The following is a 57671-nucleotide window of genomic DNA, read 5'->3' as shown; positions in this document are numbered from 1 at the left end:
ATCGAGATCGGTCTGGGCCTGCATTACGGTGGGGGCGCGGGCGATATGGCGCGCATCCAGACCCTGCTGAGCACGATCGAGGCGCATTTCACCATCTCGCCCGTCCTGCTGATCCCGCCGCTTCTGGTGCTTCTGGTCAGCTATCGCAAGATGCCCGCCATTCCGGGGATCACGGTGGGGGTGATCGCGGGGGCCATCTGCGCTGCGGTCTTTCAGGGCGCGGATTTCGCGCGGATCATGTCGGTGGCCTTTGGGGGGTTCAGCGCCGAGACCGGTGTCGAGGATGTGGACAGCCTGCTGAGCCGTGGAGGCTTCGAGAGCATGCTGTACACGCTGTCGATCATCATCGTCGCCATGATGTTCGGCGGGGTGATGGAGCGTACGGGCCAGATCGGGGTTGTGGCGGCGAAGGTGCTGACGCTTGCGCGCTCGACCGGATCGCTGGTGCTCTCGACGGTGCTGACCTGTATCGGTGCCAATCTGGTGCTATGCGACCAGTATATGGCGATTGTCATGGGCGGGCGCACCTATGCCGATGCCTATCGGGAGCGGGGGCTTGCGCCCGAGAACCTGTCGCGCGCGCTGGAGGATAGCGCGACCGTCACCGCCAATCTGGTGCCGTGGAATTCGGGCGGGGCGTTTCAGGCGGCCACGCTGGGTGTGGCGACGCTGGCCTATCTGCCGTTCAATTTCTTCTGCTGGCTCTCGCCGGTGGTGACGGTGGTCTTCGGCTATATGGGCTGGACGATCACGCCGCTCGCGCCCGAGGCGCGCGAGACGCCCGAAGAGGACTGACGCCGCCTGACCGGTTCGGGCAGCTATACAACTGAAATCTCACAAGGATGTGCATGGCCTGCAGGAAACCTGTAGGCCACTTTCTGCATTCTACCGGAAGATTTTGCATGCGGCTGTTTCCCTCCGCAGATCCTTCGTTTTCCAAGGAGCCCTTCATGTTGAGCCGTCGTGGATTTCTGACCATGTCCCTTTCTGTTTCAGGAGCCTCCCTTTTGCCAATCCCATCCTTTGCCGCCACCACCGCACCGCATCCCATCGCCCGCTCGCCCTATCCGGCCAACGGGATTGCGAGGCTGGGCGGGCGTGATTTCGTATCCATCCCGCGCGTCGAGGGGCATTCCGAGACGCCCTCGGTCGCGGTGATCCAGAACGGGCAACCGGTGGCATTCCCGGGCAATGGCTGGAACGACTGGAAACCGGGCGATGACGGGCTTGACAGCTTTGTTTGCGTGAATGCAATCCATCCCTATCGCGGGTCGCTGTGGTGTGTGGATCAGGGGCAGGCACCCGGCGCCGACACGCCATTCGAGGCGCAGAAGATCGTGGAGATCGACCCCCAGAGCGGCGGGATCCGGCAGATCCTGCGCTTCGCGCGAGACTATATGCCCGAGGGCGCGACGCTCAATGATCTGCGCATCTACGAGGATCTGCTCTTTGCGACCGATTCCGGCATCGGGGGCGTGGTGATCCATAACCTGGCCACGGGCGAAACGCGCCGCAGGCTCTCGCAGCATCCAGCGGCCAGGAAGCCTGCGGATCAGGAGAGGAAAGGGACGGGTGGCCACCCTCTCGCGCAGGCCGACGGCACCCCCCCCGATCCTACACAATCGGACATGCTCGAGGTCACGCCCGATGGGGAGCTGTTCCTCTGGGCCACGCCCACCGGCCCGATCCGCGCCATCCCGATGGAGGCGCTGCTGTCGGATCGCTCAGATGAGGAGATCGCGACGGAGATCTTCGTCTATGCCCAGACGCCCAATATCGGCGGCACGGCGATGGATGACAGGGGCAATCTCTATGTCTCCGATATCGAGACGCGACAGGTCACCGTGATCTCGTCCGATGGTCTGTCCGAGGTGCTGGTGCGCGACAACCGCCTGAAATCTCCGGATGCGCTCCTGATTACCGAGGACCGAAAACTCCTGATCCCCTGTCCCCAGCTCGAATATCTGGCCTCGACGAATGGCGGGACGGATGGGACCGAGGCCCCGTTCGAAGTGATGGAGACCGATCTGCCCGACCACTTGGGCCAGATCAAGCTCGGGGATGCGATCTGGCCCAAGGCCTGAGTGCTGTTTGCGACGCTGCCGTATCGGGCGGGACATGCCGGAGGCGGTCGAGCTGATCCATGGCGGTCTGCATGGTGCCCATCGTATATATGGCCGCTTCCGGTGTCTGCAGCCTTTCGTGCAAAACGCGGCTGATCCGGTCGAGTTCTTGGCCCGCACCGGGTGTGCATCCGGCAGGAAAATACGCGCTCGGCTGCAAGCACCGTGTAGATATGAACGAGATTGGGTAGCCGCGCGAAACGGTGGGGTTGGACCTGCGCTGTTCGCGCGGCATACCTCCGAGGGCTAAGCAAAATGGCTTAAAGAACCTCGTATCTCCGTTTCCTATTTGCGCTGTTTCACGCTCTGATCCTGTGCGCCCCGTCGATTGATCGCAGGATGGCTCGGTAGCCAAGCGCTACTAAAAAACATCGCAACGCTAGACTTAACATAATGATAGAAATATTTTGTTTGAAGAAATTCAACGGCAGACGGGTTTGGGTGGGCCGTCATGGAGCGTTGATCCGGAGCGTTTCTCCGGCTCTGGGCGGCATCAAACGGGGCAGCAAGGCAGCTTCAGGATGTGAGGAACGCCTTCAAGATATACGCACGCTTAGTATTTGATGAATATTTAGTCATATGCCGTTGAGGAAGCTCGGGTTCCCGATCACATTTTTCAAAAAGCGCCAGATAGTTTTTGACCGATTAGTCAAGATGTGTCCGGATGTCGCAAAACAATCATATAAAATGATCAGGGGAAATCCATGAAAGTAAAACAGGCTCTTACCGGTTTGGCCGTCATTCTGGCGCTTGCGCCCGTCCTGCCGCAGGCAAGCCTTGCAGCAAATGTGCCCGAGGGGACGAAGCTTGCGGAGAACCAGACCTTCACGTTCTGGCTCCTTGATGCGATCAAATCGATGGACCCGCAGCTCAACACCGATGTCGAGGGCTCGGATGTGCTGCGCTCGCTGTTCGAGGGGCTCTATAACGAGGATGGCGAGGGCAAGCTGGTGCCCGCCGTGGCCACGAGCTACGACCTGTCCGACGACAAGAAGACCTATACCTTCCATCTGCGCGACACGGCCAAATGGTCGGATGGCAAGCCGGTGACCGCAGGCGATTTCGTCTATGCATGGCGTCGTCTGGCGGACCCTGCCACGGCCTCGGAATATGCGTGGTATATGCAGCTGATGCAGGTGAAGAACGCAGCCGATGTGATCGCGGGTAAAATGGCCCCCGACCAGTTGGGTGTGACAGCACTTGATGACCATACGCTCGAGGTCACGATCGATACGCCGCTTCCCTATTTCCCGCAGATGCTGGTCCATACCTCGACCTTCCCCGTGCGGCAGGACGTGATTGAGGAGTATGGCGATAACTGGACCCAGCCCGAGCATATGGTCGGCAACGGGGCCTATACGCTGACCAAGCACATTCTTGGCGAGCGGGTCGAGATGGATAAATCCGACACCTATTGGGATGCCGAGCATACGGTCATCACCCATCTGACCGCGCTGACCATCAATGATGTCAATCAGGGCCTGACGCGCTATCTGGCGGGCGAGCTGGACAAGGTCGATATGCCTGCGGGGCAATATCCGCGCATGGAGAAGGAATATCCCGATCAGGCGCTCTCGACGCCCTATTCCTGCTCCTATGCCTATCTGATGAACCTTGGTCCCAAAGGCCCCGAGGCGCTCAAGGATGTGCGGGTGCGCCGCGCATTGTCCTATGCGATGAACCGCGATGTGATCGTCAATAACGTGCTGCAGGGCGGCCAGAAGCCGGCCTATAACTGGACCCATTGGGCCACTGCCGGTTTCAAGATGCCCGAGATCGACTATGCCGGCTGGAGCCAGCAGGAGCGTATGGAAAAAGCCAAGGAGCTGCTGAAGGAGGCAGGCTACGGCCCCGACCATCCGCTGAAGCTGACGCTGAACTACAATACCTCGGAAGACCATCGCAAGATCGCCATCGCGGCCCAGCAGTTCTACAAGGCCGTGGGCGTGGATCTGACGCTCAACAACATGGAGTGGAAGGTCCATACCGACAAGATGCAGTCGGGCGATTACGAGATGGCGCGCTATGCGTGGTGCGGCGATTATAACGAGCCCTCGACCTATCTGGGGCTCTTCTCCTCGGCCTCGACGCAGAACTATCCCGATTTCCACGATGATGCTTATGACGCAGCACTCGAGGATTCCAAAACCGCCGCCGATCCGCAGGCCGATTACACCAAAGCCGAGCAGATCCTGACGGACAAGATGCCGATTGTGCCGATCTACCACTATGCCAAGGTCCAGATGCTGAAGCCCGACATCAAAGGCTATCCGACCCAGAACGTGATGCAGACATGGTATGCGAAAGACCTCTATCGGGTGGCGGAGTAAGATCGCCCGATAAGGGTTTTGGCTCGGGCCGGAGCAATCCGGCCCCCCATCGCCTTTTCCGATGCAGCCCGTGCGGGGGAGACCCCCGCGCATCAGCCACATCCTGTCTGGAAACAGAATGCTTTTCTATATCCTCAAGCGTCTGGCGGTGGCCGTCCCGACGCTTCTCGTGCTCATCATCGCGTCCTATCTGTTGATGCATGCAGCACCCGGTGGGCCGTTTACGCAAGACCGCCAGATCCCGCAGCAGGTGCTCGATAATCTCAATGCCAAATACGGGCTCGACAAGCCGCTCTGGCACCAGATCGCCTCCTATGTCTGGGGGATCGTTGCGCATTTCGATTTCGGGCCGTCCTTTGTCTATAAGGACCGCACGGTAAACCAGATCATCGCGCAGGGCTTTCCGGTGACCCTCACCTATGGCGGGATCTCCTTCGTGGTGGCCGTGGTCGCGGGGGTCTTCCTTGGCGCGCTGGCCGCGATCCGGCAGAACACTTGGCTCGACTATCTGGCCGTGGGGATCTCCATCGGGGCGCAGGTGCTGCCCAATTTCGTGATGGCGCCCATTCTGGTGCTGGTCTTCACGCTCTGGCTCGGCTGGTTGCCGGGCGGCGGCTGGGAAGGCGGGCAGTGGCAATATCTGATCCTGCCGGTGATCGCACTCTCAACCTCCTTCATGGCCTCGATCGCGCGGATCACGCGGTCGTCCATGCTGGAGGTGCTGACCTCCAATCATATCCGAACCGCCCGTGCCAAGGGGCTGCCGCGCCACCGGATCGTGCTGCGCCATGCGCTCAAGCCCGCGCTGTTGCCGGTGATCTCCTATCTCGGTCCGGCCTTTGTGACGATGATCACGGGCTCGGTCATCATCGATATGTATTTCTCGACAGGCGGGATCGGCAAGAGCTTCGTGGATGCCGCGCTCAACCGCGATTACGCGGTGATGATGGGCGTGACCATTCTGGTGGGCGCGCTGACCATCCTGTTCAACCTTGTGGTCGATATCCTCTATGCGTGGATCGACCCCAAGATCCGTTACTAAGGGGGCTTTCATGGTAATCGACAGCCAGAAAATGGCCTCGGTGGCCGCCGCCACCGCACAGGCCGATATCAAGGGCCGCTCGCTCTGGGCCACCGCCCGCAAACGGTTCTTGCGCAACAAGGCGGCGGTCTTCGGGCTCGGGCTTCTGGCCTTCGTGGCGCTGTTCGCGATCTTCGGGAACATGATCGCGCAATGGCCCAATGACGAGATGGATTTCAACATCATGGGCATGGTGGCCGAACAGGGCGGCCCCTCCATCGCCAATGGCCATTTCTTCGGCACCGATGATCTGGGGCGCGATCTCTTCGCCCGCACGGTGCAGGGCACCCAGGTTAGCCTCGCGGTGGGCCTTATGGGGGCGGCCATTGCCGTGATCGTCGGCACGCTTTACGGCGCGGTTGCGGGCTATTTCGGCGGGCGGATCGATAGCGTGATGATGCGCACCGTCGATATCATCACTGCCATCCCCTATATGTTCGTGCTGATCCTGCTTCTGGTGATGTATGGCCGCTCGATGGCCATGCTGTTCATCGGTGTGGGGCTGATCTCGTGGCTCGATATGAGCCGAATCGTGCGCGGCCAGACGCTGAGCCTGAAAAACCGCGACTATATCGAGGCGGCACGCGCCATCGGGGTGCCCTCGCTCACCATCATCCGCCGCCATATCCTGCCCAATCTGATCGGGGTGGTGGCGGTCTATGCGACACTTCTGGTGCCGCTGATGATCCTGACCGAGAGCTTCATCTCCTTCCTCGGGCTTGGGGTGCAGGAGCCACTGACCTCGCTGGGCGCGCTGATCTCGGAAGGGGCGGGGACCATCAACTATGGCACGCTCTGGCAGCTGGCCTTTCCGCTGGCCTTCTTCGTGATCACGCTGTTCGGCTTCTTCTTCGTGGGCGATGGCCTGCGCGATGCCCTAGACCCGAAGGACCGTTGATATGGCTTTGCTGGATGTGAAAGACCTCGAGGTCTGGTTCGATACGCCCGAAGGGGTGGTCCATGCGGTCAATGGCGTGAGCTTCAGTCTCGAGGCGGGACAGACGCTGGGGATCGTGGGCGAGAGCGGCTCGGGCAAGAGCCAGTTGAGTTTCGCGCTGATGGGACTTCTGGCACGCAATGGCCGCGTTTCGGGGTCTGCGCGGTTTGACGGGACCGAGCTGGTGGGCGCGCCCGAAGCCGCGCTCAACCGTCTGCGCGCCGAGCGGATCGCGATGGTGTTCCAGGACCCGATGACCTCGCTCAACCCCTATATGCGGATCTCCGACCAGATGGCCGAGGTGCTCATGCTCCACAAGGGCATGGGCAAGGCGGCGGCGGTGGCCGAGGCCGCGCGAATGCTTGATGCGGTGAAGATCCCCGATGCGGGCGCTCGTGTGCGGCTTTATCCGCACGAGTTCTCGGGGGGAATGCGCCAGCGGGTGATGATCGCAATGTCACTTCTGTGCAAGCCCGACCTGTTGATTGCCGACGAGCCGACCACAGCGCTCGATGTGACCGTGCAGGCGCAGATCATGGGGCTTTTGGGCGAGTTGCAGCGGGATTTCGGCATGGCCACGATCCTGATCACCCATGATCTGGGCGTTGTGGCGGGGTTCTGCGAGAGTGCGGTGGTGATGTATGGCGGCCGTGCGATGGAAACCGCGCCGGTCGATGACCTGTTCGAGACGCCGAGCCATCCCTATACGCGGGGCCTTCTGGCCGCGATCCCGCGGGTGGATGACGAGGCCGATGCGCTCAACGCCATCCCCGGCACGCCGCCCAATATGACTGGCGCACCGGTGGGCTGTCCTTTTGCCCCGCGCTGTGAACTGGCCGGTGAGGAGTGCACGACAACGATGCCGCCGCTTGCGCCCTGTGGCCCCGCGAGGGCCCGCGCCTGCCACCGCCCCGTCACCGAGGTGATGGACAAGATCGCCGCCCAACCCGTTCAGGAGGCAAGCCTATGACCCCGCTTCTTTCGGTCCGCGACCTTAGGGTCAGTTTCCCGATCACCCGCCGCGGGAGCTGGCCGTGGACGCCGCCCCAGCAGCTCCATGCCGTCAACGGGGTCAGCTTCGATCTGATGGCGGGGCAGGTGCTGGGCATCGTGGGCGAGTCGGGCTGCGGCAAATCCACCTTGGCGCGGGCGCTTATCCAGATGCTGCCCGCAAAGGGTGAGGTGATCTGGCAGGGGCAGACCGACCTCTTGTCGCTCACCCCGCGCGAGATGCTGAAATACCGCTCCGATATCCAGATGGTATTTCAGGATCCGCTGGCTGCGCTTAATCCGCGGATGACCGTGGGCGAGATCATCGCCGAGCCCCTGCGCACCCACCGCCCCGAGATGGGGGCCGAGGCACGGCGCGAGAAGGTGCGCGAGGTGATGGCGCGGGTGGGGCTTCTGCCCAACCAGATCAACCGCTATCCGCATGAATTCTCGGGCGGGCAATGCCAGCGGATCGGGATCGCCCGTGCGCTGGTGGTCGAGCCGAAACTGCTGATCTGCGACGAGCCGGTCTCGGCGCTCGATGTGTCCATTCAGGCGCAGGTGATCAATCTCCTCGATGATCTGCGCCGCGATCTGGGGCTGACGGTTGTGTTCATCGCCCATGATCTGAGCGTGGTGAAACATATTTCCGATCAGGTGATGGTGCTGTATCTGGGCCGGATGATGGAACATGCCGAGGCCCGTGCGCTTTTTGCCGAGCCGCGCCATCCCTATAGTCAGGCACTTCTCTCGGCGGTGCCGGTGCCCGACCCCAAGACCCAGCGGACAAAACAGGTGATCGGGCTGGAAGGCGAGCTGCCCAGCCCGCTGAACCCGCCTTCGGGCTGCCCGTTCCGCACCCGATGTCCGCGGGCCGAAGACCTCTGTGCGCAATCGCGTCCCGAACCTCAAGGCGACGGGCATCAGGTGGCCTGCCATTTTCCGGGGGTTCTGCAGCCTATCGAATGATCGTTACGCCGAACTTGCATATCAGCTATGATTTCTTCACGAGGGCGGAACATCTAAGCCAGCTCACCGTTGACTGTCGAACGCTCCGCGCGGGCGAATTCTTCAACAGATATGGTGGGTTAGAATGCAAGGATTGGCCGAGGGTCATCGCGCGACGGTGCAGGCGCGATCGGATGACAAGGGGATCTTGGGACGTGTCGCGCTGGTCGCGACGATGGGGGGATTGCTTTACGGCTATGATACGGGCGTCATCAATGGCGCGCTGATCTTCATCCAACGGGATCTCGGGCTGACGCCGGTGACCGAAGGGATGGCGGCTTCGGCACTTTTGCTGGGGGCAGGGCTCGGGGCGATCGGCTCGGGGCCGTTTTCCATGCGGATCGGGCGCCGCCGCACGATCCTGTTGCTGTCGGTCATCTTCATTCTCGCCACGCTGGCCTGTGTGCTTTCGCCCAACGTGGCCTCGCTTGTGGCGGCGCGTTTCGTGCTGGGGGTGGCCGTGGGCGGGTCGTCGGTGACCGTGCCCACCTATCTGGCAGAGGTCGCACCCTCCGGCCAGCGCGGGCGGCTCGTGACCCGCAACGAGCTGATGCTCGTTTCGGGGCAGCTTCTGGCCTTTGCTTTCAATGCGGCCTTCAGTGTCAAATGGGGCGACAATCCCGAAATCTGGCGCTGGATGCTGTCAGTGGCGATGATCCCCGCCATCGCGCTCTTTATCGGCATGTTTTTCGTCCCCGAAAGCCCGCGCTGGCTGGTAGCGCACAACAAGATCGAAAAAGCCGAGCGCGCGCTCAAACGCCTGCATTCCGACGAGGATGCCGCCATCGAGATCCGAGAGCTTCGCAAAGCTGTCGATGAGGATGCCGCAACCCGTCGTGCGCGCCCCTCGCGCCTCGATCTGGGCCGCTTCCGCGAACCTTGGATCCGCCGCATCCTGATGATCGGGATCGGAATCGGCATTGTGCAGCAGCTGACCGGCGTGAATTCGATCATGTATTACGGCACCCAGATCCTGACGGAATCGGGGTTCGGCCAGAACGGTGCCTTCCTTGCCAATATTTCGAACGGGGTCATCTCGGTCGCGGCCACCTTCCTCGGGATCTATCTGCTGCCCAAGGTGGACCGCCGCACCATGCTGACCATCGGTCTTTGCGGCATCGTGGTAACGCTTCTGGCCATCGGTGCGACCTCGATGCTGCTGGGGCAATCGACACTGCGGGCCTTTATCATCCTGCCGCTGATGGCCGCTTTCCTCGGGTTCCAGCAGGCGTTTGTGTCGCCGGTCACATGGGTGCTCCTGTCGGAGATCTTCCCGCTGAAGGTGCGCTCGATGGCGGTCGGGATCTCGGGTCTGGCGCTGTGGCTTGCGACATTTGCCGTGGGCTTCCTCTTCCCGATCATGGTGGCGGGGATCGGGCTGAGCGTGACCTATTTTGTCTTTGCGGCAATCGGGCTGGCCAATATCACCTTCACTCGCAAATTTGTGCCCGAGACGCGGGGCAAATCGCTCGAACAAGTCGAGGAGATGCTGCGCGCCCACCGTGTGCGCGAGAGCTGAGCCATAAACGATGCGCCCGGGGTCTTTCCCCGGGCGGTGTTCCATCAATATCCCAGTGCGCAGCCATCCTTGCGCGGGTCCGAACCCCCGATCAGAATACCGCGATCATGGTCGATACGGATCGCCTGACCGCCGCCATGCGGCACCCCGATCCGCGCGGTCATATGGCCAAGGCTTTGCAGGAAAGCATCCGCCTCGGCGCTGATGCCCTCTTCCAGCTCGATCCGGTCATTCTGCACAAAGAGCCGCGGCAGGTCCAAGGCCGCCTGCGGGTCCATGCCGTAGCGCAACATATTGTCGATCACCCAAGCCTGACCCATCGGCTGGAAATGTCCGCCCATCACGCCGAAAACGATCTCGGGGCGACCATTGCGGGTTGCAAGCGAGGGCATGATCGTGTGCATCGGGCGTTTTCCGGGCGCCAGTTGGTTGGGGTGGCCCGCCTCGAGCGTGAAGCCAAAGCCGCGGTTCTGCAGCACCACACCGGTGCCTTCGGGCACGATCCCCGAGCCGAAGCCCTGGAAGATCGAGTTGATGAAGCTGCACACATTGCCATCCGCATCGACGACGCTGACATAGACGGTGTCCTTATGCGCGGTGCCTGCTTCGGGCAACCGCCCCATCCGCGCATCATCGCGGATCAGAGCGCGTAGCCCCGCGTGATAGGCGGGCGAGAGCAGTTCGGCCACCGGCACATCGCCAAAGCGCGGATCGGCGACAAAGGCGTTGCGGTCGCGGTAAGCCAGACGCGCGGCCTCGATGGCGCGGTGCAGGCGGAGCGGCGCAAGCGGGTCCGCCTCGGGGGCGAAGCCGTCCATGATCCCCATCAGGAGCAGCGCCGTGACGCCCGAGCCATTGGGCGGGCACTCCCAGATATCGTGACCGGCAAAGCAGCCCGTGATCGGGTCGACGAATTCGGCAGCGGTCATGCCTTCGGCAAAATCCTCAACCGTATGGACCCCGCCTTGCGCGCGCAGGCCGGCCACCAGTTTCTCGGCAATCTCGCCGGTATAGAAGGCCGCGACCCCTTCCGCCGCGATCCGGCGCAGCACATGGGCCAGATCGGGGTTCGACATCAACTGACCCGCCCCGGGCGCCTTGCCTGCGACCAGAAACGGCTTGGCATCATGGCGTTGCAGGCGCGGTTCGGCCTCGGCCCAGTCAAGCGCCACGCGTGGTGCGACCACATAGCCGCCCTCGGCATAGGTGATCGCCGGTTGCAACAGATCGGCCAGCGATTTGCGCCCATGCGATTGTGACAGAAGCGCCCATGCCGAAAGCGCGCCTGGGATGGTGACGCTATGGGCGGAGAGCGGATCGAGTGCGGTGACGCCGAGCGCCTCCAGCGCCTCGGGGGAGGCGCCCGCAGGGGCGCGGCCCGAGCCGTTCACCGCGATCACCTCCGTGCTGCCTGCTTTCTGGTAGAGGCAGAAACAATCGCCACCGATACCGGTCGATTGTGGCTCGACCACGGCCAGAACCGCATTGGCGGCAATGGCGGCATCGACCGCATTCCCGCCCGCCTTGAGGATCTCGATGGCGGCAAGGCTTGCCTGAGGCATGGAGCTTGCGACCATCGCATTGGTGGCCATGACCGGCGAACGGCCCGCGAGGTGGAGATTGCGCATGGAACAGTCCTGTCTTGGGGTGGCGGCACCCGGGGCCGCTTTGAAAGCGATAGAACAGGGCCAGTCCGTCGGGGTCAAGCGCCCGCCTGCCTGAAGGCGCGGGGCTCAGACTTCGCGGGTCAGGAAATGCGCGCGGGCCTTCTCCCAGCCAAGTCGCAGCTGGCTGCCCACGGCTGGTACAGGCCCCATCCCCTGACGCAATAACAGCTCGCGTCCATTCTGGTGGGTCACCAGAACACGCGTCTCTGCCCCGGCATAGACCGTATCGGTCACCGTCACGCAGAGCGGGCCATCGGGGTCGATCGTCATGATCTCGGGGCGCAGGACCAGAATACCCTTGCCGGAGCCTGACGCCCCTTCGGGCAGCGGCAGACGGCCTTCCGGGCAGTCGAGATGCCCGTCCACGACCGTGCCACGGAAGATATTCGACAGCCCGATGAAATCGGCGACAAAGGCCGAGCGCGGCGCGTCATACATCTCCTGCGGGGTGCCCAGCTGGGCGATGCGGCCCTCGCGCATCAGACAGATCCGGTCCGAAAGCGCCAGCGCCTCTTCCTGATCATGGGTCACGAATATGATCGTCGTGCCGGTCTCGCGGTGCAGGCGCTTGATCTCCATCTGCATCTGCTCGCGCAGCTTGCGGTCAAGCGCGCTCAGCGGCTCGTCCATCAGGATGATCGCGGGATCATAGACGAGACAGCGGGCCAGGGCGACGCGCTGCTGCTGCCCGCCCGACAGCTCGGAGGTGAAGCGGTTGCCCGCATGGCCAAGGCCCACCGCGTCCAGCGCGCGGGTGACGCGGGCTGTGATCTCGGCGCGGTCACGCACCCGCAGCTTAAGCGGAAAGGCGATATTCTCGCGCACGGTCAGATGTGGGAAGAGCGCATAATTCTGGAAGACCACACCGATATCGCGCTTATTGGCAGGCGTATGGGTATGATCCTGCCCGTTGATCAGCAACTGGCCGGAGGTGGGCGTGTTCAACCCGCAGATCGCCTGCAGCAGTGTCGTCTTGCCCGAGCCTGATGGCCCGAGCAGCGTCATGAACTCGCCCTCGCGGACATCCAGAGACACGCGGTCAAGGGCGGCGACATCGCCGTAATGGCGGCTGAGATTGCGCACCGAAAGTTTGATGGCGGGGTCGGTCTGGGGCGCGGAAATGGCGGGCTGGCTCAAAACTCTCTCCGGTAACTGGGGCAGGGCAATGACACACCTTGCCGACATCTTTGCGGCATTGAGGCGCAAAACGGCCAGGCGCGAAACTAGTTTTATCTGTGTCCCTGCTTAGGCAGCGCCTAAGTAAAGCACCCGTGAGGTCATCCTTGCTTAGGTTCAGCCTAAGCGCGGCGACATTTTTTAATAATTTACGGATCGCGTTGTTCGGGGCCAGATCTGCCCACAGGACGATGGCGAGGACTGCCCATCATAAAAATGGTCCCGCTGCCCCTCGGGCGTCCCCACCCAACAAGGAGCTATCCTCTCATGACGACCTCCCCCAGATTCTCCCGCCGCGCGGTGCTGCGCTCCGGTGTGGCCGCCGGTGCAGCCCTTGCAGCCCCCGCCATCTGGACCTCCGCCGCCCGCGCCGAGACCTCCCAGATCACCGTTTCCGATGTGGGCGGTGCGGTGAGCCCCGTGCTGCGTCAGGCCTTCTATGATCCGTTCGAGAAAGAGACCGGCATCAAGGTCGTCTCGGTGGCGCAGGATCCGAGCCCCGTCACCCAGATCAAGCTGCTCGTCGACACCAAATCCTATACATGGGATGTGTCGATGACCACGCCCGACCATATCGCGCAGCTGACCAAGGATAAGGCCTATGTGGCCGATCTCGATCTCGGCATCGACCCTGCCGATTATGTCGAGGGCACGGTGAAGAAGAACTGGCTCGGCTTCTCGGTCTTCGGGATTGCCATGGCCTATAACAGCGAGACCCTGCCGGGCGCGGCCCCGACCTCCTGGGCCGATTACTGGGATACCGAGAAGGTTCCGGGCCGTCGCGGCCTGTATCGCAGCCCGTGGGGCACGCTCGAGATGGCACTACTGGCCGATGGTGTGGCGCATGAGGATCTCTATCCGCTGGATGTGGACCGCGCCTTTGCCAAGCTCGACAAGATCCGCGATGATATCTCCGTCTGGTGGACGGCCGGTGCGCAGAACACCCAGATCCTGCAATCGGGCGAGGTGGACATCTCCGATACATGGTCGGCGCGCGCCTATGCGGCCAAAGCCGGTGGTGCGCCGCTGGAGATGGTCTGGTCCGGCCTCTATTCGGTTGACGGCTGGTCGGTCGCGGCAGGCACCCCCCGCATGGACGCGGCGCAGGAATTCGTCCGCTTCTGCGCCCGCCCCGAGCAGCAGGCGATCTATTCGTCCAATATTGCCAACGGCCCCTCGGCCAAGAAAGCCTATGAATATATCGCCGAGGACCGCGCCGCTGTCCTGCCGACCGCGCCCCACAATATCGAGGGTTTGTCGCTGATGGATAGCGGGTATTGGGGCGAGCATTACGACGCGCTGGCCGAGCGTTTCAACGAATGGCTGCTGGCCGGCTGATCAATTTCCCCCCGACTCTCCGGCCCGGGTCCACGGGCCGGAGCTTTTCCCGCGCATCCGCGCGGCCCAAGATGCATAGCGAAAGAGACCGCAAATGGCGCAAAAACAACTCCGCATCGGCACGTTGATCGAAGCTTACGGCCTGCATGCCGCCGCATGGCTGGCCACCGATCCGGCCCCTGGTGCCCCCACCGATATCGCCTATTTCCAGAACATCGCGCGCATCTGCGAAGAGGCGAAATTCGACTTCTTCTTTCTGGCCGATACGCCCGCGACGCGCACGACCGACCTCGAGGCATGGTCGCGTTCGCCCATGTATATGAACCAGCTCGAGCCGATCACGCTCCTGACGGCGCTGGCAGGCTCTACCTCCAAGATCGGGCTGGCGGCGACCGCCTCCACGAGCTTCTACGAGCCCTATAATATCGCGCGTCTTTATGCCTCGCTTGATCATATCTCGAAGGGTCGCGCGGGCTGGAACGTGGTGACCACCGCCAATAATTTCGCCGCCAAGAATTTCGGCCTCGACCGCTTGCCGCCGCATGACAAACGTTATGCCAAGGCGCATGAGTTCTACGATGTCGTGACCGCCCTCTGGGACACTTGGGAAGATGATGCGTGGATCTACGACCGCGAAGAAGGGCTGACCTTTGACACCGCGAAATTCCATCCCGTCTCGCATAAGGGCGAGTTCTTCACCGTCGAGGGCGGGCTGAATATCGCACGCCCCCCGCAGGGCTATCCGGTGATCATCGAGGCGGGCGCCTCCGAGGCGGGCAAGACCTTTGCCGCCCAGACCGCCGAGGCCGTCTTTGGTGTGGCCACCGATATCGACGAGGCGATCGCTTTCTACAAGGATCTCAAGGGCCGGATGCCCGCCTTTGGTCGCGATCCCGACCAGCTAAAGGTTCTGGCCGGTGCCACCATTGTGGTGGGCGATAGTGCCGAGGAAGCCAAAGCGCGCTTTGATCACTGGCAATCGCTCATCCACCCCGAGGTGGGTCTGGTGCGCATCAAGCAGGATCTCGAGACCGATCTGTCGGATCTCGATCTCGACCAGCCGGTGCCAATGGACCGCATCCCCGAAAAGGCCAATTTCCATGCCGCCTATTTCGAGGAGATCAAAGGGCTGATCGCGAAGGGCCATACCCTGCGCGAGATCTGCCAGAAATACACCCGTGCCAAGGTGACCATTTTCGGCTCGCCCGAGGAAGTGGCCGATATGATGCAGGAATGGCTGGAGCGCGAGGCCTGTGACGGTTTCATGCTGACCTTCCCCGTGCTGCCCTCGACACTGGAGGATTTCCGCGACCGTGTGGTGCCGGTGCTGCAGGCGCGCGGGATCTTCCGCCGCGATTACGAGGGCTCGACCCTGCGCGAGCATCTGGGCCTTGCGCGCCCCGAGAACCGCCATGTCACCGCACCGGCGCTGGAAACGGTTGATGGCTGATCTGTCTGCCGATACGACCCTCGGCCCGCGACGCCCCCGCCTGAAGGCGGGGGTGATCTGGCTGGCCACGCCGGCGGTGCTGCTGCTTCTGGCCTTCATGGTCTATCCGATGGCCGAGATCTTCCGGCTGGCGGTCGTGGACCAGACGGGATTTACATGGAAATACATGGCCAAGGCCATGAGCCCCGGCCTTTATGCGCGGGTGCTGGGCACGACCTTCTCGGTGTCGCTTCAGGTGACACTCTGGTGCATCGTGCTGGGCTATCCGCTGGCCTATTGGCTGGCGGGGCTGCGGGGGCGCCCGCAACGGGTGGCGCTGTTCTTCATCCTGCTGCCCTTCTGGACCTCGGCGCTGATCAAGAATTTCTCGTGGATGGTGGTGCTTGGCCGCAATGGCATTGTGGCGCAATGGATCGAGGCGCTGGGGCTCGGCAAGGCCGATGGGCTTCTGTATAACCAGACGACCGTGATCTTTGCCATGGTGCATACGATGCTACCTCTGGCCGTGATCACCATGCTGCCCGTCATCCGCCAGATCGACCCGCGATTGCATCCGGCAGCGATGACACTGGGCGCAAGCGGACCGCGCGCCTTCTGGCAGGTGATGATCCCGCTCTCGATGCGGGGGATCTCTTCGGCGAGCCTCCTGATCTTTGTGGCCTCGCTCGGCTTCTTCGTGACGCCCGCGCTGGTGGGTGGTCCGAAACAGACCATGATCGGGCAGCTGATCATCATGCAGATCAACCAGTTGCAGAACTGGTCACAAGGGGCCGCGCTGGCCGTGATGCTGTTGCTTGCCGCTCTCGTATCGGTTTTCGTCTTCGACCGGATCTTCGGGATTTCCTCGGTGGCGGATGCTTCGGCGCGCCCGCATGACAGCCGCATTCGGCGCTTCGGTCTTTGGATCTCGGACGGGGTAGGGGCATTGGCCGACCGTCTGCCCGCAGGGTTGGGACGGCCCGCACTGAACACCTTCGCCAGCGTGATGATCTTTGTGCTGATGCTGCCGATCATCGCCTTCGTGCCGATGGCCTTCTCGGCCACGCCGGAGCTGCGCTTCCCGCCGCAAGGGTTCTCGCTGCAATGGTTCCACGAGCTGTTCACCTCACAGATCTGGCTCGGGGCGATCACCCGCTCGATGCTGATCGGCTTTGCGACCGCCGCGCTGACTGTGGTGATCGGGACGCTGGCCGCCGTGGCGCTTGCGCGCAGCAAATCCAAAGCGGGCACGCCGGTCTTTCTGCTGATCCTCTCGCCGATGATCATCCCGCCCATCGCGCTTGCCGTGTCGATGTTCTACCTCTTTGCCAAGATCGGCTTGATCGCCAGCAATCTGGGGATCATCATCGGTCATAGCGTGATCGCGCTGCCCATCGTCTTCGTCATCCTGCTGACCACGGTCAAAGGCTATGACTGGCGGCTCAATGATGCGGCGCTGACGTTGGGCGCGAGCCGGGCGCAGGTCTGGCGCAAGGTGGCGCTTCCGATCCTGCAAGGCGGTCTGGCGGCAGGCTTTGTCACCGGCTTCCTGCAGAGCTTCGAGGAACTGACCGTGGCGCTGTTCATCGGCGGCGGGCTCAAAACGACGCTGCCCCGGCAGATGTGGGACAGCATCCTTCTGCAAGCAACCCCGATCATCGCCTGTGCCTCCGTGGTGATGCTGCTGATCGTGATGGTTTTCTTCGGGTTGCTCGAGCTGTCGCAATCGCGTCGCTCCAAGAAACATTAGGAAAGGAGTGCCAATGTCGCTCGATACCACAGACTTCCTGACCGAAGCGCAGGCGCGCATCGATCTGGCCGCTGCCCTGCGCATGACCGCGCGTGCCAATATGCACGAGGCCGTGGCCAACCATTATTCCATCTCGCTTCAGCCCGACGGGCGGCGCTTCCTGATCAACCCCAAATGGATGCATTTCGCCCGTGTCAAAGCGTCCGATCTGATCCTGATCGATCTTGATGATCCATCCACCATGACGGATGCGCGCCTCGACCAGACGGCCCGCGCGATCCACGGGCAGGTGCATAAGCTCTGCCCGCAGGCGCGGGTGATCATGCATCTGCATCCGGTTGCGGCCACCGCACTGGCCTCGCTGGATCCGCCGCAGCTGCCGCCGATCGACCAGAACTCGGCGCGGTATTTCAACCGTCTGGCCTATGATCTCGATTTCGGTGGTATGGCCAATTCCGATGCCGAGGGCGCGCGTCTGGCGGGGCTGATGGGCAAGCATTCGCGTCTCATGATGGGCAATCATGGCGTCATGATCACTGCCCAGACCATGGGCGAGGCATGGGACGATATCTACACATTCGAGCGGGCCGCCCGGATCGTGGTCGCGGCCATGTCGACGGGGCGCCCCCTGAAGGTGCTTTCGGATGAGGCGGCCGAGCAGACCGCACAGGATTGGGAAAGCATCGTGGATTTCCAGATCCGGCATTTCGAGGAGATGAAGCTGATCCTCGACGAGGAATGCCCCGATTATCGTAACTGACAAGGGCCGGAGTTCTGGCAACAGATCCGGCAGCAAGAAGAGGACGGCTATCATGGCAGTCGAGAAGAAGGGCGTGGCCGAGGTCATCGACACGCTGGTTGTGGGCGCAGGTCAGGCAGGGATCGCGATGAGCGAGCATCTGAGCCGCGTCGGCATCTCGCATCTGGTGCTGGAAAAGGACCGTATCGCGGAAAGCTGGCGCACACGCCGCTGGGATAGCCTCGTGGCCAACGGCCCCGCATGGCATGACCGTTTTCCCAACCGTGATTTCGATGGCGATGGTGATGCTTTCGTGCCCAAAGACGGCGTGGCGAAGTATTTCGAGGATTATACCCGCCAGATCGAGGCACCGATCCGCTGTGGTGTGTCGGTCACGGGGCTGACGCGGCTCGAGGGCCGTCCGGGCTTTCGCGTGGAGACCTCGCAAGGGGCGATCGAGGCGCGGAATGTGGTGGCGGCGACCGGTCCGTTCCAGGTGCCGGTGATCCCCGAGATCGTGCCCGAAACCGCAGGCCTGACCCAGATCCATTCCAGCGCCTATCGTAATCCGGCCCAACTGGCCCAAGGCGCGGTGCTGGTGGTGGGCGCGGGCTCCTCCGGCGTGCAGATCGCCGACGAGTTGAACCGCGCGGGCCGCAAGACCTATCTCTCGGTCGGTCCGCATGATCGCCCGCCGCGCAGCTATCGCGGGCGCGATTTTGTCTGGTGGCTGGGTGTGCTCGGAAAATGGGATGCACCGGCCCCCGCACCGGGGGCGGGCCATGTGACCATCGCGGTCAGCGGTGCACATGGTGGGCGGACCATCGATTTCCGCGAACTTGGTGCGCAGGGGATCACCCTTCTGGGCCGCACCGAGGGCTACGCCGACGGCGCTGTGACGCTGGCCGATGACCTGCGCCGCAATCTTGACCGAGGCGATGCCAACCATCACGGGCTGCTGGATGAGGCCGACGCCTATATTGCGCGGATGGGGCTTGATCTGCCCGAGGAACCGCAGGCGCGGCGGATCCTGCCTGACCCCGATTGCGTGACCAACCCGCTGCGTAAACTCGATCTGGCTGAGGCCGGGATCACCACCATCATCTGGGCCACGGGCTTCCGAACCGATTACAGCTGGATGGAGGTCGATTGTTTCGACGCCTCGGGGCGTCCCGTGCATAAACAGGGCGTGGCCCCCGAGCGCGGGATCTATTTCCTCGGTCTGCCATGGCTCTCGGGACGCGGATCGAGCTTTATCTGGGGCGTCTGGCATGATGCGGCCCATATTGCCGATCACATGATGATCCAGCGGCAATATGATGCCTATGAAGGCAGCGAAATGCAGCATCAACAGTCCCTTAGCGCGTAAACTTATCATTAAGGATTAAGATCATGGCGCATAAGCGCATCCGTCCCTTCAATACCAAAGACACCTATCCCGAGCAGAACCTCGACAATGACCTCTGTCAGGCGGTGGTCGCGCGTGGCACGACCATTTTCCTGCGCGGCCAGTGCCCGCAGGATCTGGATACCTCGGTCGATATCGGCAGCCCCGATCCGGTCGAGCAGACGCATAAGGTTATGCAGAATATCCGCCAGCTGATCGAGGAATCGGGCGGCAAGATGGAGCATCTGTGCAAGGTCGTGGTTTACCTGACCGATGTCAGGCATCGCGAGGCGGTCTACCGCACGATGGGCGAATATATCAAAGGCGTGCATCCCGTCTCGACCGGTGTCGTGGTGACCTGCCTCGCCCGGCCGGGCTGGCTGGTCGAGATCGACGCGACCGCCGTCATTCCGGATTGAGCCGATGACTTTTGCGATCGTAGGACGCTGTGACCGGACGGGGCAGTTCGGGCTGGCGATTTCGTCCTCCTCTCCGGCGGTGGCGGCGCGCTGCGCCTTCGCGCGCGCGGGCGTTGGGGCGGTGACCACGCAAAACGTCACCAATCCGGCGCTCGGGCCGTTGATGCTGGAGGCGCTTGCGCAGGGGCGCCCGGCGGTTGAGGCGGTGCAACTGGCCGCCGCATCCGACCCGCATGCAGCCTATCGCCAGCTTCTGGCGATAGGGGCCGAGGGCGCGGGCGCGGTGCATTCGGGCGATCAGGCGCTGGGGATCTTCGGGTCGGCTACAGGGGCAGGATGTGCTTCGGGCGGAAATCTTCTGGCCGATGCGGCGGTTCCGCAGGCTATGGTTGACGCGTTCGAGGCAAGCGATGCCGCTTTGGGAGACCGGCTGATCGCCGCGATGGAGGCGGCTCTGGCGCTTGGCGGCGAGGCGGGGCCTGTCCATTCGGCCGGTATGCTGATCGTGGACGCGCAGGCATGGCCATGGGCAGAGCTGCGCATCGACTGGCTGGACGAGGGTTGCCCCGTGGCCGCGATGAAACGCGCATGGGCGGTCTACGAGCCGCAGGCGCGCGATTATGTGACCCGCGCGCTGAACCCTGTCGCGGCCCCGTCCTATGGGGTGCCGGGAGACGAATAACCCCTTGGAACCCGAGGGTGCTGAGATTTCCTCAGCACCATATCCCGTTGCTTTTATTGACGAAGGTGAAAGATATGCGCATGGCTGGGCAAAGAACTCTCCGCGATGATGTCCTCAGCCACATGCCCTCACGCATTACGATACGCCAACTGGAATATTTCCTGAGCGTCTGCGATTTCGGCTCCATCGCCCAGGCAGCCCAGCATTGTAACGTTTCCTCGCCCTCGATCTCGGCGGCGATTTCCCAGCTCGAGACCGAACTGGGGCTCAAACTCTTCGTGCGTCGCCATGCGCAGGGTTTGACGCTCTCCCAAGCGGGCGAGGTTTTTGGCGAGCGGGTGCGCGTGATCCTGCGGCAGGTGCAGGGGCTCAATGATCTGGCCAATGACCTGTCGGGAAAGGTGCGCGGGCCCTTGCGGGTCGGCTGCCTGCTGACCTTCGCGCAGATTATCTTGCCGAAGCTGCGGCGCAGTTTCATCGAAACCTATCCCGAGATCGAATTCCACCAGTTCGAGCGCGATCAGGCCGAGATCTTCGACGGTTTGCGCACTGCGCGTTTCGATGTGGCACTGAGCTATGATCTCGACATTCCGTCCGATCTGGACTTCATGCCGCTGATCGATCTGCCGCTTTTCGCGCTATTTGCCGAAGACCATCCGCTGGCCCGAGCGCCTGCCGTTACGCCCGAGGAGCTGAACGATCATCCGATGGTGCTGCTGGATCTGCCACTGAGCAGCGAGTATTTCCTGTCCTGTTTCAGCCGGCACGGGCTGCGCCCCAATGTGGTCGAGCGCACCCGTGATATTGCGGTGATGCGCTCGCTCGTGGGCAACGGGTTCGGCTATTCGCTGGCCAATATCCGCCCGCATTCCGACCGCTCCCCCGACGGGCGGCGCCTGTGTTTCGTGCCACTGGCAGGCGGGCCGCGTGCCTTGCGGCTGGGGCTTCTGACCTCGCAGGGGGCAAAGGCGCAGCGCACGGTTTCGGCCTTTCTCGATCATGCCAAAGCCCTTGTTTCGCAGGAGCTGGAGCCCAATGTCGTGCGGCTTCCCGAGGCACGGTTTTGCGGGGCGGCAGAATGAATCGCGCGCGTCTTCTGCAGATCCTGTCCGATCTGGTGGCCTTTCCCACGATTGCGGGGCGGGACAACAGGGCGTTGATAAATTATGTCACGGAACATCTTGAAAGGGCAGGATTTTCTGTCCACCGCATCCCGTCGGCGGACGGGATGAAGGAGGGGCTTCTGGCGCGCTTCGGAGCCGCAGGCCAGAGCGGTGGCATCGTGTTGTCGGCGCATAGCGATGTGGTGCCGGTCGAGGGGCAGGACTGGCAGAGCGCCCCCTTTGAAATGGGCCGGCAGGGCTCGCGGGTGACGGGGCGCGGCGTCACCGATATGAAGGGCTTCATTGCCTGCGTTCTGGCCTATGCCGAGACGCTTGCGGCCCATCCGCCTGCACGACCTGTTATGATTGCGCTCAGCTGGGATGAGGAACTGGGCTGCCGTGGCATTCCGGAGATGATCGATCATCTGATCCCGACGCTCGGGCGCCCCGATCTGTGCATCGTAGGCGAGCCCACGCTCCTGCGCCCGTGCATCGGACATAAAGGCAAGGCCAGCTATCTGGCGGTGGCCAGAGGCGAGGCGGGACATTCGGCAATGGCGCCGCAATTCCGGAATGCGCTGCATCCGTTGATGGATCTGGGGCACAGCCTGCGGAAGATGCAGGACGAGATGGCGTCTCGGGGTGCGCGCGACGCGATGCTCGATCCGGCCTATTCCACATTACATATCGGCACGCTGCACGGGGGAACGGCACTCAATATTGTGCCCGATCATGCCGAGATGCGCTTCGAAATCCGCCATCTGCCGCAGGATGACCCCTCGGCCCTGATCGGGCGGCTCGGCTGTCCGGACCATGTCACCATTACTGAAACGGGTCGCTATCCGGGGCTCGATAGCACGCCTGCCACCCCCGAGATCGCGTGGTTCTGCGAGTGTCTGGACGACCCGCAACCGATCAAAGTGGCCTTCGGCACGGAGGCCGGATATTTCGCGGCGCTCGGCATCCCCACCGTCATTTGCGGACCCGGCACGATGGAGGATGGCCATCAGCCCGATGAATCCATCGAGATCGTGCAGCTCGAGGCCTGTTTCGCGCTGCTTCAACGCGTGTTTGCTCCCGCAGATCAGCGTGCGGGCTAGGCTCTAGAGGCGCGCCTTGCATGCGCGCACGAGCGCCCACAGGCTTCCGGCAAAGGCCACAATTGCCAAGAGGCGGAACGTGCCGCTAAAACTGCCGATCAGGTTGAAGGCCAGCGAGAAGGTGGCGGGACCGACCATCACGCCGATGAAGGTATAGGTCAGAACCTCGCCGGTCAGCGTGCCTTTGCCGGGGCTGGAGTGGGCGGTCTCGGCCAGAAGCACCCCGTTCCAGCCATTGCCGGTAAAGCCTGCCAGTCCGATCAGGGCGAGCCCCAGTGCGGGCAGGTTGCCGATCAGCGAGAAACCGAGGATCGCGGCGCCTGTGATAAAGCCCACGATGGCCAGAACCGCAAACCCGTTGCGCAACCGGTCGGCGACCAGCCCCCAGAAAATCCGCCCGCCCGCACCGGCGATCTGCACGATGGCGGCGATCCCTGCGGCGGAGACGGGGCTCCAGCCGAATTCCTCGATCAGCATCGCCACGGTGAAGGTGGATATGGAGAGCTGCACCGCCGAATAGAAGAAGCCCAAAAAGGCCAATGCCCTGAGATCGGGGTTGGAGAGCACCGTGCGCTGGCCCTGCCAGATGCCGCGTCCGATGGCGATATCGGGCGCGCGCTCGTTATCCCATGCACCGCGTTTCAACTGGTAGACGAGCGCCAGCACCAGTGGGATCAGCGAGAACCCCAGCAGGACAGGCTGCCAGCCAAACCTTTGAGCCAGCGGCGGAATGGCCAATGCCGCCAGCGCACCGCCCAGAGGCACGCCAGCCTGTTTGACCGAGAAGATCAGATTGCGCCGCGCGGGCGGGGCAAGCCGTGACAGGACATGCGACGACGACGGGTTGTTCAGAGCGTAGCCCACGCCGATCAGCACCGAGGCCAGCGCGATTGTCCACAGATGCCCCGTAGCCATACCCGCAAAGCCGGCAAAGGCGCCAAGCAGCGCAAGTTGGCCCACACGCGCCGGTCCCCAGCGTTTCACCAGCGCCCCCGCCATCATCGAGAATATCACCCCCGAGGCATAGATCAGACTGACCTGATAGCCGATCATATGCGGCCCGATTCCGAGCGTATTGGCCACCAGCGTGGGGATCGTGGTGAGCGCCAGCACGGAGGAGGTCGCAGCCACCTGCGAGGCGGTGGTCAGCGCAAGCGCCGCGCCCAGCCCGCTCTCCCTCTGCGCCAGATCGGGATGCGCGAGATCGCTTTGCAAGGAGGTATCCGTCATATGTCCGTTCTTTATGGATGCGTCCCGTTTTGCGGAACCGAGGGGGATCAGGTGTGAATATAGCCCCGGACCACACCATTTCCGGCGCAATCCTGTCAATTCCGGCCCGCTCTAATTTTTCTCATATGTATATGTACAAACTTAAAGTTGACCATTGCCCCCCATCTCACGCCTTCTTGAGCCACGCGCGCCGGAAGAGATCGCTCATGAAAGCGGCCACCGGCGGATGCGGAAACTGTCACCAACGGGGCTATTCACATGACCAAACCGATTTCGATGATCCGCGCGGGGCTTCTGGGGGCGGGGCTTGCATGGTCCGCCCTTCCGGCCCATGCCGAGGCCAATCTGGCTGCCGCCGAGGAGATCCTGAGCGCGCATAGCCAGAAACCCGGTTTCGAGGCACCCGGCAAGCCGTTCGATGCCAAATCCTGCATGGCGGGCAAAAGCATCCTGACCATCCCCACCACCTCCTCGATCCCGTTCAATCAGGGCATTGTCGAGAGCGAGGCCCAGATTGCCAAAGAGGTGGGCTTCAAACACGAAATCTGGCAGAATCAGGGCAACCCGACCCAATGGGTGCAGGGCGTCGAATATGCGATCTCCAACAATTTCACCGCCATCGACCTGATGGGCGGACTGATCCCCGCCTCGCTTGCGCCGCAGCTGGCCGAGGCGCGCAAGAAGGGCATCCGCGTCTATGCCTCGCATTATATGGATGTGACGCAGGAGAAAGATCCCAATGCCGATATCTCGCTGCCGGTGTCCTTTACCGATGTGGGCAAGATCCTCGCGGCCTATGCGGTGACGGAAACTCAAGGCAAGGCCAATGTGCTGGTGATCGGCTCGGATGATATCCTGCCCTCGCAGCCCTATTGGACATCCATCGAGAAGACGCTGGCCGAGCTGTGCCCCGATTGCAAGGCGACCTATGTGAATGTCGCTCTGGCCGATTGGGCGACGCGGATCCAGACCTCGACGCAATCGGCGCTGCTGAAGGATCCGTCGATCAATTTCATCATCCCGATCTACGATTCCATGTCGCAATTCGTGCTGCCGGCGCTGGCGATCACCGGCAAGCGCGGCATGCCGATCGCCACCTTCAACGGCACGCCCTTCGTGCTAGATATGATCCGCAATGGCGATGTGAAGATGGATGTGGGCGAGAGCCTTGGCTGGATCGCGCGGTCGTCGATGGATGCCTATATGCGCGATCTGTGTGATGTGGGCGATGTGCCGGCCAATCTCTATGTGCCTTTCTATATCTTCGATAAGGACAATGCGGCCGAAGCTGGCGTGCCTGCGACCTATGATGCGGGTTATGGCGATGCACAGCTTGCAGGCTATCGCAAGCTCTGGGGGCTCGAATGAGCCCCGCCACCCCCGACCGCCTGCCACGGAGCTATCCGGGGCAGGCGCCAGCCCTTCTGGCGCGCCATATGTCCAAAGTCTTCGGCACGACCAGGGTTCTGGATGATGTGGAACTGACCGTGATGCCCGGTGAGGTGCACGGGCTTTTAGGGGCCAATGGCTCGGGCAAATCGACACTGATCAAATGCCTTGCGGGGCTGCATGCGCCCGAAGCCGGAGCCGAACTGATCCTGCACGGGCGGGAGGCGCGGCTGCCGATGCCCGCAGGGGGCGCAAGGGCCAACGGAATTTCTTTCGTGCACCAGCATCTGGCGCTGATCCCGACGCTGTCGGTGCTGGAAAACATGATGCTCAACGATCTGTCGGTCGAGACGCGCCTGCGCATCAATTGGCGCGCGGCGCGGCGCCATGTGGAGGAGATCTTCGAGAGGTTCGATCTGAAGATCGACCCGGCCGCCCGTGTGGCCGATCTCAGCCAGCCCGATCGTGCGCTTCTGGCGATCGCGCGGGCCTTTGACGAGGTGCAGACCCATGCGGGACAAGGGCAGGGGATCCTGATCCTTGACGAGCCCACGCCCTTCCTGCCGAAATCCGGTGTGGATCAGCTTTTCGGGCTTATGCGCGCCATTGTCGCCGATGGCGCGGCGGTGATCTTTGTGGCCCATGATATCGACGAGATCCGCGAGATCACCGACCGCGCGACCATCCTGCGCGACGGGAAACTGGCGGGCACCGTGGTGTCCGGCGAGGCGAGCCACGACGACTTCATCCGCCATATCGTGGGCGAGAGCGTGGATCTGTTCCAGAACACGCAGGCGCTCCCGCCCGCAGCCCCCGTTGTGGCCAAGGTGCGCGGCCTGACGGCAGAGCAGATCACCGATGTGGGGTTCGACCTGCGCGAGGGCGAGATCCTCGGGCTGACAGGGCTCATCGGATCGGGCTTCGATGCGGTCCCCGAGGCGCTGTTTGGCGTGCGGCCTGCCACGGGCCAGCTGGAGACGGGTGGCAAGACCCTGCCTGCCGCGCAGCTGACCCCCGCGAAGGCGATGGCGCAGGGCATGGCCTATCTGCCCGCCGACCGCTTGGGACGGGCGGGGGTGGGCTCGCTCACGCTGACCGAGAATATCTCGCTGCCGGTGATGGGGGCTTTCCGTAACTGGTTCGGAATCGACTGGGCGGGCCTGCGCGAGAATTGCGAGGCTTTGGGGCGGCGGTTCGACGTGCGGCCCAACCGCCCCGATCTGACGCTGGGCGCGCTTTCGGGCGGCAATGCGCAGAAGGTGCTGATGGCCAAGTGGCTCCAGACAAAACCCAAGGTGCTGATGCTGGACGAGCCCACGCAGGGTATCGATGTGGGCGCGCGCCAGAAGCTTTTTGTCGAGCTGTCGCGGGCGGCGGGCGGCGGCACTGCGGTGTTGGTGGCCTCGACCGATGCCGAGCAGCTGGCGCAGATCTGCCACCGCGTGCTGGTCTTTGCCAAAGGCCGGATCGTGTCCGAGCTGTCGGGGAGCGCTCTGACCAAGGACAGCATCACCCAAGAAACCCTGCGGGCGCATGGCGCCGCGCCAATTCCGGAGGTCGCATGACCCTGAGCACAAGTGACCACGCGCCTGAAACAGAAAACGCGGCCCGCCGGCAAATCCAGTGGGGCCGCATTGCCGAAAGCTACGCGCTTGTCGCCTCGCTGGTGGTGCTGTTCCTGATCTTTGCAGCCCTCGAGCCGCAGAGCTTCTTCTCATGGGCCAATGTGTCCACGATGCTCGGCTCGCAATCCATCCTCGTCTTCCTGACACTGGCGCTGATCATCCCGCTGACGGCGGGCGATTTCGACCTGTCGGCGGCCGCCGTTCTGACGCTTGCCGCGATGACTGTGGCGGTGCTGAATGCGCGGATGGGGCTTTCACTGGGGCTGGCCATTCCGGCAGCCCTGCTGGTGGGGGCTGTGGCAGGCGTCATCAACGCCTTCTTCATCCTGACTTTCCGCATTCCCTCGCTGATCGTCACGCTCGGGACCGGCACATTTATCAACGGGATCGTCCTGTGGATGAGCAATTCGGCCACGATCGGCGGGATCGATTTCGCGCTGGTGAACTGGGTAGTGGCGGTGCGGCTCTTCGGCATTCCGCTGGCCTTCTACTATGCGCTGATCATGTGTCTGGTCATCTGGTATGTGTTCGGGTTCACCACGCTGGGGCGCAGGCTCTTGTTTGTGGGGCGCGGGCGCGAGGTGGCGCGGCTTTCGGGAATCGCGGTGGACCGTGTGCGTTTCGGCGCGCTTATGTGCTCGTCGGTAATGGCGGCCATTGCGGGGGTGATCTATGCGGGCACCATCGGCGCGGCGGATCCCAATTCGGGCAACAGCTTCCTGCTGCCGGCCTTTGCCGCAGCCTTCCTTGGCGCCACGGCCATCACGCCCGGGCGGTTCAACCCGATAGGCTCGCTGGTGGCGGTCTATTTCCTCGTGACGGGGATCACCGGCCTTACGATGATGGGCATGCAATCCTTCGTGCAGAACCTGTTCTATGGCGGCGCGCTGGTGCTGGCAGTGGCCCTGTCGCAACTGGTGCGCAAACGCAGTGCACAGGATTTCTGAGCATTTCTCCTCCCTCGGGCCCGCCCCGCTGCGGGCCCGTTTCCATGAAAGGACATATGATGAAAATGGAAGCCATCGGCACCGATATGGATATCGGCAGTTTCTGGAAAACTCTGGGCGAGCGCGCAATCGGCGCGACCGTCGTGACCACCGACAGCGCCGAGGGTCCCAAGGGCTTTCTGGGCCTCTCGGCCAGCCATGTCTGCGCCAATCCACCCACGATGATCGTCTCGGTCGACAAGAAGACCTCCGCGCTGCAAGGCATTCTGGACAAGGGCCATTTCGCGGTGAATTTCCTGCCCGAGGGCACCGCCCATCTGGCAAATATGTTCGGCGGCAAGGGGGAGAAAACCTTCGATCCGGAGGCATGGGACACGCTCTCGACCGGAGCGCCCACGCTAATATCGGCGCTCGGGGTATTCGACTGCTCGGTCGAAAAGGTCGTCGAGCATGGCGATATCTCCATTATCATCGGCAATGTGCAGGGTGTGCGGGCCGCAGGCGAGGGCGCACCGCTGATCTTCTTCCGCGGCAAATTCCTGAGCGAGTGACCCCCGTCCCGCTAGAGCCTCCGGTTGGCGGTGACATATCCGGAGCCGTGGGACATAAATGAAAGGCTCGCGCTCTGACTGCGCCAGCCTTTTATCTCGAGTGCATTTGCAAATCTCTGCGGAGAGTCTGGATCTGCAGCCAGATCCGAAAAGTTTTTTTCGGATCAATGGTGTTCATAATTTTGCAACAGACGCGATGCGGCTCTGCAGTTCTGCTGCGCAGTATCAATCTAGGGCTTACATTCGCTGCCATCACGCGTGACCCGCTCGCGCATGAGACCGTCCAGCTTCTTAAATGAGAACCTGATGCCGGTCATAGCAAGGAGATTGACTAGACTCCGTGCTTGCACCGCCATGGACCGAGCGCCACAATTTCAGCCATCCTTCTAGATTTTATCATAGCTTTGGCCGCATTGGTCGAGCGATGGCTGGCGCGGGATCGCGTTCTGCGCTCCGCCACCATGGAGGCTGGCGATCCCTTACATGCCAATACGGCAACACAATGCGCCCACACAGCTCGCCGGAATATGGCCCACCAGCACCCGAGAGCCGCGTGCCGGTAGACCGACGGCTGACGGCTGACGGCTGACGCGTGATGAACGGTCAAAACGGACCATGCAAGTGACATGGCAGACCACATCCCCGAGACGGTGTCTTTGGTCACCGCTGGTTCGGCAAGAGAGGATCGGCCGAAAACCGGGTTCACGGAACCTGAGCGCTCTTCGTAAGGGCAGGCAATTCACGATGTAAGGGATTGATTTATATGGTGGGCGGTGAGGGACTCGAACCCCCGACATCTTCGGTGTAAACGAAGCGCTCTACCAACTGAGCTAACCGCCCGCCATGCGCTGCTTCTAGCGGCAGGTTTGCGAAGCTGCAAGAGATATTTTCGATAAACATGCCGTTAAAGCCGGATGAAATATCATCATGTTTTTGAGTGGGTTGCCCAGGAACGATTTCCGCTTTCAGCTCCCTGTCGGGCAAATCCGCTCCATGTTCTGCCGCGTCAGCATCTGCCAAGCGTGATATTGCGAGAGGAAAACCTGCCCGTTCAGCTCCGACAGGAAATGCGCCGTTTTCAACCGGTCCATCACGGGGCCTTTCACCTCGCTCAGATGCAGGCCGATATTGCGGTCTTTCAGCAGGTGGTTGATCGCTTCGAGGCTTTCGAGCGCCAAGAAATCAACGCTGTTGACCGCCGAGAACATCAGAACGACATTGCGGATCCGGGGCGCGCGCGTCAGCCGGTCCTGGATATAATCCTCGAGGAAACGGGCATTCACGAAATAGAGGCTTTCGTCGATGCGCAATGTCAGCAGATCGGGATGGGTGATGACCTCGTGACGATGGATATTGCGGAAATGCTCGGTGCCGGGGACCAGCCCCACCTCGGCGATATGCGGTCTGGATGTATGGAGAAGATGCATGACAATCGACAGGATGACGCCTGTCGCGACGCCGATCTCGACGCCCGCGGCCAGTGTGAGCACGATGGTGACCAGCACAGCGGCGAAATCCTTGCGGGAATAGGCCCATGTCTTTTTGAGGATAGAAATGTCCACGAGGCCGAGCACGGCAACGATGATCGTAGCGGCAAGGGTGGCATCGGGCAGAAAATAGACAAGTGGCGTCAAGGCGATGGCCGCGATCCCGAGGCCGATGGCGGTAAAGGCCCCTGCGGCGGGAGTTTCGGCACCGGCATCGAAATTCACCACCGAACGCGCGAAGCCGCCCGTGACCGGATAGCCGCCCGTAAAGGCGGCGCCGATATTGGCCGCGCCAAGGCCGATAAGCTCCTGATCGGGGCTGATGCGCTGGCGTTTTTTGGCAGCCAACGTCTGCGCGACCGAGACCGATTCCACAAAGCCGATGATCGAGATCAGCAGCGCGGGCAGGAGGAGCTGCCCGATCAGCTCGGGCGCGAGGTCGGGCAGGGTCAGCGGCGGCAGGCTTTGCGGGACAGAGCCGACGATGGCCACCCCATGCGCATTCAGCCCGAGCCCCCATGTGAGCCCCGTTGTCACCACCACGGCCGCGACCGGACCGGCTTTGGTCAGGATATCGGCCATGCGGGGCCCGAGGCCTAGGCGCCGGAGCATGGGCTTCAGCCCCTTGCGGACCCAGAACAGGAAGGCCGTGGTCAGCACGCCGATCGCCAGAGTGACCGGATTGATCTGCCCCAGATGCCCGATGATCGAAACCACCATTTCCGGCAGGGTCGCTCCGCCCGCCTTGATACCCAGAATATGTTTCAGCTGGCTTGTGGCAATCAGGAGACCGGAGGCGGTGATGAAGCCCGCAATGACCGGATGGCTGAGAAAATTGGCGATAAAGCCCAACCGGAACAGGCCGAGCGCCAGCAGCATCAGTCCCGACAGGAGGGCGAGGGTGAGGGCCGCCGCCGCATAGCCCGCCGTGCCTGTCTGCACGATCTGGCCGATGGCCGCTGCCGTCATCAGCGAGACCACGGCCACGGGCCCCACCGCCAGCGCGCGGCTGGTGCCGAAGATCGCATAGAGGAGGATCGGCGCGATGGAGGCATAGATCCCCGCCTCGGGTGGCAGCCCCGCCAGCATCGCATAGGCCAGCGATTGCGGGATCAGCATGATGGTCACGATGAGCGCGGCGATCAGGTCATTGGAAAATGCGTCGCGGTCATAGCGGCGACCCCAGTCCAAAATCGGCAGATAACGGGAGAGAGAGGGCATGTGCGGGCCTATCCTGAAAGGGGCCACGGGCCGTCTTGCGGCCCGTGATCTGGGCAAGGGTCAATCGGCCTTGGCGGAGGCCGCTTCGGGTTTGGCCATCCATTCATGGCCGCGCAGCATTGCTTTCCAGTAGATCGGCGGCAGCAGGCGTTCCTTCAGAAGCCAGGCCGCACGTGTGGGTTGCGTGCCATCGAGCAGCCATTTCGGGAAGGAGGGTTTGAGCACGCCGCCATATCCGAATTCGGCCAGCACGATCCGGCCACGCTCGACCGTCAGCGGGCAGGAGCCATAGCCGTCATATTGCGCCCGTGCCGATTGGCCCGCGATATCGGCCATGATGTTCTCGGCCACGGTCGGCGCCTGTTTGCGCGCGGCCGCCGCCGTCTTGGCGTTGGGGGCGTTCATCACATCGCCCAAGGACCAGATATTGTCATAGGTCTTATGGCGCAGCGTGGCCTGATCCACATCGACCCAGCCCGCCGCATCCGCCAGAGGCGAGACGCGGATGAAATCCGGCGCGGTTTGTGGCGGCACCACATGGATCATGTCGAAATCGGTGGTGAGGATCTGTTTTTCGCTGTCGGGTCTGATGACCTCGAAGGTGGCCGTTTTGGCGGAGCCGTCGATAGAGACCAGTTTATGGAAGAAATTCAGCGTGGCGTCATATTTCTCGACATATTCCATCAGGGCAGGGACATAGTCCTTCACCCCGAAAAGCACGCCGCCGGCATTCATGAACTGGATGTCGATATTTTTCAGAACGCCGCGTTTGAACCACGCATCGCCCGAAAGATACATCGCCTTTTGCGGCGCTCCGGCGCATTTGATGGGCATCGGGGGCTGGGTGAAAAGCGCGCGCCCCTCGGTCGTCGAGGATACCAGCTGCCATGTATAGGGTGCCAGATCATAGCGGTAATTCGAGGTCACGCCATTGCGGCCAAGGGTCTCTTCGAGCCCCTCGATCCCCGCCCAGTCGAGCTTCAGTCCGGGGCAGACCACAAGGCGGTCATATTTCACAACGCGGCAACCATCGAGAATCACGGCGTTCTTCTCGGGCTCGAAAGCGGCCACGGCGGCCTTGATCCATGTGACGCCTTTGGGGATCAGGCTCCCCATGGTTTTGGCGGTTTTCGAAGGTTCAAAGATACCACCGCCGACCATCGTCCAACCGGGCTGATAGTAATGGATATCGGCGGGGTCGATGATGGCGACCTCAAGGTCGCTGCGCCGCGCCTTCAGGCTTGCCGCAACCGAAAGGCCGCCGGCTCCCGCGCCCACGATCACCACCTGATATTTCGCATCGCCCGTATCGGTGGGCGTCTTGCCGCCATTGGCAATCCGGCGAGCGACGCCATTCATGTCGTAGCCTGCGGCCTTGGCACGGGCGAGAATATCGGTCAGCGAGCGGTCCTTGGCCTGCGACAGTGACCAGAGCGTGGTCGACCGTGTGCCGGTGCGGCAATAGGCGAAGACGGGACCGGGCAGGGCGGTCAGTGCTGCGGCAAAGGCACTGGCATCCTCCTGCGTCACCATGCCGGGGGTGACCGGCAGATAGCGGAACTCCATCTCCTGCTCCTGTGCCGCGCGGGCGATCTCCTCATGGCCCGGCTGGTCCGCGCCCTCGGCATCGGGGCGGTTGCAGATGATCGAACGGAAGCCTGCCGCCGCGAGCGTCTGCACATCGGATATGGTGATCTGCGGACCGACGGACAGACCCGTGGCCAGTTCATGCTTTTCCAAAGCTCTTCCTCCTGGGAGATGGTCTTTAGGGGCGGGTCGGTGCCCGCCCCCTGACTGCGGACCTGCTCAGAGCCCGTTCAGGGGCACTTTCAGGTAGCGCTTGCCGTCGGTATCGGCGGGCGGCAGGTCGCCGCCGCGCATATTGACCTGCAGGGAAGGGATGATGAGCTTGGGCATGGCCAACTGTGCGTCGCGCTCGGTGCGGAATTTGACGAACTCCTCCTTCGTCCGTCCCTCCCCGACATGGATGTTATGCGCCCTCTCCTCGGCCACGGTGGTTTCCCAGCGGATCTCGCGGCCATTCGGGCCGTAATCGTGGCACATGAACAGACGCATCTCTGCGGGCAGGGAGAGAACCTTCTGGATACTGTCATAAAGGATGCCCGCATCCCCACCCGGAAAATCGGCACGCGCCGAGCCGCCATCGGGCATGAAGAGCGTATCCCCCACGAAGGCCGCGTTCCCCATTACATGCACCATGCAGGCGGGCGTATGGCCCGGCGTATGCATGGCGAAACAGCGCATGCCGCCGACATGATAGACATCGCCGTCATCGAACAGCCTGTCGAATTGCGAGCCGTCGCGCTGGAACTCGGTGCCTTCATTGAAGACCTTGCCGAACGTATCCTGCACCACGGTGATCTGACGTCCGATGCCCAGCTTGCCGCCCAGTTTCTTCTGGATATAGGGGGCGGCCGACAGGTGGTCGGCATGGACATGGGTCTCGATCAGCCATTCGAGCAGCAGTCCTTCGGCCTCGATATAGGCGATCAGCTCGTCGGCATGGTCATAGCTGATCCGTCCTGCCGCATAGTCGATATCCATCACGCTATCGATGATCGCGCAGGCCATGCTGCCCGGATCTTTGACGATATAGCTGATCGTGTTGGTCGCAGGGTCGAAGAACCCTTTGACCACAGGCTGGACGGACATGTCGGTCGTGTAGATCATGCTCGGAACTCCTTGAGCGAAGGACTGGGGGCTTTCCGCGGGAGGGGCGGATGCCGATGAATATATGGACCGGGCAGAACCCGGTGGCTGGTGTCACACCTAAGACCGGTGCGACGGGGAGGGCGCGCCTCTGCACGATACCAGCAGGCCGCAGGCCGGTGAAGGCGGGAACCGCAGAAAGGCATCAATACCACAGCGTCCTGTATCGTTCGGCATTCTGGTCTCCCGATGGGTCGTGAGAAAGGTTTATACCGGATGGAGGGAGATGCACGGTGACTTCGTCACATACGGGCTATGGTTGGTTTCGCACTCAGAGCAGGCCTGCGGCTTTTACAAGGCGCTCGAGCCCGGTCTTGCCGGTCAGCCGGACCTCGCCGCGCGCCTGCTCTATCCAGCCGCGACGGTGGAATTCCGAGAGGGTGCGCGAGATCACCTCGCGAGCGGTGCCCAGTTCGTTGGCCAGCGCCTGATGGGTGGCGCGGATGGTGTCGCGCTCATCGGCCAGTTCCAGAAGCCGCTGCGCAAGCCGCACATCCATGCGCTGGAAGACGATATCGTTGATCAGTGTGAAGAGATCGGTGATCCGGCGCGAATAGGCCTTAAAGACGAATTCGCGGAAAAGGGGCGAGCGGCCCGCCAGATCATCAAAGGTCGCGCGCGGAATGGCCACCGCTGTGACCTCGGTCTCGGCGACACCATCGGCGGCATAATCCTCGAAAGCCAGCATGCAGGCGGTGGTCAGCACACAGCTCTCGCCTGCATTCACGCGGTAAAGGATCACCTCGCGCCCCGTATCGGATTTCTGCTGGACCCGCACCGTCCCCTCGATCAGCAGCAGAAGATTGTCCGCCGATTGACCGGGAGCGAAAATCTCGGTGCCTTCGGGGACTGTCAGCACCTTGCTACCCGCGACCAGCGCCGTGCGGATGTCATCGGGCAGCTGCTTCAGGCCTTCGAATTTATCAATCCAGCCAGTTGTTTCGGGTGTCATCGGTAAAAGCTCCCCTGCCTTGCTCCGGCCTAGGCCTAGCTCCGGCGGCGGCAAAATGCCAGCCGTGGAGATTTTTACACGGCGTCCGGAACCCTGCGTCATCCAGGCGGTTTGCCTTGCATGATCCGTGCCACGCTCCGCGCCCCGTCCCTGCTGTCCCTTCTTCTGTTCTGGTGTCTGGCGGTCATACCGCCCGGCGCGCAGGCAGAGGAAGCTGCGGCCTCCGAGGAATGGTATCAGGTCGATGCGCTCAATCGCGGGCTGGGCACGACACCCGACAAGATCGACCGCACTACGCCGCGCTCGGCTCTGGAGAGTTTCATCATTCAGGCCAATAACGGCGACTGGCTGGCCGCCGCGCATATGCTGGATCTGTCGGATATCGACGAGATGGAACAGCGCACCAGAGGCCCCGAGCTTGCAAGGGATTTCAAGACTCTTCTGGACCGTAAGATCATCATCGACTGGTATGCGCTCTATGACCGCCCCGATGGCATGAACGAGCGCGGCGGGGCCGAGACGCCGATGGCGGGCAAGTCGCGCCGGTCGATCCTGCTATGGTATGTCGATCTGGGCGACCGGCCGGTGCCGATCCGCATCAATCGGATCAAGCCGAAAAACAGCGAGCCGGTCTGGGTAGTCTCGCGCCAGACGGTGGATAATCTGCCCGCGCTCGGCGATGCGTTCGCGCCCTCCGCGCTCGAGAAGGCCCTGCCTACGGTTTTGCGGCAGGAAGCGATCTGGGGTCTGCAATGGTGGGAGGCGATCGGTTTGCCTCTGGCGATCGCGATCACGGCCCTTATGGGCTGGGTCACCAAAAAGATCCTGTCGCGCGGCATGCATCGTGACCGCCGTGCCGCCCCCGGTTCCTTCCTCGTGGCGATACGCGGCCCCATGACCCTTCTGGTCATGACGGCGACGATGGGGCTGATTTCCAACAAGCTCTTTATCTTCTCGGGCCGTATCGACACGATTTTGTCGCCTCTGACCGTCTTCGGGATCGTGGCGGCGGTGCTGTGGCTCATCGTCAATATCGCCGACGTGATCATCGAGAGGCTGGTCTCCTTCGATGGGGGCGAGCTCAGTGCGATCGGCGAGGGGCAGGAACTGCGTCGCGCAATGGCCACCCGGGTCTCGGCGCTCAGGCGCGGGGGGATCGTGCTGATCGCAATGGTGGGCGTGGGGATCGTTCTCAACGAGGCCTCCGTCATGCAATCGCTCGGGATCTCGCTTCTGGCATCGGCGGGGACGATCGGTCTGCTTCTGGCCTTCGCCGCACGCAATATCCTGTCCAATATTCTGGCCTCGCTCCAAATCTCGATGAACCAGTCGGCGCGGATCGGCGACAAGATCCTGTTCCGCGATTATATATGCTCGGTCGAGCGGATCAATTTCACCTATGTCCAGCTGCGCATCTGGACGGGGAAACGGCTCGTGGTGCCGGTGGTCGATTTCGTGGCCGAGCCGTTCGAGAACTGGACGATGCAGGAGCATTTTACCCTGTTCGAGGTTATCCTGCGGCTTGATCACCGGACGGATGTCACGCCGCTCCGGGAATATTATCACCGCCTTCTCGACGAATATGGCCTACGCGATGATCCCGATAGCCGCGGCGTCTATGTGTCCAACCACGATATTTGGGGACAGGAGGTTCTGTTCCTCGTGCCGAGCGACGACCCGAATACCGGTCTTGTGACGGCCAACGAGGTGCGTGAGGCGCTGCTGGCAAAGGCGCGCGAAATCGATTGCGACGCCAGGCCGGTCTTCCCGCGTCATGCGCCGATGGACGCTGATGCGGTGCCTGCACAGAGTTGACCCCTTCATTCCGGCCTGCCATGGCTTGTGCGACCATCCTATCACGGAGACACATGATGACGCCTGCCGAACTCGCCGCCTATATCGATCACACCGCGTTGAAGCCCGATGTCACCACCGCCCAGATCGATGCGCTCTGCGCAGAGGCCGCCAGCCATGGGTTCAAATCGGTCTGTGTGAATTCCATCCATGTCCCGCGCGCGGCCAAGGCGCTTGCAGGCAGCGGGGTTCTGGTCTGCACCGTTGTGGGGTTCCCGCTCGGAGCCTCTCCGAGCGTTGTGAAAGTGGCCGAAACGGAATGGGCAATCGCGCAGGGCGCGACCGAGATCGATATGATGATCTCCGTAGGCGATCTGATCGACGGGCATCTGGACGCGGTGCGTGCCGATATCGCCGCAGTCAAGGCCGCCTGTGGCGATCTTTGCCTCAAGGTCATTCTCGAGACATGCCTCCTGACCGGAAGCCAGATCGCCACGGGCTGTCATCTGGCCAAGGAGGCAGGGGCGGATTTCGTGAAGACCTCTACCGGTTTCTCGTCGGGCGGCGCGACAATCGAGGCGATCTCGATCATGCGCAAGACGGTCGGTCCGGAGATGGGTGTGAAGGCTTCGGGCGGTGTCTCGACGACGGAGGATGCGCTGGCGATGATCGCGGCGGGAGCCAGCCGGATCGGCGCCTCCAAAAGCCTCGCGATCATTGGCGCTTAATATATTTCGAATCGCTCGCTTTGTGACGAAATTGTGAATGTGCAAATATAAACATTAGCATGCTGTGTTTCTGTCATTTACGGATGAAACACACAGGCGTAGAGGGACGTCATCAATTAGGCGGCTAACCTTGTTCACTGCTGGTTAGCCGTATTCACTTGGAGATGACTATGAAAACCACTCTCGTTGCTGCCGCTATCGTTCTTGCCGCTTCCGCAGGTTTCGCTTCTGCCGAAGGCGCAGGCCACGCGCAACTCGCCGCTCAGCTGGGCCTGAACGGTGCCGATTTCACCACTGCGGAACTGACCAATATCCGTGATGCAAAAATCAACGGTGACGTTCAGGAAGCAAAATACTTCCTGAACCACGAGAACCGTGCAAAAGAAAATACCTCGGTTTCTCAAGGTAAAGCCCAGCTGGCAGAGCAGCTCGGCGTTGATGCATCGAAATACTCGATGGCAGAACTCGTTTCGCTCTCGAGCGCGGATGACGCGAAAGAAGCCCGCTTCATCGAAACCGGCACTTCGCGCAATACCGTCGCGCCGATCGCACGCCCCTATCTTGGCACGGGCCGCTAATTCCGGCTCTGTCATGACCGTTGCACATCACTGATGTGCATCTCCAGTGAGGAAGGGTGATCCGAGTCCGGATTGCCCTTCTTCCAATTTTGCCTACTGTCTAAGCAGCTTGAAAACCCACCCTGAATTAGCGGTTTATTCAACAGCTGACTTATAAACTGCCGTGTCATTTCCGTCTTCTGGCGGGCCCGGCCTACATTGCACATCGCATTTTGCTGCCTATATCCAGTTGGACCGTTCGCATGAGAACCGGAATAGGAAAGAGACGATGGGATATGTAAAAACCGCTATGCTGATGGCTGCCGTCACGGCGCTGTTTCTGGGGCTTGGCTATCTCTTGGGTGGCAGCACGGGGATGGTTATCGCCTTCGTGATTGCTGCGGCGATGAACATCTTCAGCTACTGGAATTCCGACAAGATGGTGCTGCGGATGCATAACGCCCAGCCCATCGGTCCGCGCGATCCGTCCGGCCTGAACGAGATGGTGGCAGAGCTTGCGCGCAACGCCGATCTGCCGATGCCCGCGCTCTATATCATCGACACCCCCCAGCCCAATGCGTTTGCCACGGGGCGCAACCCCGAGAATGCGGCCGTGGCTGTCAGCTCGGGCCTCATGCAGGTGCTCTCGCGCGAGGAGCTGGCGGGGGTGGTGGCCCACGAACTGGCGCATATCAAGAACCGCGATATCCTGATCATGACGATCACCGCGACCTTTGCCGGTGCGATCTCGATGCTGGCGAATTTCGCGCTGTTCTTCGGCGGCAATCGCGAGGAGAACCGGCTGGGTATCGTGGGCACATTGGCCATGATGTTCCTCGCGCCTCTCGCGGCCTCTCTGGTGCAGATGGCGATCTCGCGCACGCGCGAATATGCCGCCGACAAGCAGGGGGCGCAGATCTGCGGCCATCCGCTCTGGCTGGCCTCGGCGCTGGAGCGCATCCAGCAGGGTGCGGCGCAGGTCGATAATATTGCCGCCGAGCGCAACCCTGCCACGGCGCATATGTTCATCATCAACCCGCTGCACGGGGGCGGGCGCGACAAGCTGTTCTCGACGCACCCCGCAACCGAGAACCGCGTGGCGGCGCTGCGCGAACTTGCCGCGCAGATGGGCGATAATGGGACGATGCGTCCCGCAGCGTCCCGCCGGCCCGTCCATGCCCAGCCTTTCCAAACCCCGTCGCAGGACGATGATGTCAGCGGCAGCTCGCTTCCCAAAGTGGGCCGCCACCGTGACCGGAACAGCCCCTGGAACTGAAGGGTTTAGCGTTTTACCGCAAAGCGGCGGGCCGCCCATGACGCCATAGGTGGCCCCGCAATCAGCACGACAAACAGCCGCAGGATCTGCAAGGTCATTACAAAGGACATGTCCGAGCCGCTGGAATAGGACAGGGCGGCCACGGCATCGATACTGCCCGGAACGGCAGCCAGCACGCCACTGAGCGTGTCGACATCCACCGCCCATGCAAGCGCGAAGCCGACCCCGCCGCCCAACAACACCATGACGATGGCCGCCCCGATGATTGCGGGCAGGGCAGCGCCTGCCTGACGCAGGAGCGGGCGGTCGAAGCGCAGACCCACATGCGCGCCGATCACGAGATAGGCCGCCACCAGAAACTCATGCGGCATGACCACGTTGACGCCTGCAGATTTCAGCGCAATCGCGGTGATCATCGGCACCATCAATCCGCCCGCCGGAACAAAGCGCATGAACCTCTGCGACAGTGGAGCCAGCAGGATCAGCATACAGGGGATCCAGATGGGCCCATGCGGGCTGACCTTCGCCGCCCCTGCTTGTGCAGGATCGGCAAGCCCCGTCATATGGAGGACCGCCGCCAAAGCGGACATCGACAGGATCACCACCAGAATCCGGATGATCTGGATGATGGCCACTGCCCGCGCATCCATGTTGCGCTCCTCGCTAATGGCGATCACGGCGCTTGCCATGCCGGGCAGGAAACCCCAGATCGCCTCCTCTTTCGCGATGCGGCCCATCCGTCCGACAACGACCCCCGCCGCAATCGCGATGACCATCGTGGCAAAGAGGCTGGCCAGCGCCTCGGGCCAGAACTCGCCCAGACGCGCGAGTGTGTCGGGTCGGTAGCTCGAGGCGATGAGAACCCCCGTCGCGCCTTGTGCGAGAGCCCGCAAATCGCGGTTGAAAGCCATTTTGTATCCGGCCAGACCGAAACACATCCCCGCGACGATCGGCCCGATCAGCAAGCCTGCCGGCACCCCGAAATAGGACAGCACTCCGCCCGCTGCGATGCCGCTGATAACGATGGCGAGCCATGATACGATCCGTCTTGCCTGCATGCGGGGCCTGTCCTGACTGGTGGTGTTTCGGAGGTGATGTGGCGCGGGAGTAGGGGAGGTCAAACGGCGAGGGCCGCGCGTCGGGACTGCAGGGCCAGCGCCGCGCCCAGACAGGCGAGCCCGATAACAACCAGCCCGAACCAGAAGAAGGCCGGTGACAGTCCGATCAGGTCGATGAGCCCGCCCATCACGACGGTTGGCACGGCATTCGACAGATAGCCCACTACATAGAAACGCGAGATCCAGTTCGCGCGGGTTTCGGGCGGGGCGGCCTGTGTGGCGATGCCGAGCGCGGAGACAAAGGCGGCGCCATAGAAAAAGCCGCAGACCGGCATCATCGCGAGCATGATCCAGCCATGTTCTCCGGGGAGCGCCAGAAGAAGGATGCTTTGCGCCAGCGCCAGCCCGATCATGCCGATGATCAGGGTCCGCAGGGGCAGTGAACGGCCCCAGAATACCTGACCCACACCACCAAACAGCTGGAACAGCGCCGGAACCATGCCCGCCAGGCCGACGGAGCGGATCGCGTAGGCGCGCTGGCCCAGATCGGTGCCGATCGCCATCAGGAGCGAGCCGAGCATCCACGCGACCGTCAGGCCGAGACAGGCCAGAAGATAGAGCCCGAGTTGTCCGCCCTGCGACGCTCCCGACGCGGCTTTCGCGCCTGCGCCCGTGCGGGGCTCGCGCGGGGGCCATGCGGCCAGTTTCAGCCCGACCATCGCCAAGACCGCAAGGCCCACGATGATCACGAAGGGCAGGGAGGTGGCGGCGAGGCCCAGTTCGAGGCAGGTGGCCGTCAGGAGCGGTCCGCCCGCAGCGCCCAGCGTGAAAGCCAGCGTGGCAAACATCGCCGCGCGGCCACGTTTGTCGGGGTGGGACAGCTCGAACAGCGCCGTCGAGGCGGTGCCAGTGATCAGCCCCGTGCCGAAGCCGTTGAGGAACCGCCCCGTCAGCAGCGTCCACAGGCTGTCGGGATGGCTGAAGATCGCCGCCCCCAATGCCGTGATCAGCAGCCCCGGCCACAGAACGAAGCGCAGATCGCGGATGCCCGAACCGATCGCGCCCGCCAGAAACAGCGCGCAGAGCGTGCCGACGGCATAGGTGGCGAAAATCGCCGTGCCCATGACCTGCGGCAGGTCCAGATGCGCGATATAGAACGGATAGAGCGGGCTTGGAGCGGTGCTGCCCAGAAGCGCCGAGAACATGGCGAGCATGCAGGCCGCCGGACCCAGCTTGCCCGCAGCAGCGCCTGAAACCGGAGAGGGGGAAGACATTATGAAGGCCTCGAGACAGGAAAAGGCCGCCACCCGTTGCCGGATGGCGGCCTGACGTTACAAGCTAACTAGGCTTATTTTCCTGTCAGAACAAGTGTTCCACCTCGGGGGCGGGCACAAAACGCCAAGCGCGGCGCGGGCCGGCCATCACGTTGAGATAATACATTTCGAACCCGTGCGGTGCGCCACAAGGATGGTGTCCGCGCGGCACGCAAACGACATCGCCATCCTTGACCGCCATCACCTCGTCGAGCGAGCCATCATCGGTATAGACGCGCTGGATGCCCCAGCCCTGACCGGGGTTGATGCGGTGGTAATAGGTCTCTTCGAGATAGGTCACACGCGGGAAATCATCCTCGTCATGGCGGTGGCTCGGGAAGGACGACCAGTTACCTGCGGGGGTGAAGACCTCGGTCACCAGCAGGCTGTCGCAGTAATCCTCGGCTTCCATGGCGATATTGTTGATATGGCGCTCGTTCGAGCCCTCGCCGCGCTGGGTCAGGGTAATATTGTCGGGGCCGATCTTGCGCGCCTCGTGGCCGCCCTTGCCGGGGGCAAGGCAGACCGCGATGGTACAGTCGGTCTCGGCGACAGCCTCCCAATCGGTGCCGTTCGGCAAATAGAGGCAATGCGGCGGGGTCTTCTCGAAGACATTCATCCGCTCGCCCAGCACACCCCAATCCTTGCCCGCGCCCTTGATCGCGGCCTTGCCCTCGACCATCACGAGAATGACCTCGTTCGACCCGGTGGCCTCTGCCGCCGTGTCGCCCGCTTTCAGTTTATAGAGCGAAAATCCCACATAGCGCCAACCGGCCAGCGCAGGGGTAATTTCATGTACCTTCCCGCGGGTTCCGAAGGGCTTGTGCTGCAAATTCGTCATGTTCCTCTCCTCTTTCTCGGCTCTTCCGCGCGATGGCGCGGCCTCCTGCCCAATGTAGATCATGCCGCCTGTCCGGCATCAACTGGCGGTGCAAAACCGCAGCCCTGACCTCTCCGCATGCGATCCATGCGTATCGCGCGCCGGATTGCCAATGGTTTATCCTATGATTTGAGGGGGCTGCGCATTTTCTTTCAAAATGCAATATTCGGGTGCCGCAGGGCATGGCTCCACCACGCCGCCGCCGCATTGCGTCGCTGGCGGCTCGGTGCAGCGGCGCCTTTGACAGTTTCGTGATGGTCCGGTCAGGGATATTCCCTGCGGGTCGTGGTAGAACAACGCCGGACGGCTGAACGCAAAAACCCGGCCGCGAGGCCGGGTTTTCTGTATCGATATGCCTGCGATCGGGGAGCCCGATGCGGCAAGTCCGGATCAGGTACCCGGGGTGGTGGTGGTGTCCGACGAATCGTCGTTAGCAGCCACTGCGATGCTGATTGCAACGATGGTCACCATGGTGCCGGCAACGATGATGCCGGTGCCTGCACCAGCAAGCGGGCCAGGAAGGCTGGTCGGGCCGGGTGCTTGTGCGTTTGCTGCGGAAGCAGCAGTGATCAGGGCGAGAGCCGCGAGTACTTTCTTCATTACAAAACTCCAATAGGGGACAGCTATTAGATTTCAACTTAGCAGGCGGGTGTTCACTTTCAATTTCTTTTTCGCGAGCGCAGAAAAATTGCCTTGAAAGTTATTTTATCGATTAGTTCACGATCTGACGGAACCTGACATAGCCCATACGCGGACCCGCCCATTGGCGCGACTGCCACATCACCCCGTCCTGCAGACCGATCCAGTAATCATTGCTGACCTTGTTGCCCTCGGGCGAGGTGCAGGCCTCGATCAGATGCCGTGTAGCATGTGATTTTCCAAGAATTTCAATGGTCTCGTGCCCTGTTGTGCCCAATGTGCAGGTGAGATCCAGTTTGTTTTCCGAGTAATCGCCCGCGCGCGTCACATAGTGGCGGGTCACGGAACTGGCCGGACCCATCGCCTGTCCCTTGCTGACGGGAGCCGATGCGGAGAGGAGATCGAAGCCGAAACCGCGTGACGCAATGAGCACACCCTGCCGGAAAGTAAAGCTGCCGTTATCGGAACTTTGCCAAGTTTTGCTCCGACCAAGCGAATCACTCTGCTCGGTCTCGGGGACCAGATAGCCGGTCGCGCCAATACGTTCGACGCTGACCTCCATGACCGGCACGCCCAGCTGTTCGAGCTGCGCGCGGCTCATCTGCGGAGCCGGTTTCTGGCGCGACTGCTTGAGCGCGGCCACGACGGTCCTGGCTACGACTTCCTGACTATTGGGGGCCTCGACCCCCGATGAACAGGCGGCCAGAATGCTCAAGAGGGCCGCGGAGAGAACGACGGAGGTCTTCATTGCCAGAACCCTGCTTTCTGTTGCGTCAGGCTGGTATTGTCCTTGCCGCGGATGTCTTCATAGAGTCGGCCGGGCACATAGACCCGCTGGCCGCCATCACGTTGGGTCGGGCGGATCGTCATGCCATAGCCGCTGCGGTTGGGATCGCCGGTGAGCCATGCGATCGGAACGCTGAAGCGCACGCCCTTGTCGAAGGAGCCCTCGCCGAATTCCTCGGAGGAGACATCGGTAACGGTGGCAAATGCGCCGACCGACCAGCCATTGTCGAAGATGCGGTCCAGTGAGACGGTCGCACCGTAATCGCCCGCCAGATAACGCCCCGCATCGACTTCCAGCAGATAGTCCTCGAAGCGGTAATAGGCCGAGACATGGCCGGTCACGACATCATAATCGCGGAAATCGAAAAGCTGGTCATAGTCGCGCTGTTTGACGTAATTCAGCTCCGCCCCGAAGGCGAGCGGGTTATCCGCCTGCTTCCAGAGCACCTCGCCCGAGACCCCGCCATACATCTCCTCGAAGAGACCGGCGCTCGCACGGGCGTAGATATCGGGGGCCATCTTCCAGTTATGCTGGAGATAGAGGTTCTTGAGGGTCGTATCTTCCTGCGCATAGGCGGTCTGGTCGGTGCGCACATGTGGCAGCACGGAGTTCGAGAGACGTCCGTCCTTGATGTTGCCCCAGACGCGCTGGCGCACGGCCCCTGCCAGTTTCCAGCCCTGCGAGAACTGCCATGTCGCGGCAAGTTGTGCGCCCACATCCAGTCGGAACGGTTCCGACGGATCGAAATAGGAGGTCTTGGTATAGGGCGTGAGCGCCCACGAGAATTTCGGATAGAGATCGCCATTGATCTGCGCATCGGCACCGACGGCAGGCGCATCGCCTACGGTCGCACCCGCCCAGACCGTATCGGTCGCGTCCGGCAGATATTCGGTATCCTCCAGCGTCGTGCGGCTGATCGTGACCGCCGAGGCGGCCATTCCGTCAACCATCGGCACGATGCGGAAGGTCTCGACCGTGGCGGGCAGATAGCGGGCGAGGATACGCGCAATCCGGCCCACGGCCAGAGTATCGGCCTGATAGCGCGGGTTGCGATAGCGGATATCGACGGAGCGCGCATGAAGGGTCAGCGATTCAATCAGGATGCCGTCATCGGCGAGCGCCGTCTTCAGGTCTTCAAACAGCTTGCTGCGCGAGGTCTCGCTCTGCGCCCAAGACGGATCCCAGTCCGATTCCTCGGCCCAGTCGCGGCGCGGCGGCACCGGATCGGGGGCGGCGATCACCAGCGGCGTGATCTCGTGGCGCGGATTGAGCTGGAATTGCGCGCTCACGCCCACGATCGAGCCGTAAAGGTAATAGGCCCCGATGCGGGTTGTATCGGAGACCTGATATTCGGCGCCGAAATTGAACGAACTCTTGCGCTCGAACACATCCGACTTCTCTGTCTCGGTCACATAGGCATCCGAGGAATATTCGGCCTTCAGGCTCCAGTTCTGCCCGCTATCCCACTCGATCCCTGCAAAAGGCGCCACATCTCCGCGGAACCACTGGTCGGCCGAGAGCTGGCCGCCCGAGGAAGAGCTGTCATAGGAGGGGCGGCTGCCGGTCGAGGTGAAGGCTCCCATCGAGCCCAGACGTCCCCAACCCAGACCCGCGGTCACATGCAGTTGACCCTCGCCCGAGGGCGAAAGCCCCGGCGTGGTGAAATGCTTGCCCGCCACGATATATTCCGACGCGTTCAGACCGGTGCCCGCGATGTCCTGCAGTCCCAGCGTGACGGCGGGCGCATAATGGCCCTCCTTCAGAAGGCGCAGGCGCAGATCGAAGCTGCGGTCGTAATAGGTGTCGAACCCGTAGAGATCGAGGTCCTGGATCCCGCTATAGCGGAAGGTCGCAGACAGCCAGGGAAACGCCTGGAAGGTCATGTTATAGCGCGATATTCCGCCCGCATAGGAATAGCTGAAGGCCGCCTGCCCGTCAGGGAGCATCTCTGCGGAGGGCATATCCAGCACGCCCGGCACGCCATACATGTTCAGCGAGGGCGCTTGGGGCTGGCTATAGGTAATGTCGCTGCCATCCTGTGCCCAGACAGGGAAACTCGCGCCACACAGAAGCGCGGCCAGAAGAGTGCGGCGCCATGCAGACCGTTGGGAAATACTCACTATGCCTGACCTTGGTTGTCTCAATTGCTCTTCACCATAGAGCACGAAGCCGTCAACAAGCGCAACAGCCCGCACCGCTTTTCGGACCTGCCGGACGAACAGCAGCCCGCAGATGGTTGAATTTGGCAACAAAGCTGACGATATCTGGGCGGATCAGGACAGGAGGCCCGTGAATGACCGTATCAGAGGCAACAATCAACGCTGCAATCGAACATCCGCAAGTGCTGGAGTTCATGAAGACCCGTCGCTCGCGTCCGGCCAAGACGCTGGTAACGCCGGTCCCCGATGATGGCGCCCTGATGCCGATGCTGGAAATCGCGGCCCGCTCCCCCGATCACGGCAAACTCGAGCCGTGGCGTTTCATAGTGCTGCGCCGCTCCGCGCTCGAGCGTCTGGCCAAGGCTGCAACCGAGGGCGCCGCAGCCGACGGGCTGACCGGCGTCGATATCGAGAAGGCCGCCAAGCAGTTCGAGGACAGCCATCTCTGCGTGGCCGTCATCAGCGCCCCCGTGGATAGCCCCAAGATCCCTCTGATCGAGCAGACACTCTCGGCGGGCGCTGTCTGCTACGGGCTTCTCTCGGCGGCGCTGGCATCAGGCTGGGGGGCAAGCTGGCTCTCGGGCTGGGCCGCCCATAACGCGGATTTCGGGCGCGAGGCGCTGGATCTGGCAGAGAGCGAATGGGTCGCGGGCTTTGTCCATATCGGCACTGAAGGCGTCACGCCGCCCGACCGTCCGCGCCCCGATCTGGCACGCATCACCACATTCGTGACCGAATAAGGACGCAGACGCATGATCTTTTCGTCCATCGCCCGTGCGATAGAGGATGTGTTCCGCCCCGGTGCCCTGAAGATCCTCGCGCTGGGGGTGGGGTTGTCGGTCGGGCTTTTGCTACTTGTGACAGTGCTGTTCACATGGGGCGTGGGCGCGATCACGCCCGATGATTTCACGCTGCCCTTCACGCAGTATCACATCGGTTTCGTGGATGATATCGCCTCGCTTGCGACCATCGGGCTGATGATGGTTCTGTCGATCTTCCTGATGATCCCTGTGGCCTCGGCCTTCACGGGTCTGTTTCTGGAAGACGTCGCGGCGATGGTCGAGGGCGAGCATTACCCCGATCTGCCGCAGATCCGCACCTTCACGCTGGCCGAGACCATCGCCGAGAGCCTGCGGTTCCTTGGCGTGGTGATCGTGGCGAATCTCATCGCTTTCACGGTCTATTTCTTCATCCTGCCGGTGGCGCCTTTGCTGTTCTTCGGGCTCAACGGCTATCTGCTGGGGCGGGAATATTTCCAGATGGCTGCGCAAAGACGTATCCAGAAAGAGCAGGTGCAGGCGCTCTATCACAAGCATCGCTGGATGATCTGGACGACCGGCGCGCTGATGGTGGTGGTGCTGACCATCCCGGTCGTCAACCTTGTGGTGCCGGTGCTGGGGGCTGCGACCTTCACCCATCTCTATCACCGTCTGACGGGACAGGTGCCGCGTCCGCGCGTGATCCGCTCCGCCTGAACCGAAAAAGGCTGTCCTGTAGGGCGGCCTTTTTCTCTGTCCGGTTGTCATTTTCAGAACAGCAGATCACAGTGGCGCCGGATGGGGGGAACGCCCCCTATGGAGGAGAAAGTCATGAAACGACTGGAGGGCAAATCTGCCCTGATCACCGGCTCCGCCCGCGGCATCGGGCGCGGTTTTGCCGAAAGCTATATCCGTGAAGGCGCGCGGGTCGCGATTGCCGATATCAACCTTGCCGCCGCCGAGGCGACCGCGGCCGAGCTGGGCCCGCAGGCCTACGCGGTGGAGCTGGATGTGACCTCGCAGAAGAGTATCGATGCCGGCATCGCGCGGGTCGTCGAGGTCGCGGGCAAGCTCGATATCCTGATCAATAACGCAGCGCTTTTTGATGCCGCCGAAACCGTCGATATCACCCGCGAGAGCTATGACAGGCTCTATGCCGTCAATGTGGCGGGGACGCTGTTCACCATGCAGGCCGCGGCCAAGCAGATGATCGCGCAGGGACATGGCGGCAAGATCATCAATATGGCCTCGCAGGCGGGACGTCGGGGCGAGGCGCTGGTGCTCGTCTATTGCTCGACCAAGGCCGCCGTCATCTCGATGACGCAATCGGCGGGTCTTAACCTGATCAAACATGGCATCAACGTCAATGCCATCGCACCGGGTGTGGTGAATGGCGAACATTGGGCGCATGTGGATGCGATGTTCGCCAAGCTCGAAGGCAAGCCGCTTGGCCAGAAAAAGGCCGAGGTCGAGGCGGGCGTTCCCGCAGGGCGTTATGCCGAACCGGCCGATCTGGCGGGGATGGCGGTGTTTCTGGCCTCGAAGGATGCCGATTACATCGTCTCGCAGACCTATAATGTCGATGGCGGCCAGTGGATGAGCTGACGCTTCTGGGTCGGGCGGTCGCCGCCTGACCCGCACCCGATGCACGCCATCGTGAAGAAAACCAGACCGGCGCTGGTGCGTTACATCCCCGAGACCGAAATTTTTCATATTTCATCGGAGGATATCATGACCAAGAAGATCCGTTACGCCGTCGTCGCAGGAGGCCAGATCTCGCAACAGGCTTTCATGCCGGGCATCTCGCGCACCGATAATTCCGAACTCGTCGCCCTTGTGACCGGCGATCCCGCCAAAGCCTCGAAACTGGCAGGGCTCTACGGGATCAGGGCATGGCGCTATGACGAATATGACGCGCTTCTGGCCTCGGGCGAAATCGACGCGGTCTATGTCGCGACGCCCAATTTCCTGCACACCGATTATGTGGTCCGCGCGCTCAATGCGGGTATCCATGTGCTCTGCGAGAAACCGATGGCCGCGAGCCTCGAGGACGGGCGCCGGATCATCGAGGCGGAGGCGCGCTCGAACGCCTATCTGATGATCGCCTATCGCCTGCATAACGAGCCCGCGACGGTGGAGATGTTCACGCGCGCGCGTCGTGGCGATTTCGGTAAGCTGATGAGTTTCACCTCGACCTTCACCCAGCAGGTGGCCGAGGCCAATTCGCGTGGCCATAATGGCTACTGGGCGGGCCCGGTGCCAGATATGGGGACCTATCCGCTCAACGCGCTGCGCAACCTCTTTGGCGAGGAGCCTGTCAGCGTCTATGCGATCGGCACCAGCGACCCTGACTGCGGCTTCAATTTTGACGATACCGTGGCCGTTACGCTGGGCTTTTCGGGCAATCGTGTGGCGCAGTTCACCTGCAGCTATGCCACGGAGAAATCGGAAAGCTTTACGCTGGTGGGCACGAAGGCCAGCATCCACGCCACGCCTTGCTTCATGTTCGGCCCCGAGGTCGGGATCTCCTATACAGAAACGCGCGCGGACGGGGTGACCGAGCATGCTTTCGACCCCGTGGACCAGTTCGGCAACGAGACGCAGTATTTTTCGAACTGCATCCTGACAAAGCAACGTCCCGAAGCGGATGGCCGCGAGGGCTATCTCGACCTGCGCGTGCTGGACGCGGTCGAGCGGTCGTTGGCATCGGGGCAGGTGATCCGGCTCGAGCCGGCAAAGCCTGCTCAGGCGGTCTCGTCCGATCAGGCCTACAGGCTGGCACCGGCGGACGAGCCGGCGCCGGACGAGCTGATCAGCGTGATCCCGCAGCAGCCGATGTCCTGAGAACGGTCGCGAGTGTTCTAAAGGGTCTGCCATTTCGCAGACCCTTTTTTTATTTCGGGTTCCACATCGATTTGTGCATATATAAACGTTTAGCGTGCTAATTTTATATATTTCCAATCACGACGAACATACCTAGATAGATCTCCAGAAAGACAAAACGCAGATCGTAACACAGCCCTGCGGGGCACTGGCGAGATGCAACACTAGGAGATAGATCATGAAAAACGCAATTATCGCCGCAATCGCAGCCCTTACCGCAAGCGCAGGCATCGCCTCGGCAGAGGGTGCAGGCCATGCACAACTGGCCCAGCAGCTGAATTTGGATGGGGCGCAATTCACCACTGCCGAACTGACGACGATCGCGGACGCCCGCCGCGACAATGACACGAACACCGCGAATTATTTCATCGAACATGAAAATCGCACCGCAGCGCCGGCTCATGAAGTCACCCCCGGCAAAGCGCAGCTGGCCGCTCAGCTTGGCGTAAATCCTGCCAAATATACGCTGGCTGAACTGGTCACCGTGGATAGCAATCTGCGCAATGACAATGCTCAGGATGCGGCATTCATTCTGTCGGGCGATGCGCGTCAATCTGTTGCACCGCAACCGGCACCCTATTTGGGCCAAGGCCGCGACGAATAAGGTCTCGGGCCCAAACCCCCGCACATCGGGAGATGTGCATCTCCAGTGAAGAAGGGCGGTCCTCGCGGGCCGTCCTTTTTCCGTCTATGCCTGCGGGTTCCCCGATCTGACGTAGCGGAACAGGAAAATGACGGGATTTCGCGCATTCGGTATGAAACCAATCGCTCCGTCGGGTGTTGGGCGAGAGCCAAGGCACGGACGCGAGGAGGCGTCGGCGCCCAAGTCACGTCCAAGGAGAGTATTCATGAAAGATCACGCTGCCGCCAATCAGGGCGCCTGCCCGTTCCGCGGAACTCGTATCGGGGGGGCAGCCGGCTCCGAACCGCAGCTCGATCACTGGTGGCCCAACCGGCTCAAGGTCGAAATCCTGCACCAGAACCCCGTGCAGGCCAGCCCGCTGGGCCCGAACCATGATTACGCCGAGGCGATCAAGGATCTGGATGTCGAGGCGCTGAAGGCGGATGTGCGCGCGCTGCTGCATAGTTCAAAGGAGTGGTGGCCCTCCGATTATGGCCATTACGGGCCGCAGATGGTGCGCATGGCATGGCACTCGGCCGGCACCTACCGGATTGCCGACGGGCGTGGCGGCTCGGCCGAGGGGATGCAGCGCTTTGCGCCGATCAACTCGTGGTGGGATAACGGCAATACCGACAAATCGCGCCGTCTTCTCCTGCCGATCAAACAGAAATATGGCGCCAAGCTTAGCTGGGCCGATCTGATGATGTTGGCCGGCACCATCGCGCTCGAGGATATGGGCCTCCCGATCCAGGGCTTCGCCTTCGGTCGCGTTGACGCATGGGAGGCCGACCGCGCAACCTATTGGGGCCCGGAGGGCTGGAACGGCAAACGCCCGAGCGAGGTGGGGCAAGGCCCGATGGAAGGCCATCCGAACCAGATGGTCACCCGCGATCTGCGCTGGGAAGGTGACGTGCAAGAGGATCACTACGATCTTGAAGCCCCGCTCGCCAATGCCAATCAAGCACTGATCTATGTCGATCCCGAAGGCCCGAACGGCAATGGCAATGCGCAGGACAGTGCACGTGATATCCGTGAGACTTTCGCCCGTATGGCGATGAATGACGAGGAAACCGTGGCGCTGATCGCGGGCGGCCATGCTTTTGGTAAATCGCACGGGATGGTGAGCGCCGAGGAGATCGGCCCCGCGCCCGAAGGTGCGCCCCTTCAGGCTCAGGGGTTGGGCTGGCAGAACCCGAAAGGTCTCGGATTTGCACAATATACCATGACCAACGGGATCGAGGGCAGCTGGACGCCCGATCCGACCATGTGGGACAATTCCTATCTGGAGAACCTGTTCAAATACGAATGGAAACAGGTCAAATCACCCGCTGGTGCCGTCCAGTGGACTCCCGAGGATCCCGATGCGCCCAAGACGCCCGATGCGCATATCGAGGGCCAGATGAACCCGCTGATGATGATGACCTCGGATCTCGCGCTCAAGGTCGACCCCGAATACCGCAAGATCTGCGAACGCTTCCTGTCAGATTTCGACTATTTCACCGAAGCGTTTTCCAAAGCATGGCACAAGCTGATCCACCGCGATCTGGGCCCGACCTCGCGCTGGCTGGGGCCGCAGATCGGTGGCACTTTCATCTGGCAGGACCCGACGCCGGAGGCCGATTATCCGCAGGTTTCGGACACCGATATCGCTAGCCTGAAAGAGGCCTGCCTTGCCACGGGCGTTCCGCCGCGCGAGCTGATCGCGACCGCTTGGGCATCGGCATCGACCTATCGGGATACCGATAAACGTGGCGGTGCCAATGGCGCGCGTATCCGTCTGGCTCCGCAGAAGGACTGGGCGGTAAACAACCCCGCGCAGCTTTCCCGCGTATTGGAAGCGCTCGAGGGCGTAAAGGCCGAGTTCGACGCCAAGGGCGCGGCTAAGGTGTCGATGGCCGATCTCATCGTGCTGGCCGGCTGTGCAGGCGTTGAGGCGGCGGCCAAAGCTGCGGGCTATGAGATCGACGTGCCATTCGTGGCAGGCCGGACCGATGCCAGCGAGGAATGGACGGATGCCGAGAGCTTCGACTGGCTGCTGCCGGTGGTTGACGGGTTCCGCAATTACCAGCATCCGGGCATCCGCTACCAGATCCCTGCCGAGCACCTCTTCCTCGATCAGGCGGCCAAGCTTGCGTTGACAGCCCCCGAATGGGCAGCTCTGGCCGGTGGCCTGCGCGCGCTCGACCAGAATTACGACGGGAGCGATACGGGCATCTTCACCGAGCGCAAGGGTCAGTTGACCAATGACTATTTCCGCACGCTGGTGTCGATGGATTACGCTTGGCATCCGCAGGAGGGCGAGCAGATGTTCGATATCCGCCCGCGCTCGGGAGAAGGCAAATCCTATACCGCCTCGCGCTGCGATCTGATCTTCGGCTCCAATAGCGAGCTGCGCCAGCTGGCCGAATATTATGCCGCCGATGACGGCGAGGCCTATCTGGTGCGCGATTTCGTCAAGGCATGGCACAAGGTGATGATGCTAGACCGCTTTGACGCCGCCGAGGAACGCCGCAAGGTCATGTCGCCCTGCTGACGGCGGTTCCCTAGATCATGAGAAAGGGGCGCGGAGGTCATCTCCGCGCCCCTTTTGTTATCGGGTCAGCGTTCCGGCGGCGGCGCCATCATCTTGAGAAAGGCGTCATATTCATGCGGCGAGATCCGGCCATCATGGTTGCGGTCCACCATCTTGCCCGAGGGTGCTTTGTCCTCATGATCCCTCTTGGGCGGCGGAGCGTTCGGATCACGCGGCCGCGGCGGCGGCGGGGCATCCTCAGGCGCGCGCGGTTGGATCGGATGATGAGCGAAGAAGTCATCGAACTCGCGGATGCTCACATGACCATCATGGTTGTGATCGAGCATCCGGTAGGGCGGCGGGCCGTCATGCGGGCTGTCGGGCGGCGGGGCGCCGTCCTGCGCTTGCGCGATGGCTGCGGTGCAGCTCAGGCCAAGCGCGATGGCGGGCCCAAGGCTGCGCGACAGAAAAGCAGGCTTCCTCATCGGATATTTCCTTTCGATATCCCGCGCCGGCAAACCTTCGGCGCGGTGGGTATGAGCTTGTTACGAGGAGATATTTTTCTTCCGTCGGGCCTTCCAGACACGCGCCTTCACGATCAGGAAACCGGCCCCTCACGCAATCGAGAAAGTTTGTGAGATGCTTCCAATGCAACTTTGCCGCGCGTCTTTCGTGGCTGCAGCATACGTCGGAAAAAGACGTGTTTTATTGCGAAAGGAGTTCAACCAATGTCCATCAAAACCACCGCTCTTGCGACCGCCGCAGCTCTGGCCCTGTTCGCACCGGCCGCCTTTGCCGATCATCACACGGGCGAGAAACCAATTGCCGACGCCGCGGCCGCCAGCGATGATTTCAAAACCCTTGCTGCCGCCGTCGATGCCGCCGGTCTGACCGAGACGCTCAATGGCGATGGCACCTTTACCGTCTTCGCGCCGACCGATGAGGCCTTTGCAGCACTTCCCGCAGGCACGGTCGATACGCTTCTCGAACCCGCAAACAAAGCCAAACTGACCTCCATCCTGACCTGCCATGTGGTCGATAAGGAGGTGATGTCCGCTGCCCTGACCAAAATGATCGACGACAATAACGGCACTGCCGAGATCCCGACGCTGGGCGATTGCACGCTGCAGGCCATGGTGAAAGATGGCAAAGTCATGATCGAGGATCCAGCAGGCGATATGGTCGAGGTCACCAAGGCCGATATCGAGGAAAGCAATGGTGTGATCCATGCGATCGACGGTGTGCTGATGCCGGCATCCAGTTGAGTTAGGAATGGCGCAGGGGCAGTCCCTGCGCCATTTGCCTTACCGGCGTTTCAGCAACAACAGAAGCGCCACTCCGCATAGAACAGCCGAAAGAATGGCAAATCCTATACTCAGAGGCGCCAGAGGCGTGACAAGGGTCAGAAGCCCGAACAGCACCACCGGCACCGAGATCGAGACATAGCTGACCACGAAATAGAGCGAGATGACGCCCGCGCGCTGGTCCTCGGGAGCGGCCGCACCGATGGCGCCCATCCCCGAGCGGAAGGCCAGCCCATGGCCGATTCCCGCAATCAGCGTCGAGACCAGCAGGAAGGTCAGGCTGCGCAGATCGAAGGCCCATGCGATCAGCGCCGCCCCCAGCCCCAGCACGAAACAGCCCAAGGGCGCGCGGATCTTTTCGGGCAGGCGGTCCACGATCATCTGACCGAGCGTGGAGGCCAGAAACAGGAAACCGGCCACAAATCCGATCAGGAAATGGCTGTCATGGCCCATTTCCTTCGACAGGAAACCCGGGATCACCGCAGAGTAGAAACCGCAGACCATGAAGCCTGCAATCGCGGCGATGGCCGCAGGGGCGAAGGATGCGCGCACCTCTTCGGGTAGCGCCAGTTTCTGCGGGGCAAGATCGGGCGAGCGGACCTTCTGCACTTTTTCCGGCACGCGCAGATAAAGGAGTGTGGCCAGCGCGATCAGCACCAGATGCAGGATATAGGGGGTGACCAGCGGATGGGGCAGGGTCTCGGCCACAGCGCCCGCCATGATCGGTCCGAGCCCGAGCCCGCCCATATTCACCGCAGTGGCCGTCAGCACGCCCATCTTCTCGCGCCCTTTTGGCACGAGATCCATCACCGCCGCCGTGGCGGTGGAGGCGAAGAGCCCTGCCGAGAGGCCCGAGATCACCCGCCCGAGCAGGATCAGCCAGAGATTTCCTGCCAGACAGAAGACGATATCGGCAAGGACAGAGCAGGCGATACCTGCGTAAAGCACCGGTTTGCGGCCAATCTGGTCCGACCAGCGTCCGGTGAGGAGAAGCGCTGCGATCACACCTGCCGCATAGACCGCGAAAATCACCGTGATCATGACCTGCGAGAGGTCCAGCTCCTGTGTGTAGATCGTATAAAGCGGCGTGGGTAGAGTGGTGCCCGACATGGCAAAGAAGAAGGTCAGCGCGGTAATCACGAACATGCCGAAGCCCGAACGATCTGCGCCGGTATCATGGGTGGAAGATGCGGACATGAAATTACCTTTTGGCCGAATGGCATTAAAAAGCCTGCCCACGCATGCAGACAGGCCGTTGTTGTAGCGCCGATTTTACGCGAGGCGACCACCGCCATCGATAAAGGAGGTGGTGCCTGTCATATAGGGGTTCTCCATCAGGGCAATGGCCTGAATGGCGATATGTTCGGGTTTGCCGACCTGCCCGACAGGGAGCGTCTCGGCGGCATTGTCGAACATCTTCTTACGGCCATCGCCCTCGAGGCTGTCATACATCTCGGTCATCACAAGACCGGGCGAGATGCAGTTGACGCGCACGGGCGCAAGCTCCAGCGCCAGCCCGCGGGTGAGCCCTTCGAGCCCCGCATTGATCGCGCCTTGGATGGCCGCGCCCGGTTTGGGGCGCACTGACAGGAAGCCCGAGACAAGCGTAATCGAGCCGCCCTCTTTGACCTTGGCGAATTTCGTCACGCGGTAGGCACCCCAGAATTTGGAATTTACCGAGGCATAGGCATCTTCCAGCGGCAGCTCGCGCACGGCAGAGACCTTGGTGCTGGCCGCCGAGCAGAAGACATGGTCGAACGCGTCGTGACCCTTGAAAAAGGTCTCTAGCGCCTCGGCATCGCCGGTATCGAGCGAGACACCCTCGGCACCTTCCAGCTTGGCCAGTGCCGCGTCGATCTTGTCTTGCGAGCGCGAGGCGATGGTGACTTTGGCACCTGCCTTCACAGCCGCCTCCGCCACGCCGAAGCCGATGCCGGAAGACCCCCCGAAGACCAGAACGGATTTGCCGGTTAGATCACTCATCTCACACCTCTTCTGTAGCTTTGCGGGGGTCGGGGATCAGGCGTTCGGACGCCTGCGGGTTGTCATAGGACATCGGCGCGGGAAGCTGTTCGAACTCGATCAGCATGCCCCAAGGGGTAAAGCCGAAGCGTCCGCGATTGCCGCGACCCTCTTCCTGATCGCTCAGATCATAGGGGCCTTCCAGCAGCTCACCGCCCGCCTTGGCAAAGGCGTCGGAGGCCGCGTCGATATCGTCGACCGTCACGCTGATATGGTTGATACCCAGATTGGCGATATTGTCGCGCGGCTGGTCATCGGGCTGATCAATCTCGAAGATCTCCATATTGGCGCCATTGCCGAAGCGCATGGTGGAGACCGCCACGATCTTGCGGCCCGAGCGCAGCCCGTTCTTGGGGCCGAGCGCGCTTGCGGGGAGCGGATCGCGGGATTTGTCGGTCAGCGAGAACATCACTTCGGCGCCGAAAACGTCCTCGAAGAATTTCACTGCCTCCGCGTGGTCGGGGACGGTGATGCCGACATGTTCGATGCCACGGAAATTGGCTTGGCGGGGGGAGGGGGTGCTCATGGGATAACCTTCCTTTCACGAAATTCGTCAATCAGTTTCAAGAACATCGCAGAACTGTCCACCGTGGTTCCAAAGCCTGCCTGACGAATGCGTGTGGTTGACGAGACGACATCCCAATCGCAGTTGAAAATGAAGTCCCCAAAGCCCCATGCGGCGAGCTTCTCGAAGGGCACATCGACCAGACCGTATTTCTCGCGGATGCTGTCCCAGAGCGGGCCCTTGTCGGCCATCATCTCGGCAAGGGAGATCGGCATCGGCTCGCCCGGATCCATATCAAGATGTCTGGCGATGCGCTTCCACAGGTGGTTCCAGCGGAAGATATCACCATTGGTGAGGTTATATTCGCCCTCGGGTGCCTCGATCGCGGCCCATGCCGAGCCTTGCGCAAGCTGCGTCGCATCGGTCACTTGTGCCAGCTTGCCATAACAGGTGGCCGTGCCCGGAAAACGCAGCGGCAGCCCCAGTTCCTTACAAATCGCCGCATAGACCGCGATCACCATCGACAGGTTCATCGGGTTGCCGATGGCAAAGCCGCAGACCACATCCGGGCGCAGCACAACGCGGTCCCATGACTTGCCCTCCGCATAGCCCGTCAGCCAGTCCTCTTGGTCATAATAGAACATGGGCGGCATGACGCGGGGATCATCCTCATGAGCAGGCGTCGAGAACGCCCCCAGATGTGCGCCGTAATACTTGGCGCCCTCGTAGAGCACGACGCGTTCCAGATCGGGGGAGGCCGCCTCGACCCCTTTGACGAAGCTCTGCAGCATCGTCAGGTTCGCCTCGACCTGCGTTCTGGGGTCGTCATGTTCCTGATAGGCGGCGTAGAAGGCATGGGTAAAGGGCCCCGCCTCCGCCAGCGCGCGCGCCGCAGCCGTTTCATCGAGGAGGTCTGCGGAGACATAGGTCGCTTTCGTGTCGAAATCGGGGGAGCGGCGGGAGA

General features: G+C 62.0%; 50 protein-coding genes and 1 tRNA gene (2 of these 51 cut by a window edge). 32 read left to right on the top strand and 19 right to left on the bottom strand.

Annotated elements, in window-relative coordinates; genetic code table 11:
- From nhaC to WDB91_RS15440, 8 genes are all read left to right on the top strand, one after another.
- A protein-coding gene (nhaC, locus tag WDB91_RS15475) for a Na+/H+ antiporter NhaC (RefSeq protein WP_339115096.1) crosses the window boundary here: on the top strand, window positions 1–795 show its 3' portion. 639 nt of this gene lie to the left of the window's left edge; the window shows 795 of its 1434 coding nt (coding positions 640–1434); its start codon lies off the left edge, out of view; the stop codon is at window positions 793–795.
- A 212-nt stretch (window positions 796–1007) separates the two neighbouring features.
- A complete protein-coding gene (locus WDB91_RS15470; protein WP_339115095.1) occupies window positions 1008–2084 on the top strand; it encodes a hypothetical protein in 1077 nt (358 codons plus the stop codon).
- Window positions 2085–2827: 743 nt separating this feature from the next.
- Entirely contained in the window at window positions 2828–4453 is a 1626-nt protein-coding gene (locus WDB91_RS15465) for a peptide ABC transporter substrate-binding protein (protein WP_339115094.1), read from the top strand.
- 118 nt (window positions 4454–4571) lie between these two features.
- Window positions 4572–5495 (top strand): oligopeptide ABC transporter permease OppB, encoded by a 924-nt coding sequence (oppB, locus tag WDB91_RS15460; RefSeq protein WP_339115093.1) that lies wholly within the window; start codon window positions 4572–4574, stop codon window positions 5493–5495.
- 10 nt (window positions 5496–5505) lie between these two features.
- Window positions 5506–6432 (top strand): ABC transporter permease subunit, encoded by a 927-nt coding sequence (locus WDB91_RS15455; protein WP_339115092.1) that lies wholly within the window; start codon window positions 5506–5508, stop codon window positions 6430–6432.
- Window position 6433: 1 nt separating this feature from the next.
- Window positions 6434–7441: an oligopeptide/dipeptide ABC transporter ATP-binding protein gene (locus WDB91_RS15450; protein ID WP_339115091.1), complete on the top strand. Its 1008-nt coding sequence runs from the start codon at window positions 6434–6436 to the stop codon at window positions 7439–7441.
- On the top strand, window positions 7438–8430 hold the full coding sequence (locus WDB91_RS15445; protein WP_339115090.1) for an oligopeptide/dipeptide ABC transporter ATP-binding protein: 993 nt from the start codon (window positions 7438–7440) through the stop codon (window positions 8428–8430). The genes WDB91_RS15450 and WDB91_RS15445 overlap by 4 nt, the downstream gene beginning before the upstream one ends.
- Window positions 8431–8554: 124 nt before the next feature.
- The gene (locus WDB91_RS15440; RefSeq protein WP_339115089.1) at window positions 8555–9988 is read left to right on the top strand and encodes a sugar porter family MFS transporter; all 1434 of its coding nucleotides are present in this window, start codon (window positions 8555–8557) and stop codon (window positions 9986–9988) included.
- Between the two features lie 44 nt (window positions 9989–10032).
- On the opposite strand, the gene WDB91_RS15435 is transcribed toward WDB91_RS15440, so the two are convergent.
- Entirely contained in the window at window positions 10033–11616 is a 1584-nt protein-coding gene (locus WDB91_RS15435) for a gamma-glutamyltransferase family protein (RefSeq protein WP_339115088.1), read from the bottom strand.
- Window positions 11617–11721: 105 nt separating this feature from the next.
- On the bottom strand, window positions 11722–12792 hold the full coding sequence (locus tag WDB91_RS15430) for an ABC transporter ATP-binding protein (RefSeq protein WP_339115087.1): 1071 nt from the start codon (window positions 12790–12792) through the stop codon (window positions 11722–11724).
- Window positions 12793–13098: 306 nt separating this feature from the next.
- Between WDB91_RS15430 and WDB91_RS15425 the strand changes: the two genes are divergently transcribed.
- The 9 genes from WDB91_RS15425 (at window position 13099) to argE (ending at window position 22778) form a co-directional block, all read left to right on the top strand.
- Window positions 13099–14169: an ABC transporter substrate-binding protein gene (locus WDB91_RS15425; RefSeq protein WP_339115086.1), complete on the top strand. Its 1071-nt coding sequence runs from the start codon at window positions 13099–13101 to the stop codon at window positions 14167–14169.
- Window positions 14170–14263: 94 nt separating this feature from the next.
- On the top strand, window positions 14264–15619 hold the full coding sequence (locus WDB91_RS15420) for an LLM class flavin-dependent oxidoreductase (protein ID WP_339115085.1): 1356 nt from the start codon (window positions 14264–14266) through the stop codon (window positions 15617–15619).
- Complete coding sequence (locus tag WDB91_RS15415) at window positions 15612–17348, top strand: ABC transporter permease subunit (RefSeq protein WP_339115084.1); 1737 nt, start codon at window positions 15612–15614, stop codon at window positions 17346–17348. The genes WDB91_RS15420 and WDB91_RS15415 overlap by 8 nt, the downstream gene beginning before the upstream one ends.
- A gap of 13 nt (window positions 17349–17361) precedes the next feature.
- Window positions 17362–18108: a class II aldolase/adducin family protein gene (locus tag WDB91_RS15410; protein WP_339115083.1), complete on the top strand. Its 747-nt coding sequence runs from the start codon at window positions 17362–17364 to the stop codon at window positions 18106–18108.
- 52 nt (window positions 18109–18160) lie between these two features.
- Window positions 18161–19456 (top strand): NAD(P)/FAD-dependent oxidoreductase, encoded by a 1296-nt coding sequence (locus WDB91_RS15405; protein WP_339115082.1) that lies wholly within the window; start codon window positions 18161–18163, stop codon window positions 19454–19456.
- Between the two features lie 23 nt (window positions 19457–19479).
- Window positions 19480–19893: a RidA family protein gene (locus WDB91_RS15400; protein WP_339115081.1), complete on the top strand. Its 414-nt coding sequence runs from the start codon at window positions 19480–19482 to the stop codon at window positions 19891–19893.
- A gap of 4 nt (window positions 19894–19897) precedes the next feature.
- Window positions 19898–20575: a DUF1028 domain-containing protein gene (locus tag WDB91_RS15395; protein WP_339115080.1), complete on the top strand. Its 678-nt coding sequence runs from the start codon at window positions 19898–19900 to the stop codon at window positions 20573–20575.
- Window positions 20576–20655: 80 nt separating this feature from the next.
- Window positions 20656–21657, top strand: coding sequence for a LysR family transcriptional regulator (locus WDB91_RS15390; protein ID WP_339115079.1), 1002 nt, complete (start codon window positions 20656–20658; stop codon window positions 21655–21657).
- A complete protein-coding gene (gene argE / locus WDB91_RS15385; protein WP_339115078.1) occupies window positions 21654–22778 on the top strand; it encodes an acetylornithine deacetylase in 1125 nt (374 codons plus the stop codon). The genes WDB91_RS15390 and argE overlap by 4 nt, the downstream gene beginning before the upstream one ends.
- Window positions 22779–22781: 3 nt before the next feature.
- Here the strand turns inward: argE and WDB91_RS15380 are convergent, their stop codons facing one another.
- The gene (locus WDB91_RS15380) at window positions 22782–24008 is read right to left on the bottom strand and encodes an MFS transporter (RefSeq protein WP_339115077.1); all 1227 of its coding nucleotides are present in this window, start codon (window positions 24006–24008) and stop codon (window positions 22782–22784) included.
- 258 nt (window positions 24009–24266) lie between these two features.
- On the opposite strand from WDB91_RS15380, the gene WDB91_RS15375 reads away from it, so the two are divergent.
- The 4 genes from WDB91_RS15375 to WDB91_RS15360 are packed head-to-tail and all read left to right on the top strand — an operon-like array spanning window position 24267 to window position 28520.
- Entirely contained in the window at window positions 24267–25376 is a 1110-nt protein-coding gene (locus WDB91_RS15375) for a substrate-binding domain-containing protein (RefSeq protein WP_339115076.1), read from the top strand.
- The gene (locus WDB91_RS15370) at window positions 25373–26962 is read left to right on the top strand and encodes a sugar ABC transporter ATP-binding protein (RefSeq protein WP_339115075.1); all 1590 of its coding nucleotides are present in this window, start codon (window positions 25373–25375) and stop codon (window positions 26960–26962) included. Before WDB91_RS15375 ends, WDB91_RS15370 begins: the two co-directional genes overlap by 4 nt.
- Complete coding sequence (locus WDB91_RS15365) at window positions 26959–27969, top strand: ABC transporter permease (RefSeq protein WP_339115074.1); 1011 nt, start codon at window positions 26959–26961, stop codon at window positions 27967–27969. Before WDB91_RS15370 ends, WDB91_RS15365 begins: the two co-directional genes overlap by 4 nt.
- A 56-nt stretch (window positions 27970–28025) precedes the next feature.
- On the top strand, window positions 28026–28520 hold the full coding sequence (locus WDB91_RS15360; protein ID WP_339115073.1) for a flavin reductase family protein: 495 nt from the start codon (window positions 28026–28028) through the stop codon (window positions 28518–28520).
- 764 nt (window positions 28521–29284) lie between these two features.
- Here WDB91_RS15360 and WDB91_RS15355 read toward each other — a convergent pair.
- The 5 genes from WDB91_RS15355 to WDB91_RS15335 all read right to left on the bottom strand — a co-directional run bounded on the left by WDB91_RS15355 (window position 29285) and on the right by WDB91_RS15335 (window position 34910).
- Window positions 29285–29360 (bottom strand) — tRNA-Val (locus WDB91_RS15355).
- 125 nt (window positions 29361–29485) lie between these two features.
- Window positions 29486–31228 carry a sulfate permease gene (gene sulP, locus WDB91_RS15350; protein ID WP_339115072.1) on the bottom strand — a complete coding sequence of 581 codons (1743 nt, stop codon included), beginning with the start codon at window positions 31226–31228 and terminating at the stop codon, window positions 29486–29488.
- 60 nt (window positions 31229–31288) lie between these two features.
- Complete coding sequence (locus WDB91_RS15345; RefSeq protein WP_339115071.1) at window positions 31289–32968, bottom strand: TIGR01244 family sulfur transferase; 1680 nt, start codon at window positions 32966–32968, stop codon at window positions 31289–31291.
- 66 nt (window positions 32969–33034) lie between these two features.
- On the bottom strand, window positions 33035–33919 hold the full coding sequence (locus tag WDB91_RS15340) for an MBL fold metallo-hydrolase (protein ID WP_339115070.1): 885 nt from the start codon (window positions 33917–33919) through the stop codon (window positions 33035–33037).
- Between the two features lie 310 nt (window positions 33920–34229).
- Complete coding sequence (locus WDB91_RS15335; protein ID WP_339115069.1) at window positions 34230–34910, bottom strand: Crp/Fnr family transcriptional regulator; 681 nt, start codon at window positions 34908–34910, stop codon at window positions 34230–34232.
- A 120-nt stretch (window positions 34911–35030) separates the two neighbouring features.
- Here WDB91_RS15335 and WDB91_RS15330 point away from each other — a divergent pair, with 120 nt between their 5' ends.
- From WDB91_RS15330 to htpX, 4 genes are all read left to right on the top strand, one after another.
- Window positions 35031–36725 (top strand): mechanosensitive ion channel domain-containing protein, encoded by a 1695-nt coding sequence (locus WDB91_RS15330; protein ID WP_339115068.1) that lies wholly within the window; start codon window positions 35031–35033, stop codon window positions 36723–36725.
- Window positions 36726–36778: 53 nt separating this feature from the next.
- Window positions 36779–37432, top strand: coding sequence for a deoxyribose-phosphate aldolase (deoC, locus tag WDB91_RS15325; RefSeq protein WP_339115067.1), 654 nt, complete (start codon window positions 36779–36781; stop codon window positions 37430–37432).
- A 170-nt stretch (window positions 37433–37602) separates the two neighbouring features.
- Window positions 37603–38010, top strand: a complete 408-nt coding sequence (locus WDB91_RS15320; RefSeq protein WP_339115066.1) for a hypothetical protein — start codon at window positions 37603–37605, stop codon at window positions 38008–38010.
- A 268-nt stretch (window positions 38011–38278) separates the two neighbouring features.
- Window positions 38279–39265 carry a zinc metalloprotease HtpX gene (gene htpX / locus WDB91_RS15315; protein ID WP_339115065.1) on the top strand — a complete coding sequence of 329 codons (987 nt, stop codon included), beginning with the start codon at window positions 38279–38281 and terminating at the stop codon, window positions 39263–39265.
- Window positions 39266–39270: 5 nt separating this feature from the next.
- Here the strand turns inward: htpX and WDB91_RS15310 are convergent, their stop codons facing one another.
- The 6 genes from WDB91_RS15310 to WDB91_RS15285 form a co-directional block, all read right to left on the bottom strand.
- Window positions 39271–40323 carry an AbrB family transcriptional regulator gene (locus tag WDB91_RS15310; protein WP_339115064.1) on the bottom strand — a complete coding sequence of 351 codons (1053 nt, stop codon included), beginning with the start codon at window positions 40321–40323 and terminating at the stop codon, window positions 39271–39273.
- A 59-nt stretch (window positions 40324–40382) separates the two neighbouring features.
- Window positions 40383–41597 (bottom strand): MFS transporter, encoded by a 1215-nt coding sequence (locus WDB91_RS15305; RefSeq protein WP_339115063.1) that lies wholly within the window; start codon window positions 41595–41597, stop codon window positions 40383–40385.
- 85 nt (window positions 41598–41682) lie between these two features.
- Window positions 41683–42477 carry a 5-deoxy-glucuronate isomerase gene (gene iolB / locus WDB91_RS15300; protein ID WP_339115062.1) on the bottom strand — a complete coding sequence of 265 codons (795 nt, stop codon included), beginning with the start codon at window positions 42475–42477 and terminating at the stop codon, window positions 41683–41685.
- Window positions 42478–42906: 429 nt separating this feature from the next.
- Window positions 42907–43116 (bottom strand): hypothetical protein, encoded by a 210-nt coding sequence (locus tag WDB91_RS15295; RefSeq protein WP_339115061.1) that lies wholly within the window; start codon window positions 43114–43116, stop codon window positions 42907–42909.
- Between the two features lie 112 nt (window positions 43117–43228).
- On the bottom strand, window positions 43229–43903 hold the full coding sequence (locus WDB91_RS15290) for a YjbF family lipoprotein (protein ID WP_339115060.1): 675 nt from the start codon (window positions 43901–43903) through the stop codon (window positions 43229–43231).
- Window positions 43900–46062: a YjbH domain-containing protein gene (locus WDB91_RS15285; RefSeq protein ID WP_339115059.1), complete on the bottom strand. Its 2163-nt coding sequence runs from the start codon at window positions 46060–46062 to the stop codon at window positions 43900–43902. Before WDB91_RS15285 ends, WDB91_RS15290 begins: the two co-directional genes overlap by 4 nt.
- 173 nt (window positions 46063–46235) lie before the next feature.
- Here WDB91_RS15285 and WDB91_RS15280 point away from each other — a divergent pair, with 173 nt between their 5' ends.
- From WDB91_RS15280 to katG, 6 genes are all read left to right on the top strand, one after another.
- The gene (locus WDB91_RS15280; RefSeq protein ID WP_339115058.1) at window positions 46236–46841 is read left to right on the top strand and encodes a nitroreductase; all 606 of its coding nucleotides are present in this window, start codon (window positions 46236–46238) and stop codon (window positions 46839–46841) included.
- A 12-nt stretch (window positions 46842–46853) separates the two neighbouring features.
- On the top strand, window positions 46854–47576 hold the full coding sequence (locus WDB91_RS15275; RefSeq protein ID WP_339115057.1) for an EI24 domain-containing protein: 723 nt from the start codon (window positions 46854–46856) through the stop codon (window positions 47574–47576).
- A gap of 114 nt (window positions 47577–47690) precedes the next feature.
- On the top strand, window positions 47691–48464 hold the full coding sequence (locus tag WDB91_RS15270) for an L-iditol 2-dehydrogenase (protein WP_339115056.1): 774 nt from the start codon (window positions 47691–47693) through the stop codon (window positions 48462–48464).
- Window positions 48465–48590: 126 nt separating this feature from the next.
- A complete protein-coding gene (locus tag WDB91_RS15265; RefSeq protein WP_339115055.1) occupies window positions 48591–49703 on the top strand; it encodes a Gfo/Idh/MocA family oxidoreductase in 1113 nt (370 codons plus the stop codon).
- Window positions 49704–49920: 217 nt separating this feature from the next.
- Entirely contained in the window at window positions 49921–50346 is a 426-nt protein-coding gene (locus WDB91_RS15260; RefSeq protein WP_339115054.1) for a hypothetical protein, read from the top strand.
- Window positions 50347–50590: 244 nt separating this feature from the next.
- Window positions 50591–52897 carry a catalase/peroxidase HPI gene (katG, locus tag WDB91_RS15255; RefSeq protein WP_339115053.1) on the top strand — a complete coding sequence of 769 codons (2307 nt, stop codon included), beginning with the start codon at window positions 50591–50593 and terminating at the stop codon, window positions 52895–52897.
- A 65-nt stretch (window positions 52898–52962) separates the two neighbouring features.
- Here the strand turns inward: katG and WDB91_RS15250 are convergent, their stop codons facing one another.
- Window positions 52963–53361 carry an EF-hand domain-containing protein gene (locus tag WDB91_RS15250; protein ID WP_339115052.1) on the bottom strand — a complete coding sequence of 133 codons (399 nt, stop codon included), beginning with the start codon at window positions 53359–53361 and terminating at the stop codon, window positions 52963–52965.
- A gap of 243 nt (window positions 53362–53604) precedes the next feature.
- On the opposite strand from WDB91_RS15250, the gene WDB91_RS15245 reads away from it, so the two are divergent.
- Window positions 53605–54141, top strand: a complete 537-nt coding sequence (locus WDB91_RS15245) for a fasciclin domain-containing protein (RefSeq protein WP_339115051.1) — start codon at window positions 53605–53607, stop codon at window positions 54139–54141.
- Window positions 54142–54180: 39 nt separating this feature from the next.
- Here WDB91_RS15245 and WDB91_RS15240 read toward each other — a convergent pair whose 3' ends face one another.
- The 4 genes from WDB91_RS15240 to WDB91_RS15225 form a co-directional block, all read right to left on the bottom strand.
- Entirely contained in the window at window positions 54181–55377 is a 1197-nt protein-coding gene (locus WDB91_RS15240; RefSeq protein WP_339115050.1) for an MFS transporter, read from the bottom strand.
- A gap of 75 nt (window positions 55378–55452) precedes the next feature.
- On the bottom strand, window positions 55453–56163 hold the full coding sequence (locus WDB91_RS15235) for an SDR family oxidoreductase (protein WP_339115049.1): 711 nt from the start codon (window positions 56161–56163) through the stop codon (window positions 55453–55455).
- A 1-nt stretch (window position 56164) separates the two neighbouring features.
- On the bottom strand, window positions 56165–56728 hold the full coding sequence (locus tag WDB91_RS15230; RefSeq protein ID WP_339115048.1) for a VOC family protein: 564 nt from the start codon (window positions 56726–56728) through the stop codon (window positions 56165–56167).
- Window positions 56725–57671, bottom strand: the 3' portion of a protein-coding gene (locus WDB91_RS15225; RefSeq protein ID WP_339115047.1) for an SDR family oxidoreductase. 100 nt of this gene lie beyond the right edge of the window; only the last 947 of its 1047 coding nucleotides appear in the window; the start codon falls outside the window, past its right edge — the gene reads right to left on this strand; its stop codon occupies window positions 56725–56727. Before WDB91_RS15225 ends, WDB91_RS15230 begins: the two co-directional genes overlap by 4 nt.

The sequence above is a fragment of the Thioclava sp. GXIMD2076 genome (genome assembly GCF_037949795.1).
In the GTDB taxonomy this organism is placed as follows: Bacteria; Pseudomonadota; Alphaproteobacteria; order Rhodobacterales; family Rhodobacteraceae; genus Thioclava; species Thioclava kandeliae.
This window is presented reverse-complemented; position numbering and strand designations above follow the sequence as displayed.

Bases quoted from the DNA above. Each gene is read 5' to 3' on its own strand.
- WDB91_RS15375 (WP_339115076.1), top strand. From the start codon at position 24,267: ATGACCAAACCGATTTCGATGATCCGCGCGGGGCTTCTGGGGGCGGGG.
- deoC (WP_339115067.1), top strand. From the start codon at position 36,779: ATGATGACGCCTGCCGAACTCGCCGCCTATATCGATCACACCGCGTTG.
- WDB91_RS15455 (WP_339115092.1), top strand. From the start codon at position 5,506: ATGGTAATCGACAGCCAGAAAATGGCCTCGGTGGCCGCCGCCACCGCA.
- WDB91_RS15305 (WP_339115063.1), bottom strand. From the start codon at position 41,597: ATGTCTTCCCCCTCTCCGGTTTCAGGCGCTGCTGCGGGCAAGCTGGGT.
- WDB91_RS15330 (WP_339115068.1), top strand. From the start codon at position 35,031: ATGATCCGTGCCACGCTCCGCGCCCCGTCCCTGCTGTCCCTTCTTCTG.
- WDB91_RS15395 (WP_339115080.1), top strand. From the start codon at position 19,898: ATGACTTTTGCGATCGTAGGACGCTGTGACCGGACGGGGCAGTTCGGG.
- WDB91_RS15445 (WP_339115090.1), top strand. From the start codon at position 7,438: ATGACCCCGCTTCTTTCGGTCCGCGACCTTAGGGTCAGTTTCCCGATC.
- WDB91_RS15290 (WP_339115060.1), bottom strand. From the start codon at position 43,903: ATGAAGACCTCCGTCGTTCTCTCCGCGGCCCTCTTGAGCATTCTGGCC.
- WDB91_RS15465 (WP_339115094.1), top strand. From the start codon at position 2,828: ATGAAAGTAAAACAGGCTCTTACCGGTTTGGCCGTCATTCTGGCGCTT.
- WDB91_RS15370 (WP_339115075.1), top strand. From the start codon at position 25,373: ATGAGCCCCGCCACCCCCGACCGCCTGCCACGGAGCTATCCGGGGCAG.
- WDB91_RS15440 (WP_339115089.1), top strand. From the start codon at position 8,555: ATGCAAGGATTGGCCGAGGGTCATCGCGCGACGGTGCAGGCGCGATCG.
- WDB91_RS15425 (WP_339115086.1), top strand. From the start codon at position 13,099: ATGACGACCTCCCCCAGATTCTCCCGCCGCGCGGTGCTGCGCTCCGGT.
- WDB91_RS15365 (WP_339115074.1), top strand. From the start codon at position 26,959: ATGACCCTGAGCACAAGTGACCACGCGCCTGAAACAGAAAACGCGGCC.
- WDB91_RS15335 (WP_339115069.1), bottom strand. From the start codon at position 34,910: ATGACACCCGAAACAACTGGCTGGATTGATAAATTCGAAGGCCTGAAG.
- WDB91_RS15310 (WP_339115064.1), bottom strand. From the start codon at position 40,323: ATGCAGGCAAGACGGATCGTATCATGGCTCGCCATCGTTATCAGCGGC.
- WDB91_RS15265 (WP_339115055.1), top strand. From the start codon at position 48,591: ATGACCAAGAAGATCCGTTACGCCGTCGTCGCAGGAGGCCAGATCTCG.
- WDB91_RS15415 (WP_339115084.1), top strand. From the start codon at position 15,612: ATGGCTGATCTGTCTGCCGATACGACCCTCGGCCCGCGACGCCCCCGC.
- WDB91_RS15380 (WP_339115077.1), bottom strand. From the start codon at position 24,008: ATGACGGATACCTCCTTGCAAAGCGATCTCGCGCATCCCGATCTGGCG.
- WDB91_RS15280 (WP_339115058.1), top strand. From the start codon at position 46,236: ATGACCGTATCAGAGGCAACAATCAACGCTGCAATCGAACATCCGCAA.
- htpX (WP_339115065.1), top strand. From the start codon at position 38,279: ATGGGATATGTAAAAACCGCTATGCTGATGGCTGCCGTCACGGCGCTG.
- oppB (WP_339115093.1), top strand. From the start codon at position 4,572: ATGCTTTTCTATATCCTCAAGCGTCTGGCGGTGGCCGTCCCGACGCTT.
- WDB91_RS15405 (WP_339115082.1), top strand. From the start codon at position 18,161: ATGGCAGTCGAGAAGAAGGGCGTGGCCGAGGTCATCGACACGCTGGTT.
- WDB91_RS15235 (WP_339115049.1), bottom strand. From the start codon at position 56,163: ATGAGTGATCTAACCGGCAAATCCGTTCTGGTCTTCGGGGGGTCTTCC.
- WDB91_RS15420 (WP_339115085.1), top strand. From the start codon at position 14,264: ATGGCGCAAAAACAACTCCGCATCGGCACGTTGATCGAAGCTTACGGC.
- WDB91_RS15270 (WP_339115056.1), top strand. From the start codon at position 47,691: ATGAAACGACTGGAGGGCAAATCTGCCCTGATCACCGGCTCCGCCCGC.
- WDB91_RS15320 (WP_339115066.1), top strand. From the start codon at position 37,603: ATGAAAACCACTCTCGTTGCTGCCGCTATCGTTCTTGCCGCTTCCGCA.
- katG (WP_339115053.1), top strand. From the start codon at position 50,591: ATGAAAGATCACGCTGCCGCCAATCAGGGCGCCTGCCCGTTCCGCGGA.
- WDB91_RS15435 (WP_339115088.1), bottom strand. From the start codon at position 11,616: ATGCGCAATCTCCACCTCGCGGGCCGTTCGCCGGTCATGGCCACCAAT.
- iolB (WP_339115062.1), bottom strand. From the start codon at position 42,477: ATGACGAATTTGCAGCACAAGCCCTTCGGAACCCGCGGGAAGGTACAT.
- WDB91_RS15250 (WP_339115052.1), bottom strand. From the start codon at position 53,361: ATGAGGAAGCCTGCTTTTCTGTCGCGCAGCCTTGGGCCCGCCATCGCG.
- WDB91_RS15260 (WP_339115054.1), top strand. From the start codon at position 49,921: ATGAAAAACGCAATTATCGCCGCAATCGCAGCCCTTACCGCAAGCGCA.
- WDB91_RS15245 (WP_339115051.1), top strand. From the start codon at position 53,605: ATGTCCATCAAAACCACCGCTCTTGCGACCGCCGCAGCTCTGGCCCTG.
- WDB91_RS15295 (WP_339115061.1), bottom strand. From the start codon at position 43,116: ATGAAGAAAGTACTCGCGGCTCTCGCCCTGATCACTGCTGCTTCCGCA.
- WDB91_RS15340 (WP_339115070.1), bottom strand. From the start codon at position 33,919: ATGATCTACACGACCGACATGTCCGTCCAGCCTGTGGTCAAAGGGTTC.
- argE (WP_339115078.1), top strand. From the start codon at position 21,654: ATGAATCGCGCGCGTCTTCTGCAGATCCTGTCCGATCTGGTGGCCTTT.
- WDB91_RS15360 (WP_339115073.1), top strand. From the start codon at position 28,026: ATGATGAAAATGGAAGCCATCGGCACCGATATGGATATCGGCAGTTTC.
- WDB91_RS15230 (WP_339115048.1), bottom strand. From the start codon at position 56,728: ATGAGCACCCCCTCCCCCCGCCAAGCCAATTTCCGTGGCATCGAACAT.
- WDB91_RS15450 (WP_339115091.1), top strand. From the start codon at position 6,434: ATGGCTTTGCTGGATGTGAAAGACCTCGAGGTCTGGTTCGATACGCCC.
- WDB91_RS15400 (WP_339115081.1), top strand. From the start codon at position 19,480: ATGGCGCATAAGCGCATCCGTCCCTTCAATACCAAAGACACCTATCCC.
- WDB91_RS15390 (WP_339115079.1), top strand. From the start codon at position 20,656: ATGGCTGGGCAAAGAACTCTCCGCGATGATGTCCTCAGCCACATGCCC.
- WDB91_RS15275 (WP_339115057.1), top strand. From the start codon at position 46,854: ATGATCTTTTCGTCCATCGCCCGTGCGATAGAGGATGTGTTCCGCCCC.
- sulP (WP_339115072.1), bottom strand. From the start codon at position 31,228: ATGCCCTCTCTCTCCCGTTATCTGCCGATTTTGGACTGGGGTCGCCGC.
- WDB91_RS15410 (WP_339115083.1), top strand. From the start codon at position 17,362: ATGTCGCTCGATACCACAGACTTCCTGACCGAAGCGCAGGCGCGCATC.
- WDB91_RS15240 (WP_339115050.1), bottom strand. From the start codon at position 55,377: ATGTCCGCATCTTCCACCCATGATACCGGCGCAGATCGTTCGGGCTTC.